Annotated in this window: 52 protein-coding genes, 2 tRNA genes, 2 pseudogenes and 1 other annotated feature (1 of these 57 cut by a window edge); of the genes and pseudogenes, 28 read left to right on the top strand and 28 right to left on the bottom strand. The window is 68.9% G+C overall.

Annotated elements, in window-relative coordinates; translation table 11 throughout:
* Positions 1-58 precede the first annotated feature (58 nt).
* Positions 59-1,177: an ISAs1 family transposase gene (locus L7N97_RS25020; RefSeq protein WP_237481026.1), complete on the top strand. Its 1,119-nt coding sequence runs from the start codon at positions 59-61 to the stop codon at positions 1,175-1,177.
* Positions 1,178-1,269: 92 nt separating this feature from the next.
* Here L7N97_RS25020 and L7N97_RS25015 read toward each other — a convergent pair.
* The 3 genes and pseudogenes from L7N97_RS25015 to L7N97_RS25005 form a co-directional block, all read right to left on the bottom strand.
* Positions 1,270-2,491: pseudogene (locus L7N97_RS25015) on the bottom strand (IS3 family transposase).
* Positions 2,094-2,210 (bottom strand) — a sequence feature (AL1L pseudoknot). Its footprint overlaps the pseudogene before it by 117 nt.
* 18 nt (positions 2,492-2,509) lie before the next feature.
* Entirely contained in the window at positions 2,510-2,938 is a 429-nt protein-coding gene (locus tag L7N97_RS25010) for a DUF6538 domain-containing protein (protein ID WP_237481024.1), read from the bottom strand.
* A 121-nt stretch (positions 2,939-3,059) separates the two neighbouring features.
* Positions 3,060-3,142, bottom strand: a tRNA-Arg gene (locus tag L7N97_RS25005).
* A gap of 103 nt (positions 3,143-3,245) precedes the next feature.
* Between L7N97_RS25005 and L7N97_RS25000 the strand changes: the two genes are divergently transcribed.
* Positions 3,246-4,571 (top strand): site-specific integrase, encoded by a 1,326-nt coding sequence (locus L7N97_RS25000; protein ID WP_237481022.1) that lies wholly within the window; start codon positions 3,246-3,248, stop codon positions 4,569-4,571.
* Positions 4,572-5,547: 976 nt separating this feature from the next.
* On the opposite strand, the gene L7N97_RS24995 is transcribed toward L7N97_RS25000, so the two are convergent.
* On the bottom strand, positions 5,548-5,823 hold the full coding sequence (locus tag L7N97_RS24995; protein ID WP_237481020.1) for a helix-turn-helix domain-containing protein: 276 nt from the start codon (positions 5,821-5,823) through the stop codon (positions 5,548-5,550).
* Between the two features lie 221 nt (positions 5,824-6,044).
* On the opposite strand from L7N97_RS24995, the gene L7N97_RS24990 reads away from it, so the two are divergent.
* Positions 6,045-6,281: a DUF6894 family protein gene (locus tag L7N97_RS24990; RefSeq protein WP_237481018.1), complete on the top strand. Its 237-nt coding sequence runs from the start codon at positions 6,045-6,047 to the stop codon at positions 6,279-6,281.
* Between the two features lie 253 nt (positions 6,282-6,534).
* On the opposite strand, the gene L7N97_RS24985 is transcribed toward L7N97_RS24990, so the two are convergent.
* A complete protein-coding gene (locus L7N97_RS24985; RefSeq protein WP_237481017.1) occupies positions 6,535-6,786 on the bottom strand; it encodes a hypothetical protein in 252 nt (83 codons plus the stop codon).
* Positions 6,787-8,213: 1,427 nt separating this feature from the next.
* Between L7N97_RS24985 and L7N97_RS24980 the strand changes: the two genes are divergently transcribed.
* Complete coding sequence (locus L7N97_RS24980) at positions 8,214-8,456, top strand: hypothetical protein (protein WP_237481015.1); 243 nt, start codon at positions 8,214-8,216, stop codon at positions 8,454-8,456.
* A gap of 647 nt (positions 8,457-9,103) precedes the next feature.
* On the opposite strand, the gene L7N97_RS24975 is transcribed toward L7N97_RS24980, so the two are convergent.
* The gene (locus L7N97_RS24975; RefSeq protein ID WP_237481013.1) at positions 9,104-9,373 is read right to left on the bottom strand and encodes a hypothetical protein; all 270 of its coding nucleotides are present in this window, start codon (positions 9,371-9,373) and stop codon (positions 9,104-9,106) included.
* 307 nt (positions 9,374-9,680) lie between these two features.
* Here L7N97_RS24975 and L7N97_RS24970 point away from each other — a divergent pair, with 307 nt between their 5' ends.
* The gene (locus L7N97_RS24970; RefSeq protein WP_237481011.1) at positions 9,681-10,613 is read left to right on the top strand and encodes a helix-turn-helix transcriptional regulator; all 933 of its coding nucleotides are present in this window, start codon (positions 9,681-9,683) and stop codon (positions 10,611-10,613) included.
* Here L7N97_RS24970 and L7N97_RS24965 read toward each other — a convergent pair.
* From L7N97_RS24965 to L7N97_RS24925, 10 genes and pseudogenes are all read right to left on the bottom strand, one after another.
* Positions 10,597-12,858, bottom strand: a complete 2,262-nt coding sequence (locus tag L7N97_RS24965) for an Ig-like domain-containing protein (protein WP_237481009.1) — start codon at positions 12,856-12,858, stop codon at positions 10,597-10,599. The genes L7N97_RS24970 and L7N97_RS24965 overlap by 17 nt on opposite strands.
* Before the next feature lie 388 nt (positions 12,859-13,246).
* Positions 13,247-13,486, bottom strand: coding sequence for an ADP-ribosylglycohydrolase family protein (locus L7N97_RS24960; protein WP_255721742.1), 240 nt, complete (start codon positions 13,484-13,486; stop codon positions 13,247-13,249).
* 127 nt (positions 13,487-13,613) lie between these two features.
* The gene (istB, locus tag L7N97_RS24955) at positions 13,614-14,348 is read right to left on the bottom strand and encodes an IS21-like element helper ATPase IstB (RefSeq protein ID WP_237478175.1); all 735 of its coding nucleotides are present in this window, start codon (positions 14,346-14,348) and stop codon (positions 13,614-13,616) included.
* 11 nt (positions 14,349-14,359) lie between these two features.
* A pseudogene (gene istA / locus L7N97_RS24950) lies at positions 14,360-15,844 on the bottom strand (IS21 family transposase); the annotation flags it as partial.
* 388 nt (positions 15,845-16,232) lie between these two features.
* Positions 16,233-17,044, bottom strand: a protein-coding gene (locus L7N97_RS24945; RefSeq protein WP_428981027.1) for an IS5 family transposase whose coding sequence is annotated in 2 segments (ribosomal slippage) — positions 16,233-16,612 and positions 16,612-17,044 — 813 coding nt in all. Because the reading frame shifts where the segments join, the coding sequence is not laid out codon by codon here.
* Between the two features lie 253 nt (positions 17,045-17,297).
* Positions 17,298-18,149 (bottom strand): hypothetical protein, encoded by an 852-nt coding sequence (locus L7N97_RS24940; RefSeq protein WP_237481004.1) that lies wholly within the window; start codon positions 18,147-18,149, stop codon positions 17,298-17,300.
* 197 nt (positions 18,150-18,346) lie between these two features.
* A complete protein-coding gene (locus tag L7N97_RS24935) occupies positions 18,347-19,747 on the bottom strand; it encodes an AAA family ATPase (protein WP_237481003.1) in 1,401 nt (466 codons plus the stop codon).
* Positions 19,748-20,028: 281 nt separating this feature from the next.
* Positions 20,029-20,256, bottom strand: a complete 228-nt coding sequence (locus L7N97_RS30450; protein WP_342398949.1) for a helix-turn-helix domain-containing protein — start codon at positions 20,254-20,256, stop codon at positions 20,029-20,031.
* A gap of 171 nt (positions 20,257-20,427) precedes the next feature.
* On the bottom strand, positions 20,428-21,210 hold the full coding sequence (locus tag L7N97_RS24930; RefSeq protein ID WP_237481001.1) for a hypothetical protein: 783 nt from the start codon (positions 21,208-21,210) through the stop codon (positions 20,428-20,430).
* A 72-nt stretch (positions 21,211-21,282) separates the two neighbouring features.
* Positions 21,283-21,359: transfer RNA gene (locus tag L7N97_RS24925), tRNA-Arg, on the bottom strand.
* 138 nt (positions 21,360-21,497) lie between these two features.
* Here L7N97_RS24925 and lepA point away from each other — a divergent pair.
* Together lepA and L7N97_RS24915 are read left to right on the top strand one after the other, a co-directional pair.
* The gene (lepA, locus tag L7N97_RS24920; RefSeq protein WP_237481000.1) at positions 21,498-23,303 is read left to right on the top strand and encodes a translation elongation factor 4; all 1,806 of its coding nucleotides are present in this window, start codon (positions 21,498-21,500) and stop codon (positions 23,301-23,303) included.
* 94 nt (positions 23,304-23,397) lie between these two features.
* Positions 23,398-23,967, top strand: coding sequence for a hypothetical protein (locus L7N97_RS24915; RefSeq protein ID WP_237480998.1), 570 nt, complete (start codon positions 23,398-23,400; stop codon positions 23,965-23,967).
* 15 nt (positions 23,968-23,982) lie between these two features.
* Here the strand turns inward: L7N97_RS24915 and L7N97_RS24910 are convergent, their stop codons facing one another.
* Entirely contained in the window at positions 23,983-24,705 is a 723-nt protein-coding gene (locus L7N97_RS24910) for a GntR family transcriptional regulator (RefSeq protein WP_237480996.1), read from the bottom strand.
* A 234-nt stretch (positions 24,706-24,939) separates the two neighbouring features.
* On the opposite strand from L7N97_RS24910, the gene L7N97_RS24905 reads away from it, so the two are divergent.
* From L7N97_RS24905 to L7N97_RS24880, 6 genes are all read left to right on the top strand, one after another.
* The gene (locus tag L7N97_RS24905) at positions 24,940-25,953 is read left to right on the top strand and encodes an ABC transporter ATP-binding protein (protein ID WP_237480995.1); all 1,014 of its coding nucleotides are present in this window, start codon (positions 24,940-24,942) and stop codon (positions 25,951-25,953) included.
* A 28-nt stretch (positions 25,954-25,981) separates the two neighbouring features.
* Positions 25,982-27,274: an ABC transporter substrate-binding protein gene (locus L7N97_RS24900; RefSeq protein WP_237480993.1), complete on the top strand. Its 1,293-nt coding sequence runs from the start codon at positions 25,982-25,984 to the stop codon at positions 27,272-27,274.
* Positions 27,271-28,287: an ABC transporter permease gene (locus L7N97_RS24895; RefSeq protein WP_237480988.1), complete on the top strand. Its 1,017-nt coding sequence runs from the start codon at positions 27,271-27,273 to the stop codon at positions 28,285-28,287. The genes L7N97_RS24900 and L7N97_RS24895 overlap by 4 nt, the downstream gene beginning before the upstream one ends.
* On the top strand, positions 28,287-29,168 hold the full coding sequence (locus tag L7N97_RS24890) for an ABC transporter permease (protein WP_237480986.1): 882 nt from the start codon (positions 28,287-28,289) through the stop codon (positions 29,166-29,168). Before L7N97_RS24895 ends, L7N97_RS24890 begins: the two co-directional genes overlap by 1 nt.
* A gap of 45 nt (positions 29,169-29,213) precedes the next feature.
* Entirely contained in the window at positions 29,214-29,561 is a 348-nt protein-coding gene (locus L7N97_RS24885) for a hypothetical protein (RefSeq protein WP_237480985.1), read from the top strand.
* Positions 29,562-29,685: 124 nt separating this feature from the next.
* Positions 29,686-29,958 (top strand): helix-turn-helix domain-containing protein, encoded by a 273-nt coding sequence (locus L7N97_RS24880; RefSeq protein WP_237480984.1) that lies wholly within the window; start codon positions 29,686-29,688, stop codon positions 29,956-29,958.
* 3 nt (positions 29,959-29,961) lie between these two features.
* On the opposite strand, the gene L7N97_RS24875 is transcribed toward L7N97_RS24880, so the two are convergent.
* Complete coding sequence (locus tag L7N97_RS24875) at positions 29,962-30,798, bottom strand: shikimate dehydrogenase (protein WP_237480982.1); 837 nt, start codon at positions 30,796-30,798, stop codon at positions 29,962-29,964.
* Between the two features lie 3 nt (positions 30,799-30,801).
* Positions 30,802-31,386, bottom strand: coding sequence for a Uma2 family endonuclease (locus L7N97_RS24870; RefSeq protein WP_237480980.1), 585 nt, complete (start codon positions 31,384-31,386; stop codon positions 30,802-30,804).
* A 92-nt stretch (positions 31,387-31,478) separates the two neighbouring features.
* Here L7N97_RS24870 and ruvB point away from each other — a divergent pair, with 92 nt between their 5' ends.
* From ruvB to ftsH, 11 genes are all read left to right on the top strand, one after another.
* A complete protein-coding gene (gene ruvB / locus L7N97_RS24865) occupies positions 31,479-32,546 on the top strand; it encodes a Holliday junction branch migration DNA helicase RuvB (protein ID WP_255721740.1) in 1,068 nt (355 codons plus the stop codon).
* On the top strand, positions 32,543-32,941 hold the full coding sequence (ybgC, locus tag L7N97_RS24860; protein ID WP_237480976.1) for a tol-pal system-associated acyl-CoA thioesterase: 399 nt from the start codon (positions 32,543-32,545) through the stop codon (positions 32,939-32,941). The genes ruvB and ybgC overlap by 4 nt, the downstream gene beginning before the upstream one ends.
* Before the next feature lie 236 nt (positions 32,942-33,177).
* The gene (gene tolQ / locus L7N97_RS24855) at positions 33,178-33,927 is read left to right on the top strand and encodes a protein TolQ (RefSeq protein WP_237480974.1); all 750 of its coding nucleotides are present in this window, start codon (positions 33,178-33,180) and stop codon (positions 33,925-33,927) included.
* 28 nt (positions 33,928-33,955) lie between these two features.
* A complete protein-coding gene (locus L7N97_RS24850; protein WP_237480973.1) occupies positions 33,956-34,405 on the top strand; it encodes an ExbD/TolR family protein in 450 nt (149 codons plus the stop codon).
* A 12-nt stretch (positions 34,406-34,417) separates the two neighbouring features.
* Positions 34,418-35,743 carry a cell envelope biogenesis protein TolA gene (locus tag L7N97_RS24845; protein ID WP_237482470.1) on the top strand — a complete coding sequence of 442 codons (1,326 nt, stop codon included), beginning with the start codon at positions 34,418-34,420 and terminating at the stop codon, positions 35,741-35,743.
* Positions 35,744-35,918: 175 nt separating this feature from the next.
* Positions 35,919-37,226 carry a Tol-Pal system beta propeller repeat protein TolB gene (tolB, locus tag L7N97_RS24840; RefSeq protein ID WP_237480971.1) on the top strand — a complete coding sequence of 436 codons (1,308 nt, stop codon included), beginning with the start codon at positions 35,919-35,921 and terminating at the stop codon, positions 37,224-37,226.
* 168 nt (positions 37,227-37,394) lie between these two features.
* Positions 37,395-38,654 carry an SAM-dependent methyltransferase gene (locus L7N97_RS24835; RefSeq protein ID WP_237480970.1) on the top strand — a complete coding sequence of 420 codons (1,260 nt, stop codon included), beginning with the start codon at positions 37,395-37,397 and terminating at the stop codon, positions 38,652-38,654.
* A 214-nt stretch (positions 38,655-38,868) separates the two neighbouring features.
* Positions 38,869-39,438, top strand: coding sequence for a peptidoglycan-associated lipoprotein Pal (gene pal, locus L7N97_RS24830; protein WP_237480968.1), 570 nt, complete (start codon positions 38,869-38,871; stop codon positions 39,436-39,438).
* Between the two features lie 108 nt (positions 39,439-39,546).
* The gene (gene ybgF / locus L7N97_RS24825; RefSeq protein WP_237480967.1) at positions 39,547-40,686 is read left to right on the top strand and encodes a tol-pal system protein YbgF; all 1,140 of its coding nucleotides are present in this window, start codon (positions 39,547-39,549) and stop codon (positions 40,684-40,686) included.
* A 17-nt stretch (positions 40,687-40,703) separates the two neighbouring features.
* Complete coding sequence (gene tilS, locus L7N97_RS24820; RefSeq protein ID WP_309242847.1) at positions 40,704-41,711, top strand: tRNA lysidine(34) synthetase TilS; 1,008 nt, start codon at positions 40,704-40,706, stop codon at positions 41,709-41,711.
* A gap of 177 nt (positions 41,712-41,888) precedes the next feature.
* The gene (gene ftsH, locus L7N97_RS24815) at positions 41,889-43,811 is read left to right on the top strand and encodes an ATP-dependent zinc metalloprotease FtsH (RefSeq protein WP_237480965.1); all 1,923 of its coding nucleotides are present in this window, start codon (positions 41,889-41,891) and stop codon (positions 43,809-43,811) included.
* A 584-nt stretch (positions 43,812-44,395) separates the two neighbouring features.
* Here the strand turns inward: ftsH and eno are convergent.
* Positions 44,396-45,682 (bottom strand): phosphopyruvate hydratase, encoded by a 1,287-nt coding sequence (gene eno, locus L7N97_RS24810; protein WP_237480964.1) that lies wholly within the window; start codon positions 45,680-45,682, stop codon positions 44,396-44,398.
* A 106-nt stretch (positions 45,683-45,788) separates the two neighbouring features.
* Here eno and sseA point away from each other — a divergent pair, with 106 nt between their 5' ends.
* Positions 45,789-46,643: a 3-mercaptopyruvate sulfurtransferase gene (gene sseA, locus L7N97_RS24805; protein WP_237480963.1), complete on the top strand. Its 855-nt coding sequence runs from the start codon at positions 45,789-45,791 to the stop codon at positions 46,641-46,643.
* A gap of 58 nt (positions 46,644-46,701) precedes the next feature.
* On the opposite strand, the gene L7N97_RS24800 is transcribed toward sseA, so the two are convergent.
* The 5 genes from L7N97_RS24800 to yajC are packed head-to-tail and all read right to left on the bottom strand — an operon-like array spanning position 46,702 to position 50,915.
* Complete coding sequence (locus tag L7N97_RS24800) at positions 46,702-47,532, bottom strand: squalene/phytoene synthase family protein (protein ID WP_237480962.1); 831 nt, start codon at positions 47,530-47,532, stop codon at positions 46,702-46,704.
* 22 nt (positions 47,533-47,554) lie between these two features.
* Positions 47,555-47,947, bottom strand: a complete 393-nt coding sequence (locus L7N97_RS24795) for an Mth938-like domain-containing protein (protein WP_237480960.1) — start codon at positions 47,945-47,947, stop codon at positions 47,555-47,557.
* Positions 47,944-48,912 carry a protein translocase subunit SecF gene (secF, locus tag L7N97_RS24790; protein ID WP_237480958.1) on the bottom strand — a complete coding sequence of 323 codons (969 nt, stop codon included), beginning with the start codon at positions 48,910-48,912 and terminating at the stop codon, positions 47,944-47,946. Before secF ends, L7N97_RS24795 begins: the two co-directional genes overlap by 4 nt.
* A gap of 13 nt (positions 48,913-48,925) precedes the next feature.
* On the bottom strand, positions 48,926-50,512 hold the full coding sequence (gene secD / locus L7N97_RS24785; RefSeq protein ID WP_237480957.1) for a protein translocase subunit SecD: 1,587 nt from the start codon (positions 50,510-50,512) through the stop codon (positions 48,926-48,928).
* Positions 50,513-50,561: 49 nt separating this feature from the next.
* A complete protein-coding gene (yajC, locus tag L7N97_RS24780) occupies positions 50,562-50,915 on the bottom strand; it encodes a preprotein translocase subunit YajC (protein WP_237480954.1) in 354 nt (117 codons plus the stop codon).
* 205 nt (positions 50,916-51,120) lie between these two features.
* Between yajC and L7N97_RS24775 the strand changes: the two genes are divergently transcribed.
* From L7N97_RS24775 to L7N97_RS24765, 3 genes are all read left to right on the top strand, one after another.
* Positions 51,121-51,402, top strand: coding sequence for a GCG_CRPN prefix-to-repeats domain-containing protein (locus L7N97_RS24775; RefSeq protein WP_237480952.1), 282 nt, complete (start codon positions 51,121-51,123; stop codon positions 51,400-51,402).
* Positions 51,403-51,486: 84 nt separating this feature from the next.
* Positions 51,487-52,368 (top strand): ATP-binding protein, encoded by an 882-nt coding sequence (locus L7N97_RS24770; protein WP_237480950.1) that lies wholly within the window; start codon positions 51,487-51,489, stop codon positions 52,366-52,368.
* A 55-nt stretch (positions 52,369-52,423) separates the two neighbouring features.
* A complete protein-coding gene (locus L7N97_RS24765; RefSeq protein ID WP_237480949.1) occupies positions 52,424-53,041 on the top strand; it encodes an acyloxyacyl hydrolase in 618 nt (205 codons plus the stop codon).
* Between the two features lie 198 nt (positions 53,042-53,239).
* Here the strand turns inward: L7N97_RS24765 and L7N97_RS24760 are convergent, their stop codons facing one another.
* From L7N97_RS24760 to surE, 3 genes are all read right to left on the bottom strand, one after another.
* Positions 53,240-54,880: a LysM peptidoglycan-binding domain-containing M23 family metallopeptidase gene (locus tag L7N97_RS24760; RefSeq protein WP_237480947.1), complete on the bottom strand. Its 1,641-nt coding sequence runs from the start codon at positions 54,878-54,880 to the stop codon at positions 53,240-53,242.
* A 129-nt stretch (positions 54,881-55,009) separates the two neighbouring features.
* The gene (locus L7N97_RS24755; RefSeq protein WP_237480944.1) at positions 55,010-55,657 is read right to left on the bottom strand and encodes a protein-L-isoaspartate O-methyltransferase family protein; all 648 of its coding nucleotides are present in this window, start codon (positions 55,655-55,657) and stop codon (positions 55,010-55,012) included.
* A 73-nt stretch (positions 55,658-55,730) separates the two neighbouring features.
* Positions 55,731-55,742, bottom strand: partial view of a 5'/3'-nucleotidase SurE gene (surE, locus tag L7N97_RS24750; protein WP_237480943.1) — the 3' end only. Its footprint extends 753 nt past the window's final position; only the last 12 of its 765 coding nucleotides appear in the window; its start codon lies off the right edge, out of view; the stop codon is at positions 55,731-55,733.

Here is a 55,742-nt window from a genome sequence, read left to right as displayed (position 1 = left end):
GTTCTGGGGTAGCGTGGTGGTGCCTTGAGTGGTTTGAGATGGCCGATGGAGGCCGTTGATGAACTTTGTGATCTCGATGCTTCGGGACGTTCCCGACCCGCGCACCGGCAACGCGACGCGTCACAGCCTTCTCGACGTGCTGACGATCGCGCTCGTGGCGTCGATCTGCGGCTGCGAAAGCTGCGTCGATTTCGCTGACTTTGCCGAGGCCCGAGAAGATCTTTTCCGCGAGTTTCTGGAGCTGAGCAACGGTCTGCCGAGCCACGACACGTTCTCGCGGCTATTCCGTCTGCTCGACCCTGAAGCTTTGTCGCGCTGTTTTGGACGTTTTCTGGACCATGTCGGCACAGACGGGTCAGGCGTGCTGGCCGTGGACGGCAAAACGCTGCGACGTTCCTTTGACCGGGCGGCCGGCGCCTCTCCGCTGCACGTCGTCACGGCCTTTGCGGCCGACGCGCGGCTCGTGCTGGGTCATCGCGCGATGGCGGCGGGCGAGAACGAGATCGTGGCGGCCCGCGCCCTTCTGGGCTGCCTGGATCTCGGCGGCACGCTGGTGACAGCCGACGCGATCCACTGCCAGCGCGACACGGCCGCGGCCGTGCTGGAGCGGGGCGGCGACTATCTGTTCTCGCTCAAGGCCAACAGCCCCGCCATGTTGGCCGATGTCGAAGCCTTCTTTGCCGCGCCCGACACGCGGAACGCGCTGAACTGGCACAAGACGGTGGATGCCGACCACGGACGCATCGAGCGGCGGCGTCACGCGACCACGCAGGATGTGTCCTGGCTGTTTTCCGACCGGCGCTATGCGGGCGAACCCGCCATGCCGGGCCTGACCACCGTCGCCGTGGTGGACAGCACTGTGGAACGCGACAGACAGACGAGCCGCTCGCGACGCTACTATCTGTCCTCGGCGTGCCTTGCGCCCGAGCGTTTCGCCGCTGCCGTACGGGCGCATTGGAGCATCGAGAACAGCCAGCACTGGGTGCTGGACACGACCTTCGACGAGGACCGCGCACGCAACCGCAAGGACAACGGCCCGGAAAATCTCGCCGTGCTGCGTCGCTTGGCCCTCAACGTCCTGCGCACGGCGAGGCCGGACATCTCGATCAAGCGTAAACGCAAAAGGGCCGGATGGTCCGACGCCTTCGCACGATCCATCCTCGCCCAAATACGATAGCCCTGGAGGCGTTCCACCTCCCGGTTGACAAGCGTGAGGAACTTGCGCCGGTGAACCGCCCCGGGTTTCTCGGAGGCTGATTGGCTTGGAATTTACGCCGCCATCGGGGGGGCCTCAAGCGCGGCGTAGAAGGCTGCTTCGGCTTCGGCCGGCGGAACGTTGCCGATCGGCTCGAGCAGCCTGCGGTGATTGTACCAGTCGACCCACTCAAGTGTGGCATATTCGACGGCCTCGAACGACCGCCATGGACCCCGCCGATGGATCACCTCGGCCTTGAACAGGCCGTTGATGGTTTCAGCGAGGGCGTTGTCGTAACTGTCTCCTATGCTGCCGACAGAGGGTTCGATGCCGGCTTCGGCAAGTCGTTCTGTGTATTTTATGCTGACGTATTGTACTCCACGGTCAGAGTGATGAATGAGAGCGCCGACAGGTCGGCGCTGGTGTAGGGCCTGCTCCAGGGCGTCCAGCACGAAGCTGGTCTGAGCGGAGCGCGAAGCTCGCCAGCCAACAATGCGGCGGGCGAACACGTCGATGACAAAAGCCACATAGACGAACCCGGACCAGGTCGCGACATAGGTGAAGTCCGACACCCACAGCGCGTTGGGACGAGGGCCTTGAACTGCCGGTTCACCCGGTCGAGCGGGCAAGCCGCCGAGGGATCCGGCACTGTGGTGCGGGCCTTTCTTCCCCTCACAACCCCTTGCAGCCCCAAGACACGCATCAGGCGCGCCACCGTGCAGCGGGCGACGCGGATGCCCTCGCGGTCGAGTTGCCGCCAGATCTTCCGCACCCCGTAGACGCCGAAGTTCTCGTCGAACACGCGGCGGATCTCGACCATCAGCGTCGCATCGCTCCTGGCCCGCGCCGATCGCTTGGTGGGGTCGGCCTGCCGGGCCGCGTGCGCGTGGTACGTCGACGGGGCGATCGGCAACACTTTGCAGATCGGCTCGACCCCATGAGCATCCCGATGCTCGTCGATGAAGGCTTTCATGTCCGTGAGCGGCGGTCGAGCTCCGCCATGGCAAAATACGCGCTCGCCTTGCGCAGGATCTCATTCGCCTGCCGCAGCTCGCGGACTTCGCGTTCCAGCGCCTTGATGCGCTCGCGCTCGTCCGATGCAGGGCCAAGCCTCGCGGCTTTGCTGCTCTCTGCTTCCTTGATCCAATTGCGCAGGGTTTCCCCCGAACAGCCGATCTTGGACGCGATCGAACGAATGGCCGCGTGCCGCGAGCTGTGCTCGCCTTGATGCTCCTGCACCATCCGGACCGCGCGCTCGCGGACCTCGGGAGAAAACGGGGGTGTGCGCTTCGTCATGGCTCCAGTCTCGCAAGATCAGGAGCCTCCGGGAAACCCGGGGCGGTTCACGGCCCCGTCGCCGTCTTGGTGCCGGGCTTCCTGGAAGGCGCGCCCATGCTCCCGCTCAAATGACTCGAGGACGGTCCACCACCCATCCGAGCCATCACGCCCCCCGCCCGGCTGAAGCCCGAGGGCAATCAACTGCGCCTTTGCCGCATCCCTCACTTGCTGGGGCGTGTAGGTGCCGCTGACGACCTCGGGGGACCGCAGGGAGGCCCAAAGGGCTTCATGCTCGGCCGTGAGCTTGGAGGCGCGCGGGGCGGCTTCCTGAGAGTCCCTGGTCTTCAAGCTGAAATCGAGATGGGTCTTCCCGCCCTGATTCCCTTCAAGCCCCTTCGGGACCCGCATCCGCCAGTGAAAAACCCCGCTCTTCCCGCGGACGACGTTCCGATTGGTGATGGTCATGCCGCCCGCTTTGAGCACGACAACGGACATTGTGATACCCCGCTTGATACCGCAGGGGTTTTCAGTGGTCCGCGAGGAGCATCTAAGGGGCTGTAAACACAGCAGAAATGCCACAAGAAGGTGGCGCACCCGTCAGGATTCGAACCTGAGACCTCTGCCTTCGGAGGGCAAACGCCTGACCTGCCATGGGCTGCCACGAGATGCCGGCACCGCGGTAAAACAACGACTTACGTTGCCTCCGGTTGCCAATAGATGCCACAGATATCATCTCGCGCGGTAGCCCCGTGGTAGCCCGAGGAGATGGGACATGGCCGTCAAGCTGACCCTGCAATCGGTCAAGACCGCCGAGGCCAAGCCGGCCCGGTACATCGTGTGGGACACCGCGACGAAGGGCTTCGGCCTGCGCGTGAACGTTGACGGGTCGAAGACCTACATCCTCAAGTACGCCTTCGAGGGGCGCCAGAAGTGGCACACGATCGGCAAGCACGGCTCGCCGTGGACCCCCGAGACGGCACGGAAGGAAGCGCTGGACGTCCTCGGCCTAGTCCGGAGCGGGATCGACCCGGCGGACGCCGCACGCGAGCGGAAGGCGGCGGGGGTCACCGTGTCCGACCTCTGCGATCAGTACCTCGCCGCGGCGCGGGCGGGTCGTACGCTGACCAAGTTCGACGTGCCCAAGAAGGCCAGCACGCTCGCCACCGACGAGGGGCGCATCCGCCGGCACATCAAGCCGCTGCTCGGCAAGAAGCTCGTCCGCAAGCTCACCGGGAAGGACGTCGAGGACTTCCTCCACGCGGTCGCGGCGGGCAAGACCGCGGTCGACGAAAAGACGGGCAAGCACGGCCGCGCCATCGTGGAGGGGGGTAAGGGCACCGCGACACGGACCGTCGGGCTCCTGGGCGGGATTTTGACCTTCGCCATGAAGGAGGGGCTCCGGTCGGACAACCCCGTCAAGGGCGTCCAGCGTTTCAAGGATGGCAAGAACACCCGCTTCCTGTCCGGGCAGGAGTTGGAGCGGCTCGGGGGAGCGTTCGAGGCGAGCCACGCGGATTGGGACCAGTTCGAGGCGATGCACGCCGACTGGATCGCCGCCGGACGGAAAGGGGCGTCACCGCGCCCGCCAGATGCGGCGAGCCCGACCGCTCTGGCGGCGATCAAGCTCCTCCTCTTCACCGGCGCCCGCAGGTCGGAGATCCTCGGCCTGGAGTGGGCGCACGTCGACCTCGACCGAGGTTACCTCCACCTCCCGGACAGCAAGACCGGAGCCAAGGACATCCCACTCGGCGAGCCGGCCGTGGACCTCCTCCGCGCGGTGCCGAGGCTGAACGGCTCGCCTTTCGTCTTCCCCGCTACACGCGGCGACGGCTCCTACAAGGGCCTGCCGAAGGCGTGGGCGAAGCTATACGCCCGCGCCGGCCTAACCAAGACGCGGATCCACGACCTCCGGCACTCGTTCGCGAGCGTGGGGGCGTCGACCGGCAGCAGCCTGCTCATGATCGGTTTCCTCCTCGGCCACAAAGACCCCAAGACGACCCAACGATACGCCCACGTCGCCCACGACCCGGCGAAGGCGGCGGCCGAAAACGTGGCACGATCGATCGTCGCTCAGATGAAAAGATCCGGAGCGGAGTAAAGCAGATAGATGGTTAATCCGAGTAAGTCCGCCGTATGACCGGTCCACGAAGCCGAGGTCTACTGCAAGATGACGTGTCTCCGACCTTGCGGGACGGGTCGAGATCGGCGAGGATGCTGCTGCCCGGTTGGCTTTCGAAGCCGCGTCCCGGACGAAGAGGTCCATCCGGCCCGCCGCGCCCTTGTTGGGAGGCGCGTGGTGGCGAGGATGGGGAGGACCGTCCTCGCATGAACCGCCCCCCCGGGGCTGGTCGCGGGGCGGGCCATCGCCGGATGGACCTCAAATCACCCTCGGATGATCTCGATACGGGGCCACGGCCTCGACCGATCGGGGCAAGCCTTGCCACGACCGATGGCGCCGCGTCCGGACGGATATAGGCCGTGATCGCGTGTTCTGAGCGATGAAGCGACGGGGGCGGATTTTCCGACCGGCGGCTTGCTCATTTTGCTCATTTAATCGCGCACGAGGGAAAGCCGCCCATGAAGGCGATGTGGCCCCGTGTGGCCCGGGATCCGGCGCTGTCCGGCCTGCGGCCGACATGATGGACCGCCACACTTGTGGCCGAGACGGCTTGGGGTCGGTCACCCCGCACCCTGGGGCGGGGTCGTGTGCCCGATCGGGCCCTCATCCGACAGATTGAGGCCGGGTGGTGGCCCATCCGATCCAGCCCATGTCCGACACCGTGCCGGTGGCCTCCACGAAGCCGTGGCCGTCGGCACACAGATAGCGGGATGGCTTCCCGACCGTGGGGTGACCGATGGGTGGTGGCTGGCTTCGACGAAGCCGTGATGGTCGCCTCACAGGCAAATGGAGGGGCCTTCCGATGCCTGGGGGGGTCGATACCCACCCGGGCGTGCACCCGGTCCACGGTGCCCCCGATGGCCCCTGGGACCTATGTCGTGACCCGCCTCACGTCGCCTCGGATGCTTCTCCCCCATGAATGGTGATGGTGGTCCGTGGCCGGCGGCGCGGCGGATCACATGAACCGGGAAAAGGCAGAGGCTCGGGGGCGGGCGTGAGGGTCGAAGCGCAAGCCGATCGTTCCCCCCTCGATCGCTTCGAACGTGATGCCGTGGTCCTCGAACGCCCCGCGGATGGCTTCGGCCTTCTTGGATGAAGGTCGGGGCTGTGCGGCGTCCTCGAAGCGCTTGACCGTCGACACAGACAGGCCGGCGGCTCTGGCGAGGTCCATCATGCTCCATCCGAGCATGCCCCGGGCGCCGCGGATCTGGGCGGGGACGATCGACGACACGGCTTCCATCCTCAGGCAGGTTGCGGACACCCGGAGGTTACGACCGTCTGCATGCAAAGCTGCAACACCGTGATGGAATAAGGTTCACGGCGCCGGGCGCGGGCGTTTCGGACTGGTATGAAATGTCGCACTATGGGAGTGTAACCCGCCGCCGTCTCCACCCCGAGGCACTCGACGGTTGGGGGAGGTTCGCGCCCTCGCCGGTACGGCGGGAGGCAGGTATGCCGAGATTTTTCTTCGACATTACTGGTAGCCACGGCTTGCACCGCGACGAGGTCGGCGACGACCTCGACAGCTTCCATGAAGCCCGGGAGCTTTGCCAGACCATCCTTCCAGATATCGCCCGGGATGAACTGCCCGACGGCGAGCAGCGCACGGTCGCCTGCGATGTCCGCGACGCGATGGATCGGACCGTCTACCGCGGCAAGCTGACGTTCGAAGGCACGCGGGACCCGTAGCCGGGCGGCGCGGCCGGCGCATGAAGCGGTCGATCCTCTACTCGCCGCAGATGCCGACGGTCTGGGTCTCCCCATGAACACATCGGCGGTGAGGGCCTGAGACCTCACCCTCGCTCACCTCACGTGACGCGTGCACTCCGTACCAGCTTCCACGAGGATCATGGCGATCCGATCGGGGGAGATCTCTCCAGTAACTTTTCGACGGGCGACGGTGACCAACCGGACGAGCTGGACCTCATAGCCGGTCGAAAGATCACTGGGCGACGCTGGGCGTGACCTGCTCTTGGCTGCGGCGAAGGGCGGCGGCGTTGTTGTGGGTGCGGTAGTAGTGCGAGGCGCCCGAGCCGGCCGCACAACCCGCGGCAGCGCCGGCGATGCCGTGGTGGACGGCGTGACCAGCGATGCCGCCCACTATGGCGCCGGTGATGCAGCCCCGCGCCTCGGCGGCGGTGGAGACGGCGGCGAGCGAGCCGGCGAGCACGGCGACAGCGATGAGCGAACGCATGAGAACCTCCACACCCTGGGATGTCTTCCAACTCCTCAGCTCCGCCCCGGTTGCGTTGCGTCCGACCCTGTCCCGGGCGGTGCGGCCGTCGCATGAAGCGGCGACAGATAGGCGCTCAAGGGCCGCAAATGGAGGGAAAGACGTGCAGATGTGGAGGAAGCCCCGGCGTAACCCCCTGCGGGATATGAAGATCTCCAGCCGGAAAACCATTTGAGAGTCGGGCCGTGGTCGCCGGGGCTGTCCAACCCCATCCGGGATGCCTGCACGAAGCCGGGCTCGGGGCGGCGCCGGTCGCGGTGAGGGTGGTCAGATAGTCTGGATCGAGGGACGGGCCGGATCCGGTGCCGGGGCTCCTCCGGTCCACCGCGAGGGCGGCGGCTCGGGGAGGGCAGCAGCGGAAGGCATAGCCAAATGGGGTGGGAAGGGAGGGGCAGGGGGATCCCGGGCGGTCCCCGGGCAGGGCCGGCGGCAGCGGGCGGCTCCCGGCTCCGCTCCCGGCGGGTCCGGCGGCGGGGCGGCTCCCTCTCGGGGGCCGGTCTCCGGCTCTCCCCTTCTCCGGCTCCCCATCTCGGGGTGGGGCGACGCTGCTCGCCGCCCCTTCCCCACTGAAATCTGAGAAAGGGATGAGCAGATCACCCCGGCGCTCCCAGAGTTTCGGGGCCGATTTTCACCGCAAAAGCGGTAGGAAGAGCGGGTTCGGCATGGCGTCGGAGCCCTTCGACAGCCCAGACTCAGCCCTCGAACGCGATTTCTGGCGCGGCGTCGCGCCGCACCATGCCGTCGATCGCCGCCGGCCGATCCCCCAGTGAGAGGCCGCCTCGGCCCGGATGTCCAACGCGATCCGCTCGCACACCTCCGCGAGAGGCTCACCGGCGAGGGCGATGGCGGCTGCGAGGCGGCGGAGAAGGTCCGCGTTGGCCCGGATGGTCTCGGCGGACTGGATGCTCGGCACGGCGACGAGGCTCCTCGGGCTGTCGGATGGGTTCGGCACCCGGGGCGGGGCCGTGGGCCGACAGGCGGCGGTGGAGGGCAGGCCCGGCCGAAGGCGGGTCAGTGAAATATCCCTGCCGCGGTCAGCACGGCGCACGTGGGTTACGGATCTCAAACTGTCTTCATGAAATCCTCTTCTTCGCGTCGATCCCCTCACCCTGACGCATGCCGGATTCCTGTTCAAACGCATGCAGTTGCAAAGCACGAGGTTCTGCACGGGGCTCCTCGAACAACTGAACCTCGTGCTGGACCTCGTGCTGCATGTCGGTGACCGGAGCAGAGCGGGTTGGCTCGGCGCGGACAGCCTTGAGACTCTGTCGAACGGTGGCCAGAGGAGGTGAACATCTAGCCCGCTATCGGCCGACGACATGGGCGTGGTGTCACCGCCCCATGCGGCCGGCGAAGGTCCCCGTCGGGTTGCCCACGGTCGATTCCTGTTGAACAACGTGGTGTTCATGATAGCGAGGAGCGGCATCATGGGGCTCTCGCCGAAGCCGTCCATCCGACCGCCAGCATCACCGGACCCGCCACCGGTACAGCGACAGAAGCCCCCGCAACTGGACGAGGACTCGCCGGACGAGTCGCCACCCCCGGACGATGAAGAGCCGCCTGACGAGTCGCCGCCGGATGGAGAAGGGGCCGAGGCCGCGTTCATGGACGCCGAGGTCTTGGCCGTCTAGGCGGGGACGTCGGCAGGCTGCTCGACCGATGAAGCGGGCGGCGGGGCATTATATGCAGACCGCATCCCGGGATCGGCGGGCGCGGCGTCGTACGCGGACCGCATGCTCGGGTCGGCCTTGGCGCCGGGCACCTGGGCGTGGCCGGGGCGTCGTACGCGGACCGCATGCCCGGGTCCCAACCGGTGCTGACCCTGTCCGCCGGGTTCGAGCCGGTGGGCACCTGGGACGATGAAGCCGCCGCAGCTCCGGCGTTGGCGGGGGCTGCGGGACCGCCCTGGGGGTTGTTGGTCGCGGCGGCCTTGGGCGAGTCGACGGCCGGCGGGAGGCCGCCCAGCGTCCCACCCGCGACGGGCTGCGCCCCGGCGTAGTTCTTGGCGTTCGGGTTCAACGGGTTCATGTCGCCGAGCGGCTGGCCGTCCCTGCCGTTCACCGAGCGATAGTTGTCCGCGTCCGCCTCGCCGCCCCGCCGGTCGCCGACCTTGATCGTGGCCTGATGGGCGGCCCATCCACTGCTGCTGGACCTTGATGCCGGTGACCTTGCCGTCCCGGTCGCGCTCGTATTCAGCGAGCGCGGCTGCGTGCGTGGTCCCCGCCCCGAGCTTTCCATGGCTCGCGGCGATGACGTCCCGCGCGTGGACCCCGACGCCCTAGCCGCCGTCGTACCTGTCGCTCTGGTTGCCGTGCCGGTCCATGAAGGTGGCGATGGGCGTGCCGATCGGCATCGAGCCGTCGCTGACCTTCCCGCCCGCCCGCCAATCGCGGAAGCCCTCCTTGATCCCGGCCGCCTGCCAGGCGAGGCCGACATACTCGACGGACCTCATTGAGGGGTTGAGGTTCTGGATCCTGTGGGCGAGCTGGTCCGTGGTCTCGCCGGTCCGTGCCGTCGGGACGTTTGGGCTGGCTGGCGCCGGCTTCATGTTAAGAATCGACGCCGAACATGCACATGTTGAATTTAGCGGGAGACTACACGATGAGCTTATCTCTAAGTTGACGAGACCATCGCTTCGTGCGTCAAAGTGTCCTGCCATCGGGGTCGGACGTGCGGAGGCTTGAATGGAGAGTCAGGACTTGGCGGACCTTTTCTACGAAGCCGCTTTGGCGCCCGACCTCTGGCCCCGAGCATTGTCGCTCTTGGCTCGACGCTTCGATGGCCCTTGCGCGGTTCTCATCGCAAGAGGGCCAGATGGTGTACGGTGGGCCACTTCAACCGGTGATGATCACTACGTGCGCGATTACCTCCACGAGGGGTGGGAAGCTCGCAGCGACAAAATTCCACGTGCCGTGAAGCTTAATCCAAAGGCGTTCATCACCGGCGAGGATATCTACACTCCCGAAGAATTACTGACTGATCCCGCATTGGAAGGCTTTTATTTGCCACGGGGCATCGGGGCTGAATTCGCGACATTGTTCGACATGCCGACCGGAGACCTCATGGTTGTTTCAGTCCAGCGTCGGTTCGGATCGCCCGCTCAAGATGCCCGCTCGCTCGCCACCGCAGAGGCGCTGCGACCACACCTCGCCCGGGCCGCTCTGATTTCCGCAAGGCTCGGCCTGGATCGTTCCCGAGGTGCGGTGGAGTCGCTCGCCGCGCTCGGCATCCCCGCCGGCTCCCTCTCGGCCCGTGGTCGCGTGATCGTCGGCAACGAACTCCTGGCAGCACTCACCCCCGGAACGGTGAGGGAGGTTCGTGGGCGCCTGACGTTCGTCGATCGGGACGGCGACGCCGCCTTAGTGCGGGCGCTCGAAGAGATGCGCGCAGGGTCTGGAGTCGCGGCGGGATGTTCCATACCCATCGCCGCTCCTCACGGTGGCACCCCGTCCGTGGCGCACCTTCTTCCGGTGACGGGGGAAGGGCGCGAGGTTTTCGTCGGCGCGGCATGCTTGGTGCTGATCACGCGCGCATCCCCGCTCTCATTCCCGGATGGGCGCCTGCTTGTCTCGTTGTTCGGCCTGACACCTGCGGAGGCGCGTGTCGCGAGGTCGACCGTGACCCTCGGTGGCGTGCCCGCCGTCGCGGAGGCTCTGGACCTTTCCCGCGAGACCGTCCGCTCTCAACTTCGGGCGGTGCTAGGAAAGACCGGGGTCTCGTCCCAACAGGGCCTCACGACCCTGCTGGCGTCGTTGGCGGTGGGTTCGCCTATCAGGCGTGGAACTTAAAGTCCGAACGGGAGAGGTCACCCACGGCCACGTTAGTCAGAGTGAGCTTGTCGCCGTGATTACCCGTGATCACGGTGTCCATTCCCACTTGGGACGCGCTTGCGAGCACATCGGCGAAGGACGAGAATTCTGATCGCGAGAACGACAAGGTGTCATGGGCGTCACCCTTCGCGAGAAAGTTTGTCACCACATCCTGCGCCAGCCCCCGCTGAAAGACGAAAGTATCGCCCCCGCCGATTCCGGTCAGAGTCCTCTCGCCGCCGGACGCCACGCGCTGGATCTCGGTCTGGTTGCCGTCCGAGTCATAGATGTCTGAGTAGGACTTCAGTCCCTTCGCTCCCACCGCGCTGCCGGCCACGTGGTCGACCTCAAAACCACCGTCGTCGAGCTGCTTGAACGTTGACTGGTCCTTGACCGAACCGTTCCGGTTGAAGTCAGTCGTGCCGAGATATGTGTTGCCACCATCGGCGTAATAGTCGGCCGAAGCGCTGCCCTTCTTGCCGGGTAGGCGAAGGTCGATAAGGCTCGATGTTTGTCCTGAAAGGTTCCCCGCTGCGTCGGTCGCGGTCGCCACAATATCCCCATGGTGTCCGGCCTTGAGCGTCGCAGTGCCAGTCCACTTTCCGGAGGCATCCGTCGTCACCGGGGTGCCGATGGAACTGCCATTCTCCGACAAGCTCACCGACGAAGGGCCATTTAGATCACTCGCGGTTCCGGTGAACGTCACCGTCCTCGGTCCGGTCAGCGTCACTTTCGGATCGAAGGTCGGCGCTGTCGGGGTGGTGTCGACTGTCAGCGTAGAATTGCCCGTGGTGCCCACTCCAGGGTTTCCCGCCGCGTCCGTCGCCTCAGCGTGAAACGGTCCATAGATCCCATCGGGGAGTTGCACGGTCGCTTGGTAACTTCCGTCTCCCTGTATTATGCCGGGCGCGATTGGTGTCTTGGAAGTACCCGAATAAAACTCGACCCCCGCGACGCCGATGTTGTCGGTCGCATTGACTGATAAGGTGATGGACTTGCTGCCCGTCAATCCGGAAGCGCCCGATGGGACCGGCGTGGCGGTGACTGTGACAGCCCCGACGACCGGCGGAGTTGTGTCGGCTGCCGCGGAAGCCGCACCCGAGGCCGCGATTACTTCCGGGAGCCCTGATATTCCTCCGGTCAGCGATCCCGCCGCGCTGGTATAGATTTGTGTGGCATCGTCGGAGGTGAATGCTTGTCCCGCCGTGCGAGTCCCGTTACCGAAGGCCGTCGTGGATCCAGAGGTGCTCGTGCCTCCCTGGCCGGGAGCTCCAGACGCGTCCCGCGAGAGCAGGGTGACCTTCGGAGCCGCGCCAGTCAAGTCGGCCACGTAGACCTGAGTGCCGCCGGTGCCGCCGTTAAGATTGGTCGCCGTGCTAGTAAATTCGACGTACTTGCCATCGGCCGAGATGATAGGGTTCGAATTAATCCCGGTCGCCGCTGTGCCGTCGGGGGCGAGGGAGACCAGGATCGGGTCGCCGCTCCCGTTCCGTTTCACGTAGATTTCTGACTGCCCATTGCGGCTGTTGACGAACGCCACGGTGCCCCCGTCAGTTGAGATCGAGGCTTGACCGTTGTCGCCTGCGAGCGCGGTACGTCCGTCGGCCATCGACGAGGCGAGGGTCAATGAAGTCCCGCCAGATGCCACATCCTTGATGTAGACCTCGTCATTTCCGCCGGAAGCAAATCCGAGATTGGTAGCCCTGGACTCGAAGGCTGCCCTGTCGTGGGCGGCGTCGGAGATCGAGTCGAGGTATGCGGCGGCATTTGCCGCCCCTTGCGATCCGACGGAGATGACGGTGGTGGCGCCTGTCGCCATGTCCCTCTGGACGGCCTGCGCGACCGGGGATCCGGTCACGCTCGTGGATTCGCTTGTGAACGCGACGATGGGCGCGCCGCTTCCGGCTGAGGCGATCGCGGCGCCGTACTGGTTCCCGTCCATCGCGGTGCCCGTCACCTTGGAGACCAGTTGCGTCGTCCCGGTCTGTGTGTCGCGTAGATATACCTCGTTGTGCCCATTGACCGGGTCCGTCGTGAAACCGGTGGAGCGGGTGTCAAATACGACGTAACGACCGTCGGATGACAGTGTCACGCCGTTGACCGCAGCATTAGCGGCGTCGCCTCCTGTCGAACGCGACGCGAGAAACGGAACTGACCCGTCCGCGGTCGACGTCACGTAGGCCTGTCGTACCCCGTTGCTGTCGTATGCTTCGAAGGCGGCCAACTTGCCATCGGCCGAGATGGATGGGTCTGAGGCCAACCGCGCCGCTTGGCCCGCGGTGTCGTGAGAGATGATGGTCATTGTTCGTCCCGTCGTCCCGTCGTCCCGCGGGGTCCTCGGGTCGGTGGTGATCCATACGACCGGCCCCCACCGATCGGCGACGTTGGTCGCGGGGACAAGCTAAGAAGGACCGCTTGGGGCGGTCTTCACCCGATTGGGTGAAGACCGATGAAGAATAAGCATTTCCATATGCGAAGCCCGACGCGCTCAGATCGCTGAGGGCGCGCAGCTCCGGCCCACTCCCTGGTGCCCGGGGCTGCGCACATCGATGAAGATGATTCCTGTCTGGGCACTCGATCTACTGAGCGGTTTGGTGGAACTCAGCGAAAGGTCACGACTCGCCGAGATGGACCTCGCTGGACACCCTCACGAGGCTCATCGCTGTAGCCGCGATCCTGTTCCGCCACGCGAGGGGTTCGAGCCATCTTTTCGGGATGGCCGACGCGCCCCACTTGGCTCCCGCAAGCGCCCCGGCCACGGCCCCCACGCTATCGGCATCACCCCCGAGCGAAACGGCAGACACGAGGGCCTTTTCGAACGTCCCCGAGCCCTCGACGGCCCACGGTGTCAATCGGCGTTGAAATTTGACCCCCTATCGGCGTCCAATGTTGACCCCCTTGCTGCAATCTGAGGCGGTAGCGGCCGCCCGGCGAAGCGGGTCAGGGTTGCGCAGCCGGGCGGCTGCGGTGGCGTGATGCTCAGGCCGAGGCGCGGTTTTTGAAGCGCCAACTCTCGTTGCCGGTCTCGACGATCTCGCAATGGTGGGTGAGCCGGTCCAGCAGTGCGGTCGTCATCTTGGCATCGCCGAACACGTTCGGCCATTCACCGAAGGCCAGGTTGGTCGTCACGATGACGGAGGTCTGCTCGTAGAGGCGGCTGATGAGATGGAAGAGGAGTTGCCCGCCAGACTGGGCAAAGGGCAGATAGCCGAGTTCGTCGAGCACGATGAAGTCCATGCGCGACAGGTAGTCGGCCATGCGGCCGTGGCGGCCGGCGCGGCCTTCGGCTTCGAGCCGGTTCACGAGGTCGACGACGTTGAAATAGCGGCCACGGGCGCCGTTGCGGATGCAGGCTCGGGCGATCCCGATGGCGAGGTGAGTCTTGCCGGTCCCGGTGCCGCCCACCAGGACAGCGTTGCGCTGGTGAGCAAGGAACTCGCCGCCGGCGAGATCGCGCACCAGCATCTCGTTGATGAGCGTGCCTTCGAACCGGAAATCCTCGATGTCCTTGGCTAAAGGCAGCTTGGAGATGGTGATCTGATACTTGATCGAGCGCGCCTGTTTCTCGGCGATCTCGGCCTGCAGCAGATCACCGACGATGCGTTGCGGCTCGTGCTGGCGCTTCAACGCCGTGGTGATGATCTCGTCGTAGCCGGCCTTCATGCCGTAAAGCTTCAGGTCCACCATCGTGGCCAGGATTTCGGAACGTTCCATCACATGATGCTCCTCAGAGTGTCATAGCGCGCGCAGTCGGCGACGGGCTCGTGCTGCAGGCGCAGCGCGTCAGGGGTATCGATGGTGATGACGCGCGCGGGTTCGCGGCGTCGGGCCAGGATGTTGAGGATGATGTCGGCCGAGTGGACGCCGGCTTCGAGCGCCTCCAGGCAGGCAGCCTCGACGGCCTCCAGCCCGTCGTCCATGGCGGCCGTCAGCAGGCCCACCATCTGGCGATCGCCATCGTCGGCGCCGGCGAGCTTGCGCCGGACGCGCTCGAAGGCGGGCGGCAGCACCAATCCTTGAACGGCGCCCCGTTACGCAGGGCGCCGGGCTTGCGGGCCAGCACCGGCACATAATGCCAGGGCTCGAATACGGTCTCGTTGCGGCCGAACCTGCGAACATGCTCGCCCACGACATGGCCGCCCTGGCGCAACTCGATCCGCTCCGCATAGGCCCGCACTTCGACGGGGCGGCCGACGGCGCTCGCCATCACCGAGTAACGGTTGTTGTCGAAGCGGATCAGGCACGTCTTGGACACCGAGACCGGCACGGCGTGGAAACCGTCGAAGGCGCCGACATAGGGCACGAGGCTCGGCCGCTCCGCCTCGAACGCCTGCCAGACCGTGATCTCCTTGTTCTCGGGATGGGGATGGCCCTTGGCGTAAGCGACGCACTGATCGAGGAGCCACCTGTTCAGCTCCTCGATGCTCTTCACGCGCAGGCGGGGCGTGAAGAAGCGCTCGCGCACCAGCCGACACGGTTCTCGACTTGGCCCTTCTCCCATCCCGACGCCGGCGTGCAGGCGACGGGATCGACGAGATAGTGAGCGCACATCTGCTGAAAACGGCGGTTATATTGTCGTTCCTTGCCGACGAGGATCGTTTCGACTGCCGTCTTCATGTTGTCGTAGATGCCGCGGCGGCAGGCGCCTCGAAGAAGGCGAAGGCCTTGTCGTGGGCGTCGAACACCATCTCCTGGCTTTCGCGCGGATAGGCCCGCGCAAACAGCATGCGGCTGTGGCAGAGCCGGACGTGGGCCACCTTGATGGTGACGGTGGTGCCGTTGATCAGCACGATCTCGTGGCTCCAGTCGAACTGGTAGGCCTCGCCCGGATCAAAGCTCAGCGGCACGTGGGCGGCGGCCGTCACCGCGACCCGCTCGCGCCGCCAGCCCCGGGCGTAGCGCCGGACAGCGTCGTAGCCGCCCGCATAGCCGCGGCCGCGCAGATCCTCGAACACGCGGATCATGGTGAGCCGCTCGCGGGCCGCCTTGCTGTCGTTGGCGGCCAGCATCTCGTCCAGATCAGCCCGCCACTGCCCGAGCTTGGGCATCGGCTGGACCTCACGCTCGTACTCGAACGCGGTGCGGCCGGTGCGCACCACCTTGCGCACGGTGTTCCGGGACACGTGCAGATCCCGGACGATCTCCTTGATGGACCGGCCTCGAATGAAGAACTCGCGCCTGATGCGCGCAATCGTGTCCACGCCTTTCATCCCCCCCACCGCCCGTCCCGCAACAAGGACGTGCAGCTTGCTCGAATTGCACTCGAGGGGGTCAAAGTTGGACGCCGATCCCCCTCACATGGGGGTCAAAATTCCACGCCTAATCACAGGTTAGAATTGCCGGTTTGTCATCGTATATATTTGTATATTCGAGAATCGGTGTCAGATTTTACTCGGCCAACGAGTACGTTATCAACTATCCTAAACCACTATCATTTCAAGATGGTGAGGATTTTAGCGAGTTCGCTAGGCAACTATTCTCTTGCGAGATCGGCAATTATAATCTCGACTTCATGCCACAAGGCGATTTCGTTCCCTACGTCAAGAGTCTCGGCATTCGCCACGGGTTTGAGGCTCATCTAAGAGTCCGTCCGGGAAGTCAGGCTGCGCAACCTATGCGACGTAGCAGCATCATGACGGACGCAGCGTAGAGGAAGGCCTTTGCGGATGCGATTGTGGCCTCCGGATCCTTCCAGAGGCGTCGATTGCGGCTGATCCAGGCGAAGAAGCGCTCAACCACCCATCGCCGGGGGTGAACCACGAAGCCGACCTGCCCGGGTGGTTTGCGGAGGATCTCGACGGCGATGAGCGTGGCGCTGTCCGGCTTGTCGCCGGCGTAGCCCGCGTCGGCGAAGGCCTTGGCGATGAAAGGATATGAACGGCGTGACTGCTTGAGCACCGGCACGGCCCCGTCGCGGTCCTGCACGTCGGCCGGCTGCGGGTCGAGCACCAGGGCGCGGCCGTCCGTGTCGACCAGGGCCGGCGCTTGCGACCCTTCACCTTCTTGCCCGCGTCGTAGCCCCGCGGACCGCCGCTCTCCGTGGTCTTCACGCTCTGGCTGTCGAGCACGGCCGCGGTGGGCGAAGCCTCTCGCCCGGCCCGCTCGCGATCCAGCATGACGAGATGGTGGTTGATGCCGGCGAACAGGCCCTCATCGCGCCACGCGCTGAAGTAGCCGTACACCGTGCTCTTCGGGGGCAGGTCCTTCGGCAACAGGCGCCAGGGAACGCCGCCCCGCAGCACATAGAAAATGCCGTTCACAATCTCCCGCAACGACCACAGCCGGGACCGTCCGAGCGGGTTGCCGGGCGGCAACAGCGGTTCGATGACGGCCCATTCGGCGTCGGTCAGATCGGTTGAGTAGCGGAGTTCGGAGCGGCTATGCTGCTCGCGGGTGGCCGGGGTCCACATGGCGGTTCCAGATCAGGTTTCAGCACCCTCCTGGAATCATCTCAGCCCCGGCCACTCAACCCCACGTGCCCTTATCGGACGGACACTAAGTGAGGTATAAAATCGAAGGGCTTCCACAATGCCGCCGCTCGCGAGATCACCACCGCGTTGTCGGCATCGTGCCCCAGCTACCATCGTACAACGGCATGGCGGGCTTCGTGAAAGCACGCGAAGCGGCGGCGGCCCTCGCCGACTTGGACCATGAACTTTTTCCTCACTCGACGAAAACGCGCTCGGATATCCGGAGCAGCATGGGGTCGAGGATCGGGCAGACCCGGCCAGTCTTTTCCGCATAGAAGGTTGCAAAATCGTCGTAGGTGTTCCGGCCGTCGCGGTGCCGCGCAGTGAACTCGTCGTGGAGCGTGCGGGTGAGGCAGACGCCGTTCTGGAGCAAGAGGCGGAACTCCGGGTAGGCAGCGTGCCCGTACAGGTGATGGGGCGCCCGTCCGATGCGTCCCGTGATGACGCACCTCATGTCGTGGACACGAAGGACAGCGACCTCCCACGCTTTGGAACGGTCGTTCTCCCGCTCTTCGGGTGACCGCTCGTCGTTCCAGCGGTGATGGGCCGCCCCGCGCGGCCGAGCCGCCTTCTGGCACGAAGGGCACCGCGGGAGCTGCCCGTTTCGGAGGGCGGCCGGCATGATCGAGTGGCGTGCGCCACCGCACTCGCGGCCGGGGCACATGAAGATGATCGGCGTCCTGGCGCCCCCGTACTCGGACAGCGGCGTGACGCCGTGCTGGGCAAGGAGCGTCCGATACTTCTCGGCGATGACCCCGTCCCGGTCGGTCGGCGGTGCCGCCTTCGGCGCCGCGGGAGTCGACGGCGTACGGCGGTTCCCCAACATCCGGCCCTGGCGAGCCAGCGTCCTGCACTCGGGGCACCGCGGGGCCACGCCCTGGTGGTGGAGCGCGCGGAAGGTGGTCTCTCCCGGCCGCCGGTCGGGGCACGAGCACAGGAAGGTCAGGCGTTGGCTCGGGCCGGTGTAGCTTGTGAACGTCGGCTCCGCGCCGTGGGCACGGAACTCGGCGATGACGGCCGCGGTGCTAAAGTGGGTGTTCGGCATGGGTGGATCGACGGGCTCGCGCGAGGGGGCTTAGAGTTACGGATCTCGTTTGTCTTTTGATGAAATACTCTTCTTCGCGGTCGAGCACAGGCAGTGTACCTCGCCGCGAAAGCTGAGTCGAAACAGGTATTTATGCCTTGCCGAGGTCCAGCACGAGGTTCGTCTGAATGCGGGGGCCTTGTGCTGGACCTCGTGCGTCACACGCCCCTGTCGACGACGCGCAACACCTTGGTCGAATGGCGGGTGTCCTTCCGCACCTCCTCAATCTCGCCCTTCAGGAGAGCATCAGCCATCACCGCCTCGAACTCGGCCGGCGATGCTCCTAATCCCTCAGCCTCAGACGTGCCGGCTGCGAAGCGCGGCGCGTAAGACTCCGCCTGCTTGTGCACGGACAGCTTCTTCGGATGGTTGTCGATGACGTCGAAGAGGATGGCGCGGAGACGTTCGCCGCGCTCCCTCGCGTCGATCAACGCGTTCGCGCGCGCGGTAGGCTCAACCGTGGTACTGCGGACGCGCCAAAAGCCACTCAGGGTCTTCTCAAGAAGGATAGGGGACGGTTCCGGTCCGCAGTTCAACTTGATCGAGGTCAAGGTCGCCTGCGTGCCGTTCTTGGGACTCCTGATGAGATGGAAGACCGAGCGACCTTGATTCACAAACTCCGAGGATCCCGCCGTCTTTCCATGATTGTTGACATGCGTAGAAGCTACGATCGCGATGTTCTGTCGATCGGCAAGCCCCTGGAGCGCGGAAAGAAAATGTCTGACGTTCTCACCCTTGTCGACATCACCAGCAATAACCCGCTTGATGGTGTCGATGACCAAAAGCCTCACACCGCCGACCGCTTCGATCTTGCGTTCGAGGTCAAAGAAATTCGGAGTAGGCCCCTTGTCCCAAAGCACGCGCCGGTCTTCGGCCCCTGGATCGTAATCTCGCGTTTCGAACAACAGATTTCCGCTCTCGTCGAGACGGTCGAGGTCCGTCGACGTCTCCTCGAACAGCGTACCAAGACGACCACGAAGGTGTGCCGATGAGTCTTCGTGGAATAAGCCTACGACGACGCCACTCCCGACAGGAAGACCGAAGAAAGGCTGGCCTGAAGCGACAGACAGAAGCATCTGAGTCAAGAGGGTCGTTTTACCAATACCCGCCTCAGCAGCGAAAATGCAAACTTCCTTGCGGGGAACCAAGCCGGGAATTACCCAATCCGGTTCACGAGGCCCTCCGTACATGAACGCCTTCACGCTTGACGTTGGAAAACCGTAGCCGGCCTCGGCGCGCCGATCGGCCTCGTAGTTCTTGCGATGCTCGATGAGGAAGTCACTGACCCCGTCACCCTCCGGCCGATGCCACGACCGTTCGAGGTCGAGCGTCGGAGGCATGGTGATCGTGTCCTCCCGCCTCCCAAGGTAGACCGTCTCCGGCCGAGGCTTGCAGATCAGATCCCTGAACGACGAAGCCGTTCCGGAGTCGGAACGCGCGCTCGTCGGATGCGAGGGGGGCGCTGATCTCGCCTCCAAGGGACGTTCATCGAGCCCGTCGAGACTCGACCCTTCCAACTCGGTCAGATCACGGCCGAGGTCAAAATCGTTGCTGTCCATGTCTATAGGCTCGCTTGTTTGGCGGCGAGCGGGCGCGTGCGGACTTCATCGGCGGGGCCGATTTCGACTTCTAGCTTGCGGAGTCGAGGACGAAGAGCTATGAGAGAGGCACAACACTGTCTCAGTAACGGCTTCGGCCGCACGCGCCCACCTCGGCAAAGGTGGGCGTCGTCGTAGATGTGGTAGTTGGCTTCACTCGTCAGATACAGGCCGGGCGTGCCGACGACTTCGAAGGCGGCGGACACGGCTCGACGTTGATGTCGGTGACGGGCCGAGTGTCCTCACGCCCGACGGCGAGGCCTGAGCGGCAGGCCCGCGGGCCGGCTCGTAGGCTCTGACGTACTCCGATACCGGTGAGACTGCGCCCATTCCATGAGGTCGTCGGGATGGTAGAGCACGCGGCGGCCGAGCCGGATGAAGACGGGGCCAGTGCCGTCCGCGCGATGGCGGGCGAGCGTCCGTGGCGCGAGCCTCAAGGACGAAGCCGCCTCGACATGGTCGAGGAGCATGTCCGAACTCGCTCGGGCCGGCGGCGAAGTGTGCGGGGTAGAAAGCGCTTCCATGGGTCTGCTCCTGGATGCCGCGCTCACGGCATCTCCTTGCACCCAAGAAAAGCTTTCCCGTAGTGGGTTGGAAGGTTCTTAGCCTTCGAGGCTGGGCCTCAGGGCCTACGAGGCCGACTACGAGTTGGTTCGCAGCGCCTTCTTTGGACCCATGAACTGCCTACCGTTGTGGGGCTTGGCTGGATCTGGTAAGCGGCTATCGTTCCTCCGGGCCTCCGCCGGATCGAGATCGACGGGGTCCGGGTCTGAGAAGTCCATCTCAGGGTCATAACCACGGTTCGCGAACTGCGGGTGGTTCATGGCTCTCGCCAACTGCATGGCCATCGCTGGGCTGATATTCAGACCCTTCCACCTCGGCTCCTTGGCGATCTCCAGGATCGCATCCCTCATCGCCTCGATCCCGAAAAGGTAGTCGGCCGAAAGGTCGAGGCGATCGGAGATTGCCAGCGCGAGCCGGATGTATGGTGGCACGTACCTCTGAGGCGGCCTCGGGGGCTGAGACGACGCCGCAGCCTCGCCGCCTCCCACCCTCATCACCGCATCGAACGCGTCCCTGTCGACCACGAGGCGGCCCGGCTCGATGCCGAATTCCGGCCGCGTCGGGAAGGCGTTCGTCCCCCATGCGATGGCTTGCCACACCGTGTCGTCCCTGAAAGCAGCCGGATGCACATCCACCGGGGGCTTGGTCGTGGTGATGAGCACGGCCGTGATGTCGCCGAGCACGAGCGCGTCCCGGACAGGCCCGCCGCGCTCCATCAACGCGAAGGCCGTGGGCGAGACCGTCGCGGCGTCGGGCAGGCGGGCGCAGAAACGTTCGATGGCGTCGAGGAGGTCGATCTCGCCCGGGGCGGCATACCTCGGCGGGACCTTCATGGAGCTGTCTGCGACGCCGTCGGCCATGTTCTCGGTAGCCCCGTGGTAGCCCGCCCCCGGCGGCCCGCGAGGCCCGAAGGCCTAAGTCGTTGAAAAGACTGGCGCACCCGTCAGGATTCGAACCTGAGACCTCTGCCTTCGGAGGGCAGCGCTCTATCCAGCTGAGCTACGGGTGCGTGTCGCCTCGGACGAATCAGGAGTAGCGCATCGCCGCCCGGCCCGCAAGGCGCCGCGCCCGCCGAAACGCGTCGGCGATGACGGCCCGTCGCGGCCCCGCCCTGTGCAAATCCCACCCGCCCTGCTAGGACGCGCGCATGACCGCGAAGACGCTCGACAACATCCGCAATTTCTCGATCGTGGCCCACATCGACCACGGCAAGTCGACGCTCGCCGACCGGCTGATCCAGCACACCGGCACGGTCGCGCTGCGCGACATGTCCGAGCAGATGCTCGACTCGATGGACATCGAGCGCGAGCGCGGCATCACCATCAAGGCGCAGACCGTGCGGCTCGACTACGTCGCGGCCGATGGCAAGCTCTACGTGCTCAACCTGATGGACACGCCCGGCCACGTCGACTTCGCCTACGAGGTGTCGCGCTCGCTCGCGGCCTGCGAGGGCTCGCTGCTCGTCGTCGACGCCTCGCAGGGCGTCGAGGCGCAAACGCTGGCCAACGTGTACCAGGCGCTCGACGCCGGCCACGAGATCGTGCCGGTGCTGAACAAGATCGACCTGCCGGCCGCCGAGCCCGAGCGCATTCGCCAGCAAATCGAGGACGTGATCGGCCTCGACGCCTCCGAGGCCGTCGAGATCTCGGCCAAGACCGGGATCAACATCGAGGGCGTGCTCGAAGCCATCGTGGCCAAGCTGCCGCCGCCCAAGGGCGACGCCGAGGCGCCGCTGAAAGCCCTGCTCGTCGACAGCTGGTACGACGCCTACCTCGGCGTGGTCGTGCTGGTGCGGGTCATCGACGGGACGCTGAAGAAGGGCGCCCGCATCCAGACCATGGCGACCGGCGCCCACTACGAGGTCGACCGCATCGGCGTGTTCAAGCCCAAGATGACGGGCGTCGAGCGGCTCGGCCCCGGCGAGGTCGGCTTCATCACGGCGCAGATCAAGGACGTGGCCGACACCCGCGTCGGCGACACGATCACGGACGAGCGCAAGCCCACCGCCGAGGCCCTGCCCGGCTTCAAGCCCGCGCAGCCCGTGGTGTTCTGCGGCCTGTTCCCGGTCGACGCGGCCGACTTCGACGACCTGCGCGCCGCCATGGGGCGCCTGCGCCTCAACGACGCGAGCTTCTCTTTCGAGATGGAGTCCTCCGCCGCTCTGGGCTTCGGCTTCCGCTGCGGCTTCCTGGGGCTTCTCCACCTCGAGATCATCCAGGAGCGGCTCGAGCGCGAGTTCAACCTCGACCTCATCGCGACCGCGCCCTCAGTCGTCTACCAGATCGGCCTGCGCGACGGCACGAGCATCGATCTCCACAACCCGGCCGACATGCCGGACGTGATGAAGATCGAGGAGATCCGCGAGCCCTGGATCCAGGCCAAGATCCTCACGCCGGACGACTACCTCGGCGGCATCCTCAAGCTCTGCCAGGACCGGCGCGGCATCCAGACCGACCTCAGCTACGTCGGCTCGCGCGCCATGCTGACCTACGAGCTGCCGCTGAACGAGGTCGTGTTCGACTTCTACGACCGGCTGAAGTCGATCTCGAAGGGCTACGCCTCGTTCGACTACCACATCACCGACTACAAGGCCGGCGACCTTGTGAAGATGCAGGTGCTGGTCAACGCCGAGCCGGTGGACGCGCTGTCGATGCTGGTCCATCGCGACCGCGCCGAGGCGCGGGGCCGCGCCATGGTGGACAAGCTGAAGGACCTGATCCCGCAGCACATGTTCCAGATCCCCGTGCAGGCGGCGATCGGCGGCAAGATCATCGCCCGCGAGACCATCCGCGCCTTGCGCAAGGACGTCACGGCCAAGTGCTACGGCGGCGACGTGTCCCGCAAGCGCAAGCTGCTGGAGAAGCAGAAGGCCGGCAAGAAGAAGATGCGCCAGTTCGGCAAGGTCGAGATCCCGCAGGCGGCCTTCATCGCCGCCCTGAAGATGGACGCCTGAGCGCCCGGCCAGGAATCGTTAAGGTTCGATCCATATCTAGGGCGCAGGTCGGGGAGCCGGCCCCGCGCGGCGCATCTCGGACGGACTTCAGGCGATGAAAGCTGCCGCTGCCCTCCTCGCTCTCGGCCTCGCGGTCGCGCCCTCGGTCGCGCGGGCCGCGCCGAAGCCGGCGGCCGCTCCGGTGGCGGGCCTGGGCTGCGAGGCCTTCATGAAGGAATTTCCGGCCGACGCCGCGGGCTACCGCGTGTCCTTCGAGCGGCCGCTCACCATCGCGCGCGGCTTCGGCGACATGATGAGCGGCATCGACGTGCGCGTGGTGTCGAGCGACACCAAGGTCGACGGCACTCTGAAGTGCAAGGACGACCGCTTCCTGCGCTTCGAGCTCCGCGCCACCCTGCCCGCGGACGCCAAGATCCTCGGCGACCTCGACAAGTTCGAGATTGCGGCCCTGATGGCGGCGTTCCGCTGGGACCGCGCCAAAGCCGAGACGGTGGAGCGGGCCATGACGGCCGACGCCGGGGAATACCTCCGCGCCTCGGTCGAGCGCGGCGATCTCTACAACTCCGGCAAGGTCGAGTACCATCAGGCGGACCGCATGGACCTCGGCCTAATCTGGACGCAGGCCGACCACACCTTCGTGATCTCGGCCCAATCGGAGGACTGACGGCGCGCGCGGGGGTCAGCGCCTGAGCGCCTCCGCCAGGGACACCGGAACCCGGCGGGCGCGGCCGAGGTCGAGGTCCGACTCGATCTCGCGCAAGTGCTCGGTCATCAGGCGCACGGCCCGGCCCGCGTCCCTGTCGCGCAGCGCGGCCACGAGGCCGAGATGGTCGTGGTCGCCGCAGTCCGACCGGCCGCGGTGCCCGTAGAGCGCGATCACCAGCGACGACCGCGCGACCAGCTCGGCCAGGAAGGCCTCGAGCACGGGCTGCTCGGCCAGGCGGGCGAGCGCGACGTGGAACTCACCGGACAGGCGGATGGCCCGGCCCCTGTCACCCTCCGCCAGCGCCGCCCGACCCTCGGCCGTGAGGCGGTCCAGCATGGCCCAGCCGTCCGGCCCGGCCCGCTCCGCGGCGCGGGCCGCCGTCGCGGCCTCGACCACGCGCCGCGCGTCGAACAGGTCGCGCGCGTCCTGCGGCGAGGGCGACGCCACCGCGGCGCCTCGGTTGCGCGCCAGCATCACGACGCCGTCGCCGGCGAGCGCCTGGAGGGCGCCGCGCACCAGCGTGCGGCTGACCGCGAAATGCGCCGCGAGTTGGTCCTCGGGCAGCTTGGTGCCGGGCGGCAGCCGCTGCTCGACGACGGCGAGCAGGATAGCGGCGTGGATCTCCGCCGCGCGGTCGGCCGGCTCGGCGGTCCGCCCGTGGAAGCCCCGCGCTTCCTCTGCTCCGTTCAGGCTCACACCGGTCTCCGACTCCTCCGGCTTCGAAGAAGCATGTTTCTTGCCGCCCTTGGCGGGCGGGCGCCGGAGCGGGAGAACCCTGGATCGTATACGATCTGCACCGCGATTGAGCACGATTGCGGCCGCAAGCCCGCGTTTTGAGCGCCCGGAGCGGTCGCAGAAAAAAGTTCCATCGCGCGACGGGCTGGCACGCGTGTTGCAGGAAATGTCCGACGACGCGATCGGGACCACGCCATGCGACAGCCGGACCTGGAGCTGATCCACCTCACCAAGCGCTACGGCGACACGGTGGCGGTGGACGGCATCGACCTGAAGATCGCGGCCGGCTCCTATTGCTGCCTGCTCGGCCCCTCCGGCTGCGGCAAGACGTCGACGCTCCGCATGATCGCCGGCCACGAGGCGGCGAGCGCGGGCGACATCGTCTTCGGCGCGCACAACATCACCGACCTCGCGCCCGCCCAGCGCGGCACGGCCATGATGTTCCAGAGCTACGCGCTGTTCCCGCACCTCGACTGCGTCGACAACGTCGCCTTCTCGCTCAAGATGAAGGGCGTCGACAAGGCGACGCGGCGCGCCCGCGCGGCCGAGATGCTCGACCTCGTCGCCATGGGCCGCTACGGCGGGCGCCTGCCCGCCCAGCTCTCGGGCGGCCAGCAGCAGCGCGTGGCGCTGGCCCGCGCGCTGATCACCGAGCCGCAGATCGTGCTGCTCGACGAGCCGCTGTCGGCGCTCGACCCGTTCCTGCGCACCAAGATGCGGGTCGAGCTCAAGGCGCTGCAGCGCCGGCTCGGCATCATCTTCGTCCACGTCACCCATAGCCAGGACGAGGCCATGGCGCTGGCCGACCTCGCCGTGATCATGAAGGACGGGCGCATCGAGCAGGCCGGCACGCCGCGCGAGCTGTTCAACGCGCCGCTCACGGCTTTCGTGGCGCGCTTCATCGGCGGCCACAATGTGCTGCAGGGCTCGGCCGGCGCCTTCGCGGTGCGGGCCGACCGGCTGCACCTGAGCCGCCCCGGCGCCAACCTCAACGTGCCGCCGACCGGCCGCGACGCCGGGCTCGATGCCGTGGTCCGCAGCGTCGAGTACCAGGGCACCTTCGTGCAGCTGACGCTCGACGGCGCCGGATCCGAGATCACCGCGACGCTCGACGAGCCCACCTTCGACGCCACGCCGTTCCAGCCCGGCGACGCCGTCGCGGTGTCGTGGAACGCGGGCGACGTCCACCCGCTCGCCGCCGCGGCGTAGTCCAGAAGCCACCCTGAGGAGAACCACCGTGACACAGGACATCAGGCCGACCGTGAAGCTGTCGCGCCGCACGCTGCTGCGGGGCTCCGCGGCGGTGGCCGGCGTCGCCGCCGGCTCGGGCGCGATCACGGGCTTCCCGGCCGTGTGGTCGGCGGAGCCGAAGGTGCTGCGCTACCTCGGCACCGCCGTGAACCAGTCGGCCGACATCGCCAAGAAGGTGAAGGAGGACACCGGCATCACCATCGAATACGTCGCCGTCACCACCGACGACGTGACCAAGCGCGTGATCACGCAGCCGAACTCCTACGACATCGTCGACACGGAATATTTCTCGCTGAAGAAGCTGGTCCCCGCCGGCAATCTCAAAGCCATGAACGGCAAGAGGATCAAGGAATACGGCAACATCACGCCCGTCATCACCAAGTGCGAGCTGCCGGATGGGCAGAAGATCGGCGACCAGGGCACCGCGCCCAAGAAGGTGATGTTCCTCGAAGGCGAGAAGTCGACCAAGTTCGCCCCCGAGGTGACCGAGTGGGCGACGCTGATCCCGACCGTCTACAACGCCGACACGCTCGGCATCCGGCCCGACCTGATCAAGACCAAGGTCGACAGCTGGGCGCAGCTCCTGAACCCCGAGTTCAAGGGCAAGGCCGCCATCCTGAACATCCCGTCGATCGGCATCATGGACGCCGCCATGGTGGTCGAGGCCACCGGCCAGTACAAGTACCCCGACAAGGGCAACATGACGAAGCCCGAGATCGACATGACCATGAAGGTGCTGACGGAGGCCAAGAAGAACGGCCAGTTCCGCGCCTTCTGGAAGGACTTCAACGAGTCGGTCAACCTGATGGCCTCGGGCGAGACGGTGATCCAGTCGATGTGGTCGCCGGCCGTGACGGCGGTGAAGTCGAAGGGCATCCCCTGCGTGTTCCAGCCGCTGAAGGAGGGCTATCGTTCCTGGGCCTCGGGCTTCGCCGTGTCGAAGGGCGTGACCGGCATGAAGGAGGACGTGGCCTACGAATTCGTGAACTGGTTCCTGTCCGGCTGGGCCGGCGCCTACCTCAACCGCCAGGGCTATTATTCGGCGGTGCTGCCCACCGCCAAGGCCGCCATGGAGCCCTACGAGTGGGCCTACTGGATGGAGGGCAAGCCCGCCGAGAAGGACATCCATGCGCCCGACGGCACGCTGCTCGACAAGGCCGGCAACGTGCGCGACGGCGGCTCGTTCGACGACCGCATGGGCAAGGTGGCGTGCTGGAACGCCATCATGGACGAGAACGACTACATGGTCCGCAAGTGGAACGAGTTCATCGCGGCATGACCGACCTCGCCCGGCCGTCCAGCGCGGGGGCGGCTTCCGCCGCGTGCCCCCCGCCCGCCTTGGGCGGCGCCCCGGCGGCGACCGCCCTCGCCGCCACCGACGCGGCGGCGGCGCCCCGCGCGGCCCGGCCGCGCGGCCGGCACGGCTGGGCGCCCCCGGCATGGCTGCAGGCCCTGCCCATGGGCCTCGTCTTCGCGCTGTTCTTCGTGCTGCCGCTCGCCCTCGTGGCGGTGGTGAGCCTGATGGACTACAATGACTACGAGATCGTTCCGTCCTTCACGCTGCGGTCCTACACGGAAACCTTCGAGGGCTGCTACGACCAGCTGCCCGGCCTCTGCACCATCCTGAAGACCTACTGGACCACGGTGGAGCTGTGCTTCACCGTCTGGCTGCTCACGCTCGTGATCGGCTTCACGATCTCGTATTTCCTGGCCTTCCACGTCCGCACGGTCCTGATGCAGACCGTGCTGGCGCTGCTCTGCACCGTGCCGTTCTGGACCTCCAACGTCATCCGCATGATCTCGTGGATCCCGCTGCTCGGGCGCAACGGGCTGGTCAACCAGGCGCTGATCGGCGCGGGGGTGGTCGACGTACCGGTGGAATGGCTGCTCTATTCCAAGTTCTCCGTGGTGCTGGCCTTCGTGCACCTGTTCACCTTCTTCATGGTGATCCCGATCTTCAACTCGATGGTGCGGATCGACAAGCGCCTGATCGAGGCCGCCTACGACGCCGGCGCGTCCGGCTGGCAGACGCTGTGGAACGTGGTGATCCCGCTGTGCAGGCCGGGCATCGTCATCGGCTCGATCTTCGTCGTCACCATCGTGATGGGCGACTTCGTCACCGTGGGCGTGATGGGCGGCCAGCAGATCGCCTCGGCGGGCAAGATCATCGAGACGCGCCTCAACGCCCTCCAGTTCCCGCCCGCCGCCGCCAACGCCGTGATCCTGCTGGCCGCGACGCTGCTCATCATCACCGCCCTGACCAAGGTGGTCGACATCCGCAAGGAGCTGTGATGCGGGAAGGACGCTCGCTCGCCTTCTACCTGCTGGCCGGCTTCTTCGGCCTATACGTGCTGTTCCTGTACGGGCCGATGATCGTGATCTTCGTGCTGTCGTTCCAGGGCCCCCAGGGCGGCATGACCTTCCCGCTGAACGGCCTGTCGACCCACTGGTTCGGCAAGCTGTGGGAGGGCGGCGGCATCGTCGACATCGGCGCCGCGTTCTGGCGCTCTCTGGAGCTCGGCGCCGTCGTCACGGTGCTCACGGTAGTGCTCTCGACTCTGGCGGGCCTCGCCTATCGCCGCAGGTTCGTCGGCCAGAACGTGCTGTTCTTCACCGCCATCGCCAGCCTGATCGTGCCCTCGATCGTCACCTCGCTCGGCATCGCGCTGCTGTTCCGGCTGATCGACGCCGCCGTGAAGGCCGGGCCGGACTGGCTGAACGAGAGCTACACGACAGGCGCCGGCCTCTTCACCTCCGGCCTCGCGGCGCACCTCACCTGGACGCTGCCCTTCGGGCTGCTCATCATGTTCGCCATCTTCAACCGCTTCGACGGGCGGCTGGAGGAGGCGGCGCGCGACCTCGGCGCCACGCCCTGGAAAAGCTTTCGCCACGTCGTGCTGCCGCTGATCCTCCCCGCCCTGATCGGCGTGGCGCTGTTCGGCTTCACCCTGTCGTGGGACGAGATCGCGCGCTCCAGCCAAGCGATCGGGTCCGACAACACCCTGCCGCTGCAGCTCCAGGCGCTGACCACAACCGTGACGACGCCGATGATCTACGCGCTCGGCACCACGACGACGGGCGTGAGCTTCGTGGTGATCGCGCTGGCCCTGCTCGGCATCGCGCTGCTCCGCGCGCGGCAGAACCGGCACGGTTCGGACGCCGGCAAGGCGTGAGGGCGGCGCCAGCGCTCCATTGCGGCCCGATGACCGGGGATTAAGATGGGGTGGAGCGAGGACGTCGCGATCGACCTCGTCGACGATCTCTCCGGAGAGGGCATCACGACGCTGCTGATCCGTACCCCCGCGGGTTTGATCATGGCGATGGGCTCCCCCAGGCGCGAGGGATCGAGGCTCACGGTAGACGGCGCGCACATTCAAGGGTTCGGCATCGGCGCGAACAGCGTCGGACCGGCGAACCTCAGGGTGCTCGCAGACCTCGTGATGGAGAGACTGGGCTATGACGAGCTCGTCATACGAGGAGCGATTCGAACATCTGGAGCGGTCCCGGGCCGTCGACCCGGTGACCTCCGGTTTGCCCGCCGTGATCGCTCTGCGGACAGACCCTGACCTCCGTGGCCTGTTGACCATCTCGGCCATGATCGCGCTCGTGAGGCGACACGTCCCCCTTCCAGTTGCGAAGCGAGCCGTTGAGGAAGCGGTCGAGACAGGGCGATCGGTCCTCAGAGTCCCGATGCTGGACGACGCGCGCGCGCTCGGCGAAGAACTCTTGGCTGCGGGCCTGCGCGTCGCCGTCATGGAGCCCGATGAAGACGTGAGGGCTGTGCGCGAAAGCCTCGGACTCACACGCGGCGAGTTCGCCATCCGCTATGGCCTTGAGGTTGATGCCCTGGAAGCCTGGGAGGACGGCCGTGACGAACCGAGCAGAGCCGTGCGCAGCTACCTCAAGGTGATCCGACGTCTCCCGTCAGAAGCCAGCGCGGCCCTGGAGAGTGCGCCAGGCTGACCGCTATCGAGCGCCCCGCACATCCGCCTCGACCAGCGCGCGCAGCTCCGGCGTCACCTCCGGCCGCACGCCGAACCAGCGCTCGAAGCCCGGCACGGCCTGGTGCAGCAGCATGCCGAGGCCGCCGACGGCGCGCAGCCCCCGCGCCCGCGCGGCCGCGAGCAGCGGCGTCTCCAGCGGCGTGTAGACGATGTCAGCCACGAGCGCGTCGCGCTTGCAGCCCGACAGGTCGACGGCGAGTGGCGGCTGGCCCGCCATGCCTAGGGTCGTCGTGTTGACCACGAGGTCGGCGGCGCGCAGCAGCGGCGGCAGCTCGTCCCAGGCGTAGGCCCACACCTCGCCCTCGTGCTCCTCGGCGAGCTCGGCGGCGCGCAGGAAGGTGCGGTTGGCGACCGCCACCTCGAAGCCGCGCTCGAGCAGCCCGTGCACCACGGCCCGCGCGGCCCCGCCGGCGCCGAGCACCACCGCCGAGGCGCCGCGCCCGTCCCAGCCCGGCGCCTCGTCGTCGAGGCTCAGCACGAAGCCTTCCGCGTCCGTGTTGCCGGCCACGAGGTCGCCGTCGTCGAACCACAGCGTGTTGGCGGCGCCGATGGCGTCGGCCGCCTCGTCCACCGCGTCGGCCAGCTCCAGCACGCGGCCCTTGTGCGGCACCGTGACGTTGCCGCCGACGAAGCCCGACGCTCGCAGCCCGGCCACGAACGCGTCGAGATCCTCCGGCGCGACGGCGATCTTCTCGTAGGAGCCGGTCAGGCCGTGGCGCTTCAGCCAATGGCCGTGGATCAGGGGCGAGCGGGAATGGCTGATCGGGTGGCCGATCACGAAGGCGCGGGGGGCGGTCATGCCTCAGGGCTTGAGCACGTCGCGATAGATCTCGGCAAGGGGGATGGACAGGTCGAGTGAGGACAGGTGGAGCGTGGCGTCGAGACCCTCGATCAGGCGCTGGGAGAACCAGGCCTCGCCGGCGCGGTCGAACACCTCGATCACGGGCTTGTCCCGCTCGACGAGGACGTAGTGCTGGAGCGATGCGAGCTTCTGGTACACGCGCCACTTCTCGACGCGGTCCCGCCCGACGCTGCCGTACGACATCACTTCGACGAGGATCGTGGGATCGTTCAGCGACGTCGCGCCGGGGACCATCGGGCCGCAGCGCACGATGACGTTGGGGAGCAGCGACGAGTCGAGTTCGTCCTCCTTGAGTCGGAAGGATTCGGTGAAGACGCGGCAGGGTGACCCACTCTCGCGCAAATGGCGGCTCAGAGCGAAGTTCATGTTCTGTACTATGAAATGATGCTCCCAGCGCGCGCCCGTCATCATCTTGACGACGCGCCCTCCGATCAGCTCCCATTTCTCGTCGCGCGGCTTGTCGGCGAGCAGCTCCTCGAAGTCGTCGAGGCTCATGTAGTCGAACTGGTCGTTCAGGCGTGACATCGGCGTCGCCCTCCGGCCCCGCGCGGGCCTGTCGCTTTTCGCGGCCGCAGAGCCTATCACTGCCCCTCGACACGCGACAGCCCGGACGCCCCTTGCCCCCGCCTCCCCGACGCCTCACGAGCCCCGAGAAGCGCGACGACGACCCGGACAGCTCCGTCCGCCCCCTGTCGCTCGTCGACTTCACCGGCCAGGAAGCGGCGCGCAAGAACCTCGGCGTGTTCATCGAGGCGGCGCGCGCCCGCGGCGAGGCGCTCGACCACGTGCTCCTCGTCGGCCCCCCCGGCCTCGGCAAGACCACGCTGGCGCAGATCGTCGCGCGCGAGCTCGGCGTGAACTTCCGCTCGACCTCCGGCCCGGTCATCGCCAAGGCGGGCGACCTCGCGGCGCAGCTCACGGGGCTCGAGGAGCGCGACGTGCTCTTCATCGACGAGATCCACCGCCTGAACCCGGCCGTGGAGGAGATCCTCTATCCCGCCATGGAGGATTTCCAGCTCGACCTCATCATCGGCCAGGGCCCGGCGGCGCGCTCGGTCAAGATCGATCTGTCGAAGTTCACCCTGGTCGGCGCCACGACCCGCGCGGGCCTGCTCACCACGCCCCTGCGCGACCGCTTCGGCATCCCGATCCGCCTGCAGTTCTACACCGTGGCGGAACTGGAGCTGATCGTGCGGCGCGGCGCCCGCGTGTTCAGCATCGGCATCGCGCCGGACGGCGCCAACGAGATCGCCCGCCGGTCCCGCGGCACGCCGCGCATCGCGGGCCGCCTCCTGCGGCGCGTGCGCGACTTCGCCCTGGTTGACGGCGCCGACACCATCACGCGAGAGATCGCCGACAACGCCCTCCGATTGCTCGACGTCGACGACATCGGCCTCGACGTGATGGATCGCCGCTACCTCGACATCGTCGCGCTGTCCTTCGGCGGCGGGCCGGTCGGCGTCGAGACGATCTCGGCGGCGCTGAGCGAGCCGCGCGACGCCATCGAGGACATCATCGAGCCCTACCTGATCCAGCTCGGCTTCCTCCAGCGCACGCCGCGCGGCCGCCTGCTCACGCCCCACGCTTTCAGGCACCTCGGCATCGCCGAGCCGAAGGCCCATTCCGACCAGTACGGGCTCTTCGCCTCCGTGCGGCGCGACGACGCGACGGGCGAGGACGCATGAGCGCCGTCCACCGCCTCGCCGTGCGGGTCTACTACGAGGACACGGACTTCTCCGGCGTGGTCTACCACGCGAACTACCTGCGCTACTTCGAGCGCGGCCGCACCGAGCTGCTGCGCGACCTCGGCGTCGACCAGGCGTCGCTGTTCGCCGCCGAGCCTCCGCTCGGCTTCGCGGTGGCGCGCATCGAGGTCGACTTCCGCCGCCCGGCCCGCATGGACGACCTCCTCGACGTCGAGACCCGCGTGGCCGAACTCGGCGGCGCCTCGCTGACGATGCACCAGCGCCTCACCCGCGGCGGCGACCTCCTGGTCGAGGCCACGGTCCGGGTCGCGGCCGTGTCGCGCGGCCGCGCCGCGCGACTGCCGCGCGACCTCGCGGACCTGCTGCGCGGCTGAGGGGGAGCGGACCCGGCGCGGCGCGGGCCTTAACCCGGCCTTAACCCTGCCCGGCGCTTGATCCCGCCGAGGGCGAAGGCGCTTGGGTGTGACGCCGAAGCCGCAGAATTGACCGATTCCCACCGCAGGACGGTGGAACGTTTTCAACGTGATGCCGGCGGCGTCGCGCCTCGCGCCTCGTCGCGCGACGGTGCCGGCCCGGCGGGACGCGCCGCCGGCGCCGGGAAATGGACCGCATGAACCCTGCAGATATCCCCGCCGCCGCCACCGCCGCAGCGACGGCCCTTCCCGGGTCCGAGATCACCATCCTCGGCATGTTCATGAACGCCAGCGTGCTGGTGAAGGTGATCATGCTCGGCCTGCTCGGATCCTCGCTCTGGTGCTGGGCCATCATCATCAACAAGATGATCCTGTTCTCGCGCACCCGGAAGGCGATGGACCGCTTCGAGCAGGTGTTCTGGTCGGGCCAGTCGCTGGAGGAGCTCTACACCGACCTGTCGCAGGCGGAGACGATCGGCATGGCTTCGCTCTTCGTCGGCGCCATGCGGGAATGGAAGCGCTCCTTCCAGAACGTCGGCGCGTCCTTCATGGGCCTGCATGCGCGCCTGGAAAAGGTGCTCGACGTGTCGATCGCCCGCGAGGTCGAGAAGCTCGAGTCCAACCTCATCGTGCTCGCCACCGTGGCCTCCACGGCGCCCTTCGTCGGGCTGTTCGGCACGGTGTGGGGCATCATGACCTCGTTCCGCTCCATCGCGGCCTCCAAGAACACCTCGCTCGCCGTCATCGCGCCCGGCCTCGCGGAAGCGCTGCTCGCGACCGCCATCGGCCTTTTCGCCGCCATCCCGGCGCTGATCTTCTTCAACAACCTCCAGGGCATCGTGGCCCGCTCCCAGGCCCGCATGGAGTCCTTCGCCGACGAGTTCTCGTCCATCCTGTCCCGCCAGATCGACCATCACGTCGGCGGCGAGCGCGACCGCGCCGCCTGAGCCGCGGCCGGAACGGGAGAGCATCGCCATGGGCATGTCGGTCGGAGCCGCGGGCAAGAAGGGCGGTCGGCGCAAGCGCGGCGTGCCGCGCTACGGCGCCATGGCCGAGATCAACATGACGCCGTTCATCGACGTCGTGCTGGTGCTCCTCATCATCTTCATGGTGGCGGCGCCGCTGCTCGCCTCGGGCGTGCCGATCGACCTGCCGAAGACCACGGCCGGCGAGCTCAAGATCGACTCGAAGCCCCTGTCCGTCGCGGTCGACGACAAGGGCGACGTCTACGTGGCCGACCAGCCCGTCGGCATGGACGGACTGCTGCCCCGCCTGCAGGAACTCGCCAAGGACGGTTACGACGAGCGCATCTACCTGCGGGGCGCCAAGGCCGTGAACTACGGCCGCATCGCCGAAGTCATGACGCTGATCACCTCGGCCGGCTACAAGAAGGTCGCGCTGGTGACCGAGCAGTCGGACAAGTAGGCGGACCGCGCCTTGAAGCTCGACTTCAACCGGCCCGGCTTCGCCCTCTCGGCCCTGGGCCACGGGACGATCCTGGCCGCGCTGATCGCGCCGCTCTGGTGGCTGTCGACCCCCCCGGCGGACGACAACATGCCCGAGGCCGTGCCGATCGAGACGATCTCGCAGACCGACTTCAACCAGATCATGAAGGGCGAGAAGTCGTCGAAGGACGTCACCAAGGAGCCCACCACCAAGGCCGACAAGGTCGCGCAGGTCGACGAGCAGCACGCGCTGCCGCCGAACCCCGACGCGCGCCAGGAGACGCCGCCCCCGCCGCCGCCCAAGGCGGAAACGCCGACGCCGCCCGTGCCCACCCCGCCGGTGCCGCCGCCTCCCGCTCCGCCGCCCCCTCCCCCGCCGCCGGTCCCCGAGCCTCCGCAGCGCCCCGACCCGACGCCGCCGCCCCCGCTGCCGCCCGAGGTCCCGACGCCGCCCAAGCCCGTGGCGAAGCCCGCACCCGTCAAATCGGCGCCGCCCGCGCCGATGCCGCCGGAGCGCGACCCCGACGCCGAGGTGGTCCGGCCCGCGCCACCGCCGCCCCCCAAGCCGGTGCCGACCCCGCCGGAGCCGCCCAAGCGCGCCGAGGTCAAGCCGCCGCCGGTGCCGCAGAAGCCGGTGCCGACCCCGCCCGTGCCGCAGAAGGTCGTCGAGAAGGCGCCGACGCCGCCGAAGGTGCCGGAGCGGCCCGCGCCGAAGAAGCCGGACCTGATGGCGAAGCTGCTCGACCAGACGCAGGACGACGCCGAGCCGACGCCGGAGCCCAAGCCCGCGCCGAAGCCGGCGAAGGCCCATGCCAAGCCCGCCCCGGCGCAGCGCCAGACCGCGGCGGCCGACAGCACCGCCGCGCCCAGCGACAGCAAGGCCTTCGACCCGACGGACATCTCCCACATTTTGAACGCGCAGCCCGCGGGCGCGCCGCCCTCGACCGGCAGGACCCTGTCGAAGACCGCGTCGCGCGGCGCCACCTCGGGCAACGCACCCAAGATGTCGCCGTCGCAGTCCGACGCGCTCGACGGCCTCCTGGCCGACCAGTTCAAGCAGTGCTGGAGCTACCTCGGCCTCGACCACGGGCACTACATCCCGGAGATCAAAGTCGCCTACGCGGAGGACGGCTCGCTGCAGGCGGAGCCGCAGCTCCTCAACCGGCCGTCCGACCCCAACGCGCGCAGCCTCGCCGAGAGCGCGCTCCGGGCCGTGCGGCAGTGCAACCCGCTGCACATCCCGGCCCAGTTCGCGCCCTATTACGACCAATGGCGCAGCCGCATCCTGCGCTTCGACCCCGCCGAGATGGCGGGGTGACCACCCTCCTCCCCTCGCGGGAGGAGGGTCTGCCCCGGGGTCGCCGAAGGGGGCCGGCGCGATGCGGCGACGGACCGGGAGGGCAGGTGCCGCACCGACGTCGGGATCCGCTTTGCGTAATATTTTAACCGCGGCTGCCCATCACTGCGCCGAGCCAATCGAGGACCGCCCGCCGATGATCCGCCTCAGCCGCCGCACGTTCCTGGCGAGCTCCGCGCTCGCCGCCCTCGGGGGCACGCTGTCGGCCGCCCCGGTCCGGGCCGAGGACCGCTACCTCGACATCCGGCCGGGCGGCAACTTCAACCCGGTGATGATCGCAGTCGCGCCCTTCGCGGGCGAAGGGCCCGACGCCGCCAAGGTGACCGGCATCATCGTCAACGACTTCAAGCGCTGCGTCTACATCAAGCCGGTCGACGGGCCGCAGCCGGCCGTCGACCCCGCCTCGCCGGCGCTCGAAAGCTTCAAGGCCGCGGGCGCGCAGTTCGTGCTGACGGGGCGCGTCGACCGCGGGGGCGGGCGCTTCAACACCGACTTCCGCCTCTTCGACACGGCGTCGGGCCAGCAGGTGGCCGGCCAGCACTACACGACGGACCTGTCGAACAGCCGGCGCGTCGCCCACATCGTCGCCGACGCGGTGTTCACCCGCATCACGGGCGAGAAGGGCTTCTTCGACAGCCGGGTCGTCTACGTCGACGAGAGCGGCTCGGCCCAGCAGCGCCGCAAGCGCCTCGCCATCATCGACCAGGACGGCGGCAACATCCATTACCTGACGCGCGGCGACAACCTCGTGGTGACGCCGCGCTTCTCGCCGACCGCCCAGCAGGTCGCCTACATGTCGTTCGGCGACGCGGAGCCCGACGTCATGCTGCTCGACGTCGAGACCGGGGCCAAGCGCGCGGTCGGCAACTTCCCGGGCATGACCTTCTCGCCGCGCTTCTCGCCCGACGGGCGCAAGATCATCATGTCGCTGTCGGAGGGAACGAGCTCGAACCTCTACGCCATGCCGGTCGGCGGCTCGGACCCGCGCCAGCTCACCGACGATACCTCGATCGACACCTCGCCCTGCTACTCGCCGGACGGCTCGCAGATCGTGTTCGAGTCGGACCGCGGCGGCACGCAGCAGATCTACATCATGGGGGCCGCAGGCGGGGGGGCGAAGCGCATCTCCTTCGGAGACGGGCGCTACTCGACGCCGGTCTGGTCGCCGAAGGGCGACTACATCGCCTTCACCAAGCAGGCGGGCGGCCAGTTCGCGATCGGCATCATGAAGCCGGACGGCTCGGGCGAGAAGATCATCACCCAGGGATTCCACAACGAGGGGCCGACCTGGGCGCCGAACGGCCTCTACCTCATGTTCTTCCGCGACGCCGGCAACGGCGGCTCCTCGAAGATCTTCATGACGGACCTGTTCGGCCGCGGCGAGTTCGCCGTGCCGACGCCCGCCGGCGCATCCGACCCCGCCTGGGGGCCGCTGCTCGGCTGACCGGCACGAGGGCGCCCGCCATCCCCTGCCCTTGCGGAAACCTCGCTTGACCGCGACGGGTCCTGCGGCGCAAGAGCGGCCGATGAGCTTCCGCTCATCCCGTTCCGCGCGCCCGCGTCCCCGGCCGATCCCTGTCTGCCGCGCCGCGCGGCCTCGACAGAGTCGCCGATGCTGCAATCCCTGCTCGCCCGCCTGATCACCCGCGGCCGCCTGACCGTGGCGACCCCCTTCGGCACGGCGTCGGCCGGCACACTCGGCGACGAGCACCCCGCGGCCCGCCTCGACGTGAAGCTGCGCGTCCGCGACCGGCGCACGGTGCTGAAGCTCGCCACCAACCCCGACCTGTACTTCGGGGAAGCCTACATGGACGGCGGCCTCGTCGTGGAGCGCGGCTCCTTCGCCGACATGATGGAGCTGCTGGGCTACAACATCCACCTGCTCGGCGAGAATCCGAACCCCAAGCTCGGCCAGCTCCTGTCCTCCGCGGTCGGCCTCGTGTCGGGCCGCAACGGGTTGAAGAAGGCTCGCGAGAACGTCGCCCACCATTACGACCTGTCGGGCGAGCTCTACCGCGCCTTCCTCGACGGCGACATGCAGTATTCCTGCGCCTACCTGCGCCATCCCGACGACGACATCGAGGCGGCGCAGCTCGCCAAGAAGCAGCACATCGCCGCCAAGCTCGCCCTGGAGCCGGGCCAGCGCGTCCTCGACATCGGCTGCGGCTGGGGCGGCCTCGCCCTGTTCATCGCCAAGGCGGCCGACGTCCGCGTCACCGGCATCACGCTGTCGAAGGAGCAGCTCGCGGTCGCGCGCCGGCGCGCCAAGGACGAGGGCCTGGAGCACCGCGTCGACTTCCAGCTCATCGACTATCGCGTGCTGCAGGGCGAGTTCGACCGCGTGGTGTCGATCGGCATGTTCGAGCACGTCGGCCTGCCGAACTACGCGGACTATTTCGGCGCCATCAAGCGGCTGCTGAAGCCGAAGGGCCTCGCCCTCGTCCACTCCATCGGCAAGATGTACGGGCCGGCGCCGACCAGCACCTGGATCCTGAAGTACATCTTCCCCGGCGGCTACGCGCCGGCCCTGTCCGAGGTCATGCCCTCGATCGAGCGCAACGCGCTCTGGGTCAACGACGTCGAGATCCTGCGCCTGCACTACGCGGAAACGCTGCGGCTGTGGCACGAGCGCTTCGAGGCGCGCTGGCCCGAGCTCAGCCGCAGCTACGACGAGCGCTTCAAGCGCATGTGGGAGTTCTACCTCGTCGGCAGCGAGATCTCGTTCCGCTACTTCGGCTTCATGGTGTTTCAGATGCAGCTCGCGAAGTCGGTCGACGCGGCGCCGATGACGCGGGACTACCTTTACGAGTCCGAGGCCGCCCTGCGCGAGCGCTCCGACCTGTCGGCGGCGCCGGCCCTCGCGGCGGAATGACCATGGCGCGGCCGTGTCTTCCGCGCCACGGTGGCCCGGAGAAACGCGCGTGCATCCCGATCGGGCCATCAACCCGCCATTAACCATGACCCTTGCTGCGATCTCGTTCGCGGCATCGCCTCAACGCCTCGTCAAGGTTGACCGAACCTTCGTTTAACCATCGAGGCCTATCACCGAGGGATCGCCGGCAGGCTTCTGCACGAGGATCATCGGTATGGGACTTCTCCACTCGGCCCGCGCGCTCGGGCTCTGCGCCGTCGCCGTCGCGGGCCTCGCCGTCGCGGGCTGCGCCAAGGATCCGGCGGAGGCCGTGGGCGCCTTCGGGGCCGGGGGGAGCCGCTTCGGCGCCAACGGCGGCTTCGGCCAGGGCGGCGCCGGCGGCGCGGGCTACGGCAAATACGGCTCGACGGCGCCCGGCACGGCGGGCGACTTCGCCCAGAACGTCGGCGACCGCGTGTTCTTCGACACGGACCAGACCGACCTGTCCTCCGCCGCCCAGGCGACGCTCGACAAGCAGGCCCGCTGGCTCGCCCAGTACCCGCGCTACGCCTTCACGATCGAGGGCAACGCCGACGAGCGCGGCACCCGCGAGTACAATTTCGCGCTCGGCGCCCAGCGCGCCGAGGCCGTGAAGCAGTACCTCGTCGCCAAGGGCGTCGCGGCCTCGCGCATCCGGACCATCTCCTACGGCAAGGAGCGCCCCGTCGCGGTCTGCAACGACATCTCCTGCTGGTCGCAGAACCGCCGCGCCGTGACGGTGCTGAAGGGCGGCGAGGCGTCCTGATCGGTCGGGACCCGCGCGCGGCCCCTGCCCCGCGCGGTGCATCGGCGTTATAAGCCGGGGCGTCGATCGTCCGGACCGCCGTCGCGGTCCGGGCCGCGAGGACCCTCCATGCGTTTCATCGTCCGATCCCTCCTGACTCCCGCCGTGGGGCTCGCCTGCGCGGCCCTCGTCGCGCCCGCTGCCCTGCCCGGCCGCGCCGCGGCGGCGGAGCGCTTCTCCCCGCCCCCCATCGTGCTCGCCCAGGACGACCCCGACGCGGCGCCCGACCCCGCCAGCGCGGCCGCGCTGCTGGTGCGCGTCGACCGGCTCGAGAACCGGCTCCGCACCCTGACGGGGCAGATCGAGCAGCTCCAGAACCAGAACAAGCGGCTGGAGGACGCCCTGCGCAAGATGCAGCAGGACGTCGATTTCCGCTTCCAGGACCTCAACCGCGCGCCGACCGCCCCCGGCGGCAAGCCGCCGCTGGCCCGCCACGGCGAGCTCGACGGCGCCTCGCCGGACGCCCTCGCCGACGCGACGCCGGCCGCGCCCGCGGCAGCCCCCGCGAGCCCCGCTCCGGCGGCGCCCGCCGCGGCGCCGAAGCGCGGCGACGCCTTCGATCCCGCCGCCGACCCGAACGCGCCCGGCGCGCCGCGCCCGCTCGGCGCCACGGCCGCGGCCGGCGCCACGCCGCCGCTGCGCTCCAGCCTGCCCCCGGCGGCGGTCGCGCCCGCGGCGCAGCCCCCCCGCGCGCCGCTCGATCTCACCCACGGCGCCGCGGCGGCCGCGGCCCCGCCGGCCGCGGTGGCTTCGGCGGAGCCGCCTGCGACGCTGCGCGACGAGCCCGCCGCGCCGCCGCCCGGCGGCGTCGCCAGCCTGACGCCCGGCAGCACGCGCAGCGAGTACGAGGCCGACTACGCGCTTTACAAGAACGCGCAGTACGACGGCGCCGTCACGGGGTTCAACGACTTCCTGACCAAGTACCCGCGCGACCGGCTGGTGCCGGACGCCACCTACTTCCTCGGCCAGAGCTACGCCCGCCTCGGCCGCCACCGCGAGGCCGCGGAGCAGTTCCTGAAGCTGTCGACCGACTACACCACGTCCAACAGGGCGCCCGACGCCCTGCTCCGCCTCGGCATGGCGCTGAACGCGCTCGGCGCCGGCGCCCAGGCCTGCGCCACCTACCAGGAGGTGGACCGCAAGTACCCGGCGGCCGGCGCGGACGTGCGCGCCGCCGTCGACCGCGAGCTGAAGCGCGCCCGCTGCTGAACCCGCGGCGCGCGGCCGTGGCCGACCCCGCTCTCCCTCTCGGATCCGACGAGGTCCGTCTCCTCTTCTCCCCCTTCGCGCAGGCCCGCGCCGTGCTGCTCGCCGTGTCCGGCGGACCGGACAGCACCGCCCTGATGCACTTCGCCGCCGCGGCGGCCCGCGCCGACCCCGCCCTGCCCCCCCTCGCCGTCGCCACCGTCGACCACGGGCTCCGCCCGGACTCCCGCGCCGAGGCCGAAGCCGTCGCCCGCGACGCCCGGACGCTCGGCCTGCCCCATCGCCTCCTCTCCTGGGAGGGCCCCAAGCCCGCGACTCGCCTGCAGGAGCGGGCGCGCGACGCCCGCTACGGCCTGCTCGTCGGCTGCGCGCGCGACACCGGCGCCACTCACATCGTCACCGCCCACACGCTGGACGACCAGGCCGAGACCGTTCTGTTTCGCCTGATGCGCGGCTCGGGCCCGGCCGGACTCGCCGGCATGGCGGCATGCGGCGCGCGCCACGGCGTGGTCCACCTCCGCCCCTTCCTCGGCGTGCCGAAGTCCCGCCTCGTCGCGGCCTGCCGCGCGAACGGCTGGCCCTTCGTCGCCGACCCGGCCAACGCCGACCCGCGCTTCGCGCGCGCACGGCTGCGGGCCCTGATGCCGGCGCTGGCCGCGGAGGGGCTCGACGCGCCGCGGCTCGCCACGCTGGCGCGCCGCATGGGCGAGGCGGAGGCTGCCCTCGCGAGCGCAGCCGGGCGGGCGATCGCCGAAGCCCGCGTCGGCCCGGGCCTTTATTCGGCGCCGCGCCTCCTCGGCGAGCCCACGGCCGTGCGCGTGCGGGCCTTCGGCCGCCTGATCGACGACGGATCGCCGTCGCGGCTGGAACGCCTGGAGCGCCTCGTCGAGGCCGTGTCGGCCGCCGCGGATCGGGGCGTCCCCCTCCGTCGGACGCTGGCCGGCGTCCTCGTCGCCTTCGACGGCGCGGCCCGCCTGTCGCTGGCGCCGGCGCCCCCGCGGCGCACCCCTGCGAATCTGGGGTCCTGACCGCGTCGCGCAGCTCCTGCGTCATCGGGGATGGATGGACCGGCTCGGGACGTCCGGGGCGGTTCCCTTGGCAACTTCCGGCCGACCGCCTACATTCCATCCTAGAGCAGCGTGGCCTTCGGGCGGAGCCGCATCTTCGATCCGTCGCGAACCGTCAGCGCACCACACGAGTCCTCCATGAACCCCAACTTCAGGAATTTCGCCCTCTGGGTGATCATCTTCCTCCTCGTCGTGGCGCTGGTCCTGCTGTTCCAGAATCCCGGCAACCGCGGCGCGCAGGCGCAGGACATCACCTTCAGCCAGTTGCTGAACGAGGTCGACGCCAACAAGGTGCACGACGTCACCATCGCGGGCAACGAGATCACCGGCCACTACACCGACAGCCGCGGCGCCTTCTCGACCTACGCGCCCAACGACCCGCAGCTCGTCCAGAACCTCTACAAGAAGAACGTCCAGATCACCGCCAAGGCGCCGTCGGACGGCAACTCCTGGCTGATGACGCTGCTGGTCAACGGCCTGCCGCTGCTCGCCTTCATCGGCGTGTGGATCTTCATGTCGCGCCAGATGCAGGGAGCCGGCGGCAAGGCCATGGGGTTCGGCAAGTCCAAGGCCAAGCTGCTGACGGAGGCGCATGGCCGCGTGACCTTCGAGGACGTCGCGGGCGTCGACGAGGCCAAGGAAGATCTCCAGGAGATCGTCGAGTTCCTGCGCGACCCGCAGAAGTTCCAGCGCCTCGGCGGCCGCATTCCGCGCGGCGTGCTGCTGGTCGGCCCTCCTGGCACCGGCAAGACGCTGCTGGCCCGCGCCATCGCGGGTGAGGCGAACGTTCCCTTCTTTACCATCTCGGGTTCCGACTTCGTCGAGATGTTCGTCGGCGTCGGCGCGAGCCGCGTCCGCGACATGTTCGAGCAGGCCAAGAAGAACGCGCCCTGCATCATCTTCATCGACGAGATCGACGCGGTCGGCCGGCACCGCGGCGCGGGCCTCGGCGGCGGCAACGACGAGCGCGAGCAGACGCTGAACCAGCTCCTCGTCGAGATGGACGGCTTCGAGGCCAACGAGGGCATCATCCTCATCGCCGCCACGAACCGGCCCGACGTGCTCGACCCCGCGCTGCTGCGCCCCGGCCGCTTCGACCGCCAGATCACCGTGCCCAACCCGGACGTCGTCGGCCGCGAGCGCATCCTCAAGGTTCACGTCCGCAAGGTCCCGCTGTCGCCCGACGTCGACCTCAAGACGGTGGCGCGCGGCACCCCGGGCTTCTCGGGCGCCGATCTCATGAACCTCGTCAACGAGTCGGCGCTGATGGCGGCCCGCCGCGGCAAGCGCATCGTCACGATGACGGAGTTCGAGGATGCCAAGGACAAGATCATGATGGGCGCCGAGCGCCGCACCCTCGTCATGACCGAGCAGGAGAAGATGCTCACCGCCTACCACGAGGGCGGCCATGCCCTGGTCGCGCTGAACGTCCCGGCCACCGATCCCGTCCACAAGGCGACGATCATCCCGCGCGGCCGGGCCCTCGGCATGGTCATGCAGTTGCCCGAGCGCGACAAGCTGTCGATGAGCTACGAGCAGATGACTTCGCGCCTCGCCGTGCTGATGGGCGGCCGCGTCGCCGAAGAGATCATTTTCGGCAAGGAGAAGGTCACCTCCGGCGCCCAGTCGGACATCGAGCAGGCCACCAAGCTGGCCCGCGCCATGGTGACCCGCTGGGGCTTCTCGGACGAACTCGGCACCGTGATGTACGGCGAGAACCAGGAAGAGGTGTTCCTCGGCTACTCGATGGGCAAGCAGAACAACATCTCGGAGTCGACCTCGCAGAAGATCGACTCGGAGGTGCGCCGCCTCGTCGAGTCGGGCCTCGCCGACGCGACCCGCATTATCACGACGAAGCGGGCCGACCTCGAATCGCTGGCCCAGGGTCTCCTCGAATACGAGACGCTGAGCGGCGACGAGATTCGCGGCGTGATCAAGGGCATCAAGCCGATCCGCGAGTCGGACGACGAGCCCGCCCCGCCGCGCGCCTCCCCGGTGCCCAACGTCGGCAAGGGCCGGCCGCGGCCGGAAGGCGGGCTGGAGCCGCAGCCTTCGGTGTGATGCGAGCGAGCGGTCATCTGTGACGCGAGGAAGCCCGGCCAAGCGCCGGGCTTTTCTGTTTCGGCTTCGCGAGCGCGGCGAAGCGATTCTGACGTGAAGAGTCGCGGCGCAGCGCAGGCCCCCGCGAGCGGCTTCCTGCACCGGTGGGCTGGACGGCGTCGCTTCGCTCGCGATGACGGTGCCGGGTTGAAGGGGGAAACCTGAGCCCGCCACCCCGGCCCACCCGGGCGCGATCTCTTCGCGCTCCCGCAGGCGCGCCTTCAACTGGCGCAGGCGCCATCTCGGGCGTGCCGGCGTCCAAGGGCGGCGCGGGCGCGTATTCAGACGAGAGCTGGCAGGCCCGCGCGGCCTCCGCGCCGCAGAGCTGCGCGACGATCGTCAGGGCTGAGGCGATCCCGGCGGTGACGGCGGCGCCTACGGTGATGAAATCGCCGCCGCGCACGGTGCGGTGCTCGGTCGGCTCGGCACCGTCGGACCCGCCGTGGAACGGCTTCGGGCCCGACTGGCGCGCCGAGCGCTGCGGCGCGTCAGCGGCGCGCCGCCCGCGGACGACCGCGAGCGGTTCGGGCCGGTATGAACGGCGCTCAGGCCTTTGCGAGCGCCTTGAGCGCCGTGCGGCCGGCGTAGCGGGCCTGCGAGCCCAGGTGCTCCTCGATGCGGATCAGCTGGTTGTACTTGGCCAGTCTGTCCGAGCGGGCGAGCGAGCCGGTCTTGATCTGCCCGCAGTTGGTCGCGACCGCGAGGTCGGCGATGATCGCGTCCTCGGTCTCGCCCGAGCGGTGGGACATCACAGAGGTGTAGCCGGCCGTCTTGGCCATCTCGACGGCGGCCAGCGTCTCGGTCAGCGTGCCGATCTGGTTGACCTTGACCAGCAGCGAGTTGGCGACGCCGCGGCGGATGCCCTCGGCCAGACGCTCGGTGTTGGTGACGAACAGGTCGTCGCCGACGATCTGGCAGCGGTCGCCGATCTTGTCGGTGAGGATCCTCCAGCCCGCCCAGTCGTCCTCGGCCATGCCGTCCTCAATCGAGGCGATCGGGTAGTCGGCGGCGAGCTTGGCGAGGTAGTCGGCCTGCTCCTGCGACGAGCGGACCTTGCCCTCGCCCTCGTAATGGTAGCTGCCGTCCTTGAACCAGTCCGTCACGGCGCAGTCCATGGCGAGCACGATGTCGGTGCCCGGCTTGAAGCCGGCCTGGCGCACGGCGTCGAGGCAGAAGTCGAGGGCCGCCTCGGCGCTGGGCAGGTTCGGGGCGAAGCCGCCCTCGTCGCCGACGTTGGTGTTGTGGCCCGCCTTCTTCAGCGCGCCCTTCAGCACCTGGAACACCTCCGAACCCCAGCGCACCGCCTCCTTCAGCGAGGAGGCGCCGACCGGCATGATCATGAACTCCTGGAAGTCGATCGGGTTGTCGGCGTGGGCGCCGCCGTTGACGATGTTCATCATCGGCACGGGCAGCACGTGGGCGCCGGCCCCGCCGACGTAGCGGTAGAGCGGCAGGCCGATCTCCTCCGCGGCCGCGCGGGCCGCCGCCATGGACACGCCCAGGATGGCGTTGGCGCCGAGCTTGGACTTCGACGGCGTGCCGTCGAGCGCGATCATGGCGCGGTCGAGCTCGACCTGATGCTCGACCGGGATGGACTTCACGGCCTCGAAGATCGCCTTGACGTTGCCGATCGCCTTGCTGACGCCCTTGCCGCCGAAGCGGGACTTGTCGCCGTCGCGCAGTTCCACCGCCTCGTAGGCGCCCGTCGAGGCGCCCGAGGGCACGGCGGCGCGGCCGAGCACGCCGCTCTCGAGGCGCACGTCGACCTCGATGGTCGGATTGCCGCGGCTGTCCAGGATCTCGCGTGCGACGATGTCGACGATGGCGGTCATTTCGGTCCTCGCGTGATCTCTGGGGCTGTGGCGACGTTGTAGGCGAGGCATCGGGGGTTGGAAAGGCCGCGACGGGCGGCCTCCACCGCGCATCGAGGAGCAGGGGATGGGCGCTGAACAGGCAAAGCTGGTGACGGCGGAGTGGCTCGCGGGCGAAGTCGACAAGCCCGACCTCGTGGTGGTCGACGCGTCCTGGTATCTCCCCTCGGCGCACCGCAGCGGCCACGCCGAGTTCCTCGCCGGACACATCCCGGGCGCGGTGTTCTTCGACCACGACAAGGTGGTCGACCCCGACAGCGAGTTGCCGCACGCCCTGCCCTCGCCGGAGGTCTTCGCCGCGGCGGCGGGCGCGCTCGGCATCGCGGCCGACAAGCGCATCGTGGTCTACGACGGCGCCGGCATCTCCTCGGCGCCGCGGCTGTGGTGGATGCTGCGCCTGTTCGGCGCCGAGGACGTCGCCGTGCTGGACGGCGGCTTTCCGGCCTGGATCGCCGGCGAGCGCCCCGTCGAGACGGGCGAGTCGAACCGGCTCGGCACCCACTTCGCGGCCAAGCCGCGGCTGGAGGCGGTCGCGACCGTCGAGGACGTCCAGCGCGCGCTCGACCGCGGCAGCGCCACGCAGGTGGTCGACGCCCGCTCCTCCTCGCGCTTCAAGGGCTTGGTGGCCGAGCCGCGGCCCGGCCTTCGCTCCGGCCACATGCCCGGCGCCGTCAACGTGCCCATGACCGACCTCGTCGAGGACGGGCACCTGAAGAGCGACCACGACATCAAGGGCGTCTTCGCCGAGGCCGGCGTCGACCTCGACCGGCCGATCATCACGACCTGCGGCTCGGGCGTCACCGCCTCGGTGCTGGCCTTCGGCCTCGCGCGGCTCGGCGCGGAGGACGTCAGGCTCTACGACGGCTCCTGGTCCGAGTGGGGCGCGCGGGCCGACCTGCCCGTCGCGGTGGACGAGGCCTGAGCCGCTCCGATCTCCGAATGCCGTCGGCGGGGCGCGGGCGGCGCCCCGTTCCGTCGCGCTAGAAGGCGCCGCGCGACGCGCGCCACAGGCGCCACTGGCGCCGCCACTGCGGGATGTCCGGCCCGGGCGTGAACGGGTCGGTGGTCCGCTCCCCCGCCCGCAACCGCGGCTCGACCAGCGCCGCGCGGAGCAGGGCCGGCGCGCCCTCGCCGAGCGTCCGCCGCCTCGCCCTCAGCGCGGCGAGCCGGGCCCTGGCCGCGGCGCGCAGGTCCGCCGCGGCGGCGCGCACCTCCGCCGTGGACCGCCCCGCGGCGACCTCCTCGGCGCCCGCCCCGTGCCGTGCGAGCAGCGCCACCGGCAGCGACGGCCGATGCGGGCCGCGCAGCTCGTCCAGCAGGTCGGCGAGGCCGACCGCGACCCCGGCGTCGTCGGCGGCCGGGTCGGCGGCCGCGCCGCCGCCGAGAGCGCGAACGGCGAGGTGGATCGGGATGCCGTGGGTCGCGGCGAGCCGGCGCTCCAGTGAGGCGAGGTCGGCCGGCGGCTCGTCGTAGAGGTCCATGCGATAGGCATCGAGCATGTCGCCGAAGGGCGCGCGGGGCAGCGCGGCACGCTCCACCGTGTCGATCAGCGCGGCCGCGACGGGGTGGGCCGCGGCCTCGGCGGCCCGTCCGCCGTCGACGACGTCCTGCCACCATTGCAGGCGGATCTCGCCCGCGATAGCCTGCTTCACCCGGTGCCGGACGCGGCGCACCTCCAGCGTGAAGGCGGCGAGCGCGAGGAGGTGCGGCCGGGCGGCAGCGGGCGCGAGCAGGGCCGCCAGCCAGGCGTCGGGATCGTCCGAGCGGAGCAGCGCCTCGCAATGCGCGTAGGCGGCGGCGGGGTCGGTCATCGCGCGGGGCGCAGTCCCGGCCTCACGCGACCGCGATCAGCGCGCAGGCGACGCGGCGGCGCTCGCCGAGCAGGATGTTGTAGGTGCGCGCGGCGGCGCCCGTCGCCATGGGATCGACCACGATGCCGGCCGCCTTCAGCGCGGCGCGCAGCGGCGCGCGCGGCGGGATCAGGTCCGTGCCGGTGCCGAGCAGCAGGTGCTCGACCGAGCCCCGCGGCGCGCGGAACAGCTCGGCCAGCGACTCCTCGGTGATCTCGGAGGGCTGCGTCGCCGACCAGCGGTGCACGCCCTCCGGCAGCATCAGGATCGAGCCGCGGTGCGACACGTGGGCGAAGGAGAAGCCGCCCGCGCCGTAACCGTCGACCGTGTGCTGGCCGGCGAGGAAGCCGGGACCGAAGTCGCCGGGATCGCTCATTCGGCCGCGACCTTGGAGGGCTTCGGCTTGCCGGGGGCGCCCGGCGTGCCGGGCTTGCTCTCGTTCCGAACCTCGTTGCGCACGCCGAGGTAGATCAGGATCGGCGAGCAGATGAAGATCGACGAGTAGGTGCCGACGAAGATGCCCCACATCATCGCGAGCGAGAAGCTCTTGATCACCTCGCCGCCGAACAGCACCAGCGCCAGCAGGGCCAGGAACACGGTGGTCGCGGTCATGATGGTGCGCGGCAGCACGGCGTTGATCGACATGTCGATCATCTCGGCGGTCGACAGGCGCTTGTACTTGCGCATCACCTCGCGGATGCGGTCGAGCACGATCACGGCCTCGTTCAGCGAATAGCCCACGATGGTCAGGATCGCGGCGATCGAGGTCGTGTTGAACTCGAGGTGGGTGACGGAGAAGAAGCCCACCGTCAGCAGCAGGTCGTGCATGGTGGCGATCACGGCGCCGACCGCGAACTGCCACTCGAAGCGGAACCACAGGTAGACCAGCACGGCGAAGATCGACACGACGACGCCGATGGTGCCAGACTGCACGAGCTCGCCCGACACGCGCGGGCCGACCACCTCGACGCGGCGGAACTCGTACTTGTCGTCGAGGGCGCTCTGCACCTTCTTGACGGCGGCCTCCTGGGCGGCGTCGCCGCCCGGCTGCACGCCGAAGCGCAGGGTCGCGTCCGTGTGGTTGCCGAAGCCCTGCACCTCAATGTTGCCGAGGCCCGTGCGCTCGCCGAGCGAGCGGAGCTGCGACAGGTCGGCGTCGCCCTGCTTGGCGCGCACCTCCATCAGCGTGCCGCCGGCGAAGTCGATGCCGAAGTTCATGCCGACGAGCACGAACATCACCACGGACACGATCGAGAGGACGGCCGAGAACGGGTAGGAGAAGCGCCGGAAGCGCATGAACCCGAATTTGGTGTTCTCGGGCGCGAGGCGGAGGAGCGGCATCGGCGTTGCTCTCTCAGATCGGCAGGCGCTGCGGGCGCTTGGCCCGGTACCACAGGGCGATCATCATGCGGGTCATGGTCACGGCGGTGACGATGGAGGTCAGGATGCCGAGGCCGAGCGACACGGCGAAGCCGCGCACCGGGCCGGAGCCGAAGAGGTAGAGGATCAGCGCCGCGACGAACAGGGTGACGTTGGAGTCGACGATGGTCGCGAAGGCGCGCTTGAAGCCGGAATCCAGCGAGGCGATCACCGAGCGGCCGGCGTGGTTCTCCTCGCGAATGCGCTCGTAGATCAGCACGTTGGCGTCCACCGCCATGCCGATGGTGAGCACGATGCCGGCGATGCCGGGGAGCGTCAGCGTGGCGCCGAGCAGCACCATGGCGGCGAAGATCAGCATGATGTGCACCGCAAGCGCGATGTCGGCGAAGACGCCGAATACGCCGTAGGTCAGCAGCATGTAGCCGACCACCAACACGCCGGCCACCAGCGCGGCGCGCTCGCCGGCGTCGATCGAGTCCTGGCCGAGGCCGGGGCCGACCGTGCGCTCCTCCACCACGGTGAGCTTGGCCGGCAGCGCGCCGGCGCGCAGCAGCACGGCGAGGTCGTTGGCCTGCTGGATCGTGTAGCGGCCCGTGATGACGCCCGAGCCGCCGAGGATGGGCGTCTGGATCACCGGGTTGGTGACGATCTGGTTGTCCAGCACCACCGCGAAGGGCTTGCCGACGTTGGCGGCGGTCGCCTGGCCGAAGGCTTGGCCGCCGCGCATGTTGAACTGGAAGCTCACCTCGGGCCGGCCCTGCTGGTCGAAGGAGGGCTGGGCGTTGGTGAGGTCGGCGCCGTCCACGATCACGCGCTTCTGGATCGGCAGGGTGCCGGGCTCGCTGTTCTTGTAGAAGGGCAGGTTCTCGACGTCGGCGGGGCTGTCGCCGGGCTCGGCGTCGAGGCGGAACTCCAGCTTGGCGGTCGTGCCGAGCAGGTCCTTCAGGTGCTGCGTGTCCTGCAGCCCCGGCACCTCGACCACGATGCGGTCGTTGCCCTGGCGCTGGATCGTCGGCTCCTTGGTGCCCGACTCGTCGATGCGGCGGCGCAGCACCTCGATCGACTGGTCGACCGCGCGGTGCACCTTGTTGGCGATGCCGGCGTCGGTGAGCTGCACCTGGACGAGGCCGTCGCCGCTGTCCGTGACGGTGTAGTCCTGCACGGCGCCGGTGAGCGAAGCGCCGAGCGAGCGCGACGCGTTGTCGAGCGCGCCGACGATCTTGGCGCGCTCGGCCGCGTCCGGCACGCGGAACTGGATGCCGCGGCTCTGCACGCCGATGCCGCCCGCCAGCTTGACGTTGTTGTCGCGCAGGAGGCGGCGCGCGTCGTCGCGGAGGTTGTCGACCGACGTCTTGGTCAGCGACGCCGTGTCGACCTCGAGCAGAAGGTGGGCGCCGCCCTGAAGGTCGAGGCCGAGCACGATGGTCTTGGCCGGGCCCGGCAGGTAGCGGTCGAGCTCCGCCCGCGCCCCGGGCGACAAGAGGCTCGGCAGCACGATGAGGGCCGCGACCAGCGTGCCGAGGAGGATCGTGACGACTTTCCAGGTCGCGAAACGCATCATGGCTTGTGTTCTTCGTTCTGGCGAGGAGCGCCGGAGGCGGCGCTCCGGGTCAAACCTTGGCCGCGGCCGGCGCGTCCTTCACGGGCTCGCCTTTGGCGCGGACCTCCGTGATCATGGCGCGGGCGATCCGGACGCGGACGTTGGCGGCGATCTCGACCTCCACCTCGGTGGCGTCCGTCGACTTAGTCACCTTGCCGATGAGGCCGCCGGCGGTCACCACCGTGTCGCCGCGGCGCACGGCGGCGATCATCTCGCTGTGGAGCTTCTGCTTCTTCTGCTGCGGGCGCAGCAGCAGGAAATACATGATGACCAGGATGGCCGCGAAGGGCGCGACCTGGAGGAACACGTCGGAGCCGCCGCCGAAGGCGCCGGCGGCCTGGGCATAGGCAGGGGTGATGAACACGCGGAGTCTCCATGGGTCGCGTCGGGACACCCCTGGCCGCGGCTGGCCCGCGTCTTAGACCCGCGCGGGCGCTGGAGCAATGGCGCGACGGTGACGCGCCTGTGCCCCCTTGGGAGCGTCGCGCTCCCGCCCGGAACCTTCGACGGGCCCCCCGGTTCGGCGGAAAGGCCGGCGGTGGGCCGAGCCGGTTGCAGGAAGGGACGCCATGAGGCTGAAAGCTTTGTTCATCGCCGCCGCGGCCGCGGGCCTGATCGCCGCGGGCGGCGCGGAAGCCATGCCGGTCGCCGGCCTGTCGTCGGTCGAGGGTGCCGCGCCGCTCGTGCAGGTGCGCGGCGGCTGCGGCTTCGGCGAACACCGGGGCCTCTTCGGCGGTTGCCGCCTGAACCGGGGCTGGCGCGGCCGCCTCCGCTATTTCCGGACCGGCGCGCCGCGCGGCTGCCCGCCCGGCCGCACCCGCATCCGGGGCATCTGCCGCTTCGTGCGCTGACGCTCCGAAGGGTCGGCCCGCCTTGACAAGGCGCGGCGGCGCTCAGCAGAAGCCGGCCGACCCTTCCGAGACAAGGAGGCCGCCATGGCCCCGATCCCGTCCGACGCCGCCACGGCGGCGCTCCTCGAACGCATCGCCCTCGCGCTGGAGCGCCTCGCCCCGGCGGGCCCGGCGCGGCCGGACTTCGACGCCGCCGACGCCTTCGTGTGGTCCGCAGCCGGCTCGCTGGCGCCGGTGCCGCGGGTCAGCCGCGTCGACGTCGCGCTGCTGCGCGGCATCGACCGCGTGCGCGACCAGCTTCTCGACAACACCCGCCGCTTCGCCCGCGGCCTGCCGGCCAACAACGCGCTCCTGTGGGGCGCGCGCGGCATGGGCAAGTCGTCGCTCGTCAAGGCCGCGCAGGCGACCGTCAACGCCGAGCGGCCGGCGGGCGCGCCGCGGCTCAAGCTCGTCGAGATCCATCGCGAGGACATCGACGGGCTGCCGGCCCTGATGGGCCTGCTGCGGGACAGCCGCTACCCCTTCGTGCTGTTCTGCGACGACCTGTCGTTCGACTCGGACGACACGACCTACAAGTCCCTGAAGGCGGTGTTGGAGGGCGGCATCGAGGGCCGGCCCGCCAACGTGCTGTTCTACGCCACCTCCAACCGACGGCACCTGATGCCGCGTGACATGATGGACAACGAGCGCGCCACCGCCATCAACCCCGGCGAGGCCGTCGAGGAAAAGGTGTCGCTGTCCGACCGCTTCGGCCTGTGGCTCGGCTTCCACAAATGCTCGCAGGACGAGTATCTCGACATGGTGCAGGGCTACGCGGAGCATTTCGCGCTCGGCCTCGACCGCGCTGCCCTCGCGCCCGAAGCGCTGGAATGGTCGACCACGCGAGCGTCGCGTTCAGGACGCACTGCCTGGCAATTCATCCAGGACCTGGCCGGCCGCCTGGACAAGCCCCTACCCCAAACCTAAGGTCCCGCTCGCCATCCTTTCACCGGATTTCGACCCCGCGGAGCACGATCCACCCATGATGTTGAGCCGAATCGGGCGGGCCGTCGCCGCGGCCGCCCTGGTCTGCGGGTCCGCACCGGCCTTCGCCTCCGACCTGCCCGCCGCTCCCGCGCCGCTGCCGACCTTCGTGGCGGCCCCGGTCGAGGCGCCGAGCCCCTACGGCATCCTGTCGGAGGCGCGGTTCGGCGTGCTGGCGCACGGCGTCGACGAGCACGAGTTCGGCACCGTCGACGTCAACGGCGAGGTCCTGTTCAGCAAGGTGTACCACCTGCAGGGCGCCTGGGACTACCTGATCCCGCGCTTCCACCTCGGCGGAAACCTGAACACCTCCGGCCGCACCAGCGACGTCTACGGCGGCGTGACCTGGCAGTTCCCGATCTACGGCCGCTTCTTCGGCGAGCTCGGCTTCGGCGGCGACCTCAACGACGGCAACACGAGCCTCGTCTTCCCGAAGGGCAACACGGACATCCGCGTCGGCTGCGTGGCGAACTTCCGCGAATCGGCCTCGCTCGGCTACCACCTCGACGACCATTGGAACCTGATGGCCTTCGCCGAGCACGCCTCCAACGCCGGGCTCTGCGCCCACAACGAGGGCATCACGGCGATCGGCGGCCGGGTCGGCTACGTCTTCTAGCGGCGGTCGCGCCGCTGCCGGCATCCGCCGGATCTCGGTCGACATCGAAGAGCGGCGGGCCTGTCTTGGGACCCGCCGCTCGTCGATCGCACGCCCAACAGTGTCTCGCGGCTGGGCGGCTTGGCTGGCCGGCACGCCCGCGGAGGCGGGGGTGTGCCGGCCGTGTCTCGGTGAGGCTCGCTCGCGCCGAGCCCGCTCTCAAGTCCCGGCCAGCATGCCCGTCGGGTCGACCGGGGTCGAACCCTTGCGCACCTCGAAGTGGAGCTGCGGCGAGGACACGTTGCCGCTCTGGCCCGACTTGGCGATCACGTCGCCGCGCTTCACGGTGGCGCCGCGCTTGACGTCGATCTCGCCGTTGTTGGCGTAGGCGGTGACGTAACCGTTCGGGTGGCGGATCAGCACGAGGTTGCCGTAGCCCTTGAGCTCGTTCCCCGCATAGGCCACGACCCCGCCCTCGGCCGCCTTGACGGCCGTGCCTTCGGGCACCGCGATGTTGATGCCGTCGTTGCCGCCGGCGCCGCCCTTGAAGCCGGCGATGATGCGGCCGCGGGCCGGCCAGCGGAACTCGGGGCCGCCCGCGTCGGCGACCACGGGGGCTGCGGCCGGGGCCGCCGCGGCGGCAGGCGGCACGGTGGCGGTCGGCGTCGCGTCGACCTTCTTCTCGACGGCGGCGACCTGCTCGGGCTTGGCCGGCGCCGGAGCGGGCTCCGGCTTGGCGGCCGCGATCTTGGCGGCCTTGGCCGCGGCGGCGGCCGTCTTCGCGGCATCGGCGGCCGACTTGGCCGCGGCGACCTTGGCCTTGGCGGCCTCGCGGTCCGCGGCGACCTTCTGGGCCGCGGCGGCCTTCTCGGCGGCGGCCACCTTCGCGGCCTCGGCCTTCTGGGCGGCGGCGGCCTTGGCGTCCACGCGCGGCGCGGCCTTGCTGGCGAGCTTGCGCGCGGCGGCGTCGGCCTTGGCCTTCTCGGCCGCGGCCTGTGCGGCGGCGATCTTCGCGGCCGCCTCGGCCTTGCGGGCTTCGGCCGCCTTCTGCGCTTCCGCGGCCTTCTGGGCTGCGGCGAGCTTCTCGGCGGCGGCCTTGTCTGCCGCGCGCTGGGTCGCCACGATGCGCTGCGCTTCGGCGTTGCGCTCGGCCAGGGTCGCGGGCTTCTCGACCTTGAAGGGCAGCGCGCCGGGCTTGCGGGGCGGCTCGGCGGCCTCCTCCTCCGGCTCGGCCTTGGCGACGTGGGCCGGCACGGTCTTCACCGGGGCGACGTGCTCCTCGGGCTCGACCGGCTCGGAGCGCACGGGAGCCTGGGCGACCTTGGCGGCGCCCGCCGGGCTGGAGACGGCGTTGTAGATCGGGATCACGATCGTGGTGCCGGGCCGCACCTCGCTCGCGGCATGCAGGTTGTTGGTCTGCAGCAGCACGTTCTCCGGCACGCCGTAGCGCTGGGCCAGCACGGCGGCCGAATCGCCCGCGCCGACCTGCACGGAAGCGCCGCCCTGCCCGGTCCAGCCGCCGAATGACGCGCCCTTGACCGGCGTGGACGAGGGGATCGAGCCCGTGGTCTCGCGCGACACGGCGGCCGGCGCGCGGAACGTCGACGCCGTGGCGACGTGGCTCGACGGCGGCAGCGCCGAGGCGGTGACGGGCGGCGTGCGGCCGGTGCCGAGCGACGGGGACGCGTGGGCGACCTTCTTGGGCTTGGGCGGGATCGAGCCGGTCGAGAACGGATTGCCGAAGGCGTCGCCGAACCGGGTGGAATCGGCCGAGCAGCCGCTCATCAGGGCCGCCACCGCGGTCACGGCGCAGATCTGGAGGACGATCCGCCCGTTGCCGGGCGTCAACAGCTTACTCATCAGCGGATCATCCACTCAACGCGGGCTCAGTGGAGTCCATGTAGAGGGAGGCCGGTTAAGGCGCGGTTTAAGATGAATCGCGGTGCCGTGTTTCCGCCGGGAACATGAACGGCCGGAGCCCGGCCGCCCTCACAGCAACGCGGAAGGGCCGTCGTAGAGAGGCCGCAGGCGCGAGGGAGCGACCGGGGTGAGGCTCCAGATCCCCTCGTCGGAGCGGCGTCCGCGCACGACCTGTTGCACGCCGGACACGGTCGTCGCGAAGACGATCGTGCCGTCCGGCCTGAGCAGCCGCGCGAGCTCGTCCGGCACGGCCGGCAGGGCGCCGTGCACCAGGATGCGGTCGAACGGACCGCGCGCGGGCGGCACCGCGAGGCCGTCGCCCCAGACCACCGAGCAGCCGGTGACGCCGAGCGTCGCCAGCCGCGCGCCGGCGGCCTGCGCCAGTGTGCGGAATCGCTCGACGCCCAGCACTTCGCCGCCGAGGCGGCCCAGCAGCGCCGCGGCGTAGCCCGAGCCGGACCCGACCTCCAGCACGCGATGCGCCGGGCGGACGGCCAGCGCTTCCAGCATGCGGGCGATCAGCGCGGGCTCGGACTGGACCTGGCCGCAGGCGAGCGGCAGCGCGATGTTCCGCGCCGCGAGGTCGGCGTAGCGGTGCGGCACGAAGGCCTCGCGCGGCACGGCTTCGAGCGCGCGCAGCACCGCGAGGTCGCGGATGCCGCGCTCGCGCAGGCCGAACAGGAACGCGGCCTTGGCTTCGAGGCTGTCCGCCGTCATGCTCGTGGTCCGTGATGCCGTCGCGGGGCCCTGCCCGCCGCCGCGAAAGGGCCGAAGCCCTTCGATCCCGCGTTCAGCCGAAGAG

It is taken from the genome of Lichenibacterium dinghuense (assembly GCF_021730615.1).
Lineage (GTDB): Bacteria > Pseudomonadota > Alphaproteobacteria > Rhizobiales > Beijerinckiaceae > Lichenihabitans > Lichenihabitans dinghuensis.
The sequence above is the reverse complement of the archived record's forward strand: the minus strand, read 5'-3'. Positions and strand labels throughout refer to the sequence as shown.

What these genes read in the sequence shown, in the direction of transcription:
- L7N97_RS25020 (WP_237481026.1), top strand. Translation starts at nt 59, where the DNA reads ATGAACTTTGTGATCTCGATGCTTCGGGACGTTCCCGACCCGCGCACC.
- L7N97_RS25010 (WP_237481024.1), bottom strand. Translation starts at nt 2,938, where the DNA reads ATGACCATCACCAATCGGAACGTCGTCCGCGGGAAGAGCGGGGTTTTT.
- L7N97_RS25000 (WP_237481022.1), top strand. Translation starts at nt 3,246, where the DNA reads ATGGCCGTCAAGCTGACCCTGCAATCGGTCAAGACCGCCGAGGCCAAG.
- L7N97_RS24990 (WP_237481018.1), top strand. Translation starts at nt 6,045, where the DNA reads ATGCCGAGATTTTTCTTCGACATTACTGGTAGCCACGGCTTGCACCGC.
- L7N97_RS24985 (WP_237481017.1), bottom strand. Translation starts at nt 6,786, where the DNA reads ATGCGTTCGCTCATCGCTGTCGCCGTGCTCGCCGGCTCGCTCGCCGCC.
- L7N97_RS24975 (WP_237481013.1), bottom strand. Translation starts at nt 9,373, where the DNA reads ATGAAGCCGGCGCCAGCCAGCCCAAACGTCCCGACGGCACGGACCGGC.
- istB (WP_237478175.1), bottom strand. Translation starts at nt 14,348, where the DNA reads ATGGAACGTTCCGAAATCCTGGCCACGATGGTGGACCTGAAGCTTTAC.
- L7N97_RS24940 (WP_237481004.1), bottom strand. Translation starts at nt 18,149, where the DNA reads ATGCCGAACACCCACTTTAGCACCGCGGCCGTCATCGCCGAGTTCCGT.
- L7N97_RS24935 (WP_237481003.1), bottom strand. Translation starts at nt 19,747, where the DNA reads ATGGACAGCAACGATTTTGACCTCGGCCGTGATCTGACCGAGTTGGAA.
- L7N97_RS30450 (WP_342398949.1), bottom strand. Translation starts at nt 20,256, where the DNA reads ATGCTCCTCGACCATGTCGAGGCGGCTTCGTCCTTGAGGCTCGCGCCA.
- L7N97_RS24930 (WP_237481001.1), bottom strand. Translation starts at nt 21,210, where the DNA reads ATGGCCGACGGCGTCGCAGACAGCTCCATGAAGGTCCCGCCGAGGTAT.
- lepA (WP_237481000.1), top strand. Translation starts at nt 21,498, where the DNA reads ATGACCGCGAAGACGCTCGACAACATCCGCAATTTCTCGATCGTGGCC.
- L7N97_RS24915 (WP_237480998.1), top strand. Translation starts at nt 23,398, where the DNA reads ATGAAAGCTGCCGCTGCCCTCCTCGCTCTCGGCCTCGCGGTCGCGCCC.
- L7N97_RS24905 (WP_237480995.1), top strand. Translation starts at nt 24,940, where the DNA reads ATGCGACAGCCGGACCTGGAGCTGATCCACCTCACCAAGCGCTACGGC.
- L7N97_RS24895 (WP_237480988.1), top strand. Translation starts at nt 27,271, where the DNA reads ATGACCGACCTCGCCCGGCCGTCCAGCGCGGGGGCGGCTTCCGCCGCG.
- L7N97_RS24890 (WP_237480986.1), top strand. Translation starts at nt 28,287, where the DNA reads ATGCGGGAAGGACGCTCGCTCGCCTTCTACCTGCTGGCCGGCTTCTTC.
- L7N97_RS24885 (WP_237480985.1), top strand. Translation starts at nt 29,214, where the DNA reads ATGGGGTGGAGCGAGGACGTCGCGATCGACCTCGTCGACGATCTCTCC.
- L7N97_RS24880 (WP_237480984.1), top strand. Translation starts at nt 29,686, where the DNA reads ATGCTGGACGACGCGCGCGCGCTCGGCGAAGAACTCTTGGCTGCGGGC.
- L7N97_RS24875 (WP_237480982.1), bottom strand. Translation starts at nt 30,798, where the DNA reads ATGACCGCCCCCCGCGCCTTCGTGATCGGCCACCCGATCAGCCATTCC.
- L7N97_RS24870 (WP_237480980.1), bottom strand. Translation starts at nt 31,386, where the DNA reads ATGTCACGCCTGAACGACCAGTTCGACTACATGAGCCTCGACGACTTC.
- ybgC (WP_237480976.1), top strand. Translation starts at nt 32,543, where the DNA reads ATGAGCGCCGTCCACCGCCTCGCCGTGCGGGTCTACTACGAGGACACG.
- tolQ (WP_237480974.1), top strand. Translation starts at nt 33,178, where the DNA reads ATGAACCCTGCAGATATCCCCGCCGCCGCCACCGCCGCAGCGACGGCC.
- L7N97_RS24850 (WP_237480973.1), top strand. Translation starts at nt 33,956, where the DNA reads ATGGGCATGTCGGTCGGAGCCGCGGGCAAGAAGGGCGGTCGGCGCAAG.
- tolB (WP_237480971.1), top strand. Translation starts at nt 35,919, where the DNA reads ATGATCCGCCTCAGCCGCCGCACGTTCCTGGCGAGCTCCGCGCTCGCC.
- L7N97_RS24835 (WP_237480970.1), top strand. Translation starts at nt 37,395, where the DNA reads ATGCTGCAATCCCTGCTCGCCCGCCTGATCACCCGCGGCCGCCTGACC.
- pal (WP_237480968.1), top strand. Translation starts at nt 38,869, where the DNA reads ATGGGACTTCTCCACTCGGCCCGCGCGCTCGGGCTCTGCGCCGTCGCC.
- ybgF (WP_237480967.1), top strand. Translation starts at nt 39,547, where the DNA reads ATGCGTTTCATCGTCCGATCCCTCCTGACTCCCGCCGTGGGGCTCGCC.
- ftsH (WP_237480965.1), top strand. Translation starts at nt 41,889, where the DNA reads ATGAACCCCAACTTCAGGAATTTCGCCCTCTGGGTGATCATCTTCCTC.
- eno (WP_237480964.1), bottom strand. Translation starts at nt 45,682, where the DNA reads ATGACCGCCATCGTCGACATCGTCGCACGCGAGATCCTGGACAGCCGC.
- sseA (WP_237480963.1), top strand. Translation starts at nt 45,789, where the DNA reads ATGGGCGCTGAACAGGCAAAGCTGGTGACGGCGGAGTGGCTCGCGGGC.
- L7N97_RS24800 (WP_237480962.1), bottom strand. Translation starts at nt 47,532, where the DNA reads ATGACCGACCCCGCCGCCGCCTACGCGCATTGCGAGGCGCTGCTCCGC.
- L7N97_RS24795 (WP_237480960.1), bottom strand. Translation starts at nt 47,947, where the DNA reads ATGAGCGATCCCGGCGACTTCGGTCCCGGCTTCCTCGCCGGCCAGCAC.
- secF (WP_237480958.1), bottom strand. Translation starts at nt 48,912, where the DNA reads ATGCCGCTCCTCCGCCTCGCGCCCGAGAACACCAAATTCGGGTTCATG.
- secD (WP_237480957.1), bottom strand. Translation starts at nt 50,512, where the DNA reads ATGATGCGTTTCGCGACCTGGAAAGTCGTCACGATCCTCCTCGGCACG.
- L7N97_RS24775 (WP_237480952.1), top strand. Translation starts at nt 51,121, where the DNA reads ATGAGGCTGAAAGCTTTGTTCATCGCCGCCGCGGCCGCGGGCCTGATC.
- L7N97_RS24770 (WP_237480950.1), top strand. Translation starts at nt 51,487, where the DNA reads ATGGCCCCGATCCCGTCCGACGCCGCCACGGCGGCGCTCCTCGAACGC.
- L7N97_RS24765 (WP_237480949.1), top strand. Translation starts at nt 52,424, where the DNA reads ATGATGTTGAGCCGAATCGGGCGGGCCGTCGCCGCGGCCGCCCTGGTC.
- L7N97_RS24760 (WP_237480947.1), bottom strand. Translation starts at nt 54,880, where the DNA reads ATGAGTAAGCTGTTGACGCCCGGCAACGGGCGGATCGTCCTCCAGATC.
- L7N97_RS24755 (WP_237480944.1), bottom strand. Translation starts at nt 55,657, where the DNA reads ATGACGGCGGACAGCCTCGAAGCCAAGGCCGCGTTCCTGTTCGGCCTG.